General features: G+C 69.8%; 50 protein-coding genes (1 of these 50 cut by a window edge). 25 read left to right on the top strand and 25 right to left on the bottom strand.

The window, feature by feature from the left end; translation table 11 throughout:
• Positions 1-700, top strand: partial view of a bestrophin-like domain gene (locus KIP79_RS23000; protein ID WP_214106969.1) — the 3' portion only. It extends 68 nt beyond the left edge of the window; only the last 700 of its 768 coding nucleotides appear in the window; the start codon falls outside the window, past its left edge; the stop codon is at positions 698-700.
• On the opposite strand, the gene KIP79_RS22995 is transcribed toward KIP79_RS23000, so the two are convergent.
• The gene (locus KIP79_RS22995) at positions 693-1,061 is read right to left on the bottom strand and encodes a hypothetical protein (RefSeq protein WP_214106968.1); all 369 of its coding nucleotides are present in this window, start codon (positions 1,059-1,061) and stop codon (positions 693-695) included. The genes KIP79_RS23000 and KIP79_RS22995 overlap by 8 nt on opposite strands.
• 139 nt (positions 1,062-1,200) lie before the next feature.
• Between KIP79_RS22995 and KIP79_RS22990 the strand changes: the two genes are divergently transcribed.
• Positions 1,201-1,566 carry a YkvA family protein gene (locus KIP79_RS22990; RefSeq protein ID WP_214106967.1) on the top strand — a complete coding sequence of 122 codons (366 nt, stop codon included), beginning with the start codon at positions 1,201-1,203 and terminating at the stop codon, positions 1,564-1,566.
• A 7-nt stretch (positions 1,567-1,573) separates the two neighbouring features.
• Here KIP79_RS22990 and KIP79_RS22985 read toward each other — a convergent pair whose 3' ends face one another.
• The 3 genes from KIP79_RS22985 to KIP79_RS22975 form a co-directional block, all read right to left on the bottom strand.
• Positions 1,574-2,770 carry an amidohydrolase family protein gene (locus tag KIP79_RS22985; RefSeq protein ID WP_214106966.1) on the bottom strand — a complete coding sequence of 399 codons (1,197 nt, stop codon included), beginning with the start codon at positions 2,768-2,770 and terminating at the stop codon, positions 1,574-1,576.
• 650 nt (positions 2,771-3,420) lie between these two features.
• Positions 3,421-4,317, bottom strand: a complete 897-nt coding sequence (locus KIP79_RS22980) for an SURF1 family cytochrome oxidase biogenesis protein (protein ID WP_214106965.1) — start codon at positions 4,315-4,317, stop codon at positions 3,421-3,423.
• A gap of 33 nt (positions 4,318-4,350) precedes the next feature.
• Positions 4,351-4,839: a winged helix-turn-helix transcriptional regulator gene (locus tag KIP79_RS22975; protein WP_214106964.1), complete on the bottom strand. Its 489-nt coding sequence runs from the start codon at positions 4,837-4,839 to the stop codon at positions 4,351-4,353.
• A 79-nt stretch (positions 4,840-4,918) separates the two neighbouring features.
• Here KIP79_RS22975 and KIP79_RS22970 point away from each other — a divergent pair, with 79 nt between their 5' ends.
• From KIP79_RS22970 to KIP79_RS22960, 3 genes are read left to right on the top strand one after another with little or no spacing between them, the layout of a single operon-like run.
• Positions 4,919-5,440, top strand: coding sequence for a GNAT family N-acetyltransferase (locus KIP79_RS22970; RefSeq protein WP_214106963.1), 522 nt, complete (start codon positions 4,919-4,921; stop codon positions 5,438-5,440).
• Positions 5,437-6,024 (top strand): TetR/AcrR family transcriptional regulator, encoded by a 588-nt coding sequence (locus KIP79_RS22965; RefSeq protein ID WP_214106962.1) that lies wholly within the window; start codon positions 5,437-5,439, stop codon positions 6,022-6,024. The genes KIP79_RS22970 and KIP79_RS22965 overlap by 4 nt, the downstream gene beginning before the upstream one ends.
• 45 nt (positions 6,025-6,069) lie before the next feature.
• The gene (locus tag KIP79_RS22960; protein ID WP_214106961.1) at positions 6,070-7,533 is read left to right on the top strand and encodes a DUF7059 domain-containing protein; all 1,464 of its coding nucleotides are present in this window, start codon (positions 6,070-6,072) and stop codon (positions 7,531-7,533) included.
• 238 nt (positions 7,534-7,771) lie between these two features.
• On the opposite strand, the gene KIP79_RS22955 is transcribed toward KIP79_RS22960, so the two are convergent.
• The 3 genes from KIP79_RS22955 to KIP79_RS22945 form a co-directional block, all read right to left on the bottom strand.
• Positions 7,772-10,738 carry an AfsR/SARP family transcriptional regulator gene (locus KIP79_RS22955; RefSeq protein ID WP_214106960.1) on the bottom strand — a complete coding sequence of 989 codons (2,967 nt, stop codon included), beginning with the start codon at positions 10,736-10,738 and terminating at the stop codon, positions 7,772-7,774.
• Between the two features lie 353 nt (positions 10,739-11,091).
• Positions 11,092-11,736: a GNAT family N-acetyltransferase gene (locus KIP79_RS22950; RefSeq protein ID WP_214106959.1), complete on the bottom strand. Its 645-nt coding sequence runs from the start codon at positions 11,734-11,736 to the stop codon at positions 11,092-11,094.
• A gap of 163 nt (positions 11,737-11,899) precedes the next feature.
• Positions 11,900-13,147 (bottom strand): pyridoxal phosphate-dependent aminotransferase, encoded by a 1,248-nt coding sequence (locus tag KIP79_RS22945; protein WP_214106958.1) that lies wholly within the window; start codon positions 13,145-13,147, stop codon positions 11,900-11,902.
• A 94-nt stretch (positions 13,148-13,241) separates the two neighbouring features.
• On the opposite strand from KIP79_RS22945, the gene KIP79_RS22940 reads away from it, so the two are divergent.
• Positions 13,242-14,177, top strand: coding sequence for a LysR family transcriptional regulator (locus KIP79_RS22940; RefSeq protein WP_214106957.1), 936 nt, complete (start codon positions 13,242-13,244; stop codon positions 14,175-14,177).
• A gap of 10 nt (positions 14,178-14,187) precedes the next feature.
• Positions 14,188-14,856: a ribonuclease HII gene (gene rnhB, locus KIP79_RS22935; protein ID WP_214106956.1), complete on the top strand. Its 669-nt coding sequence runs from the start codon at positions 14,188-14,190 to the stop codon at positions 14,854-14,856.
• A gap of 98 nt (positions 14,857-14,954) precedes the next feature.
• On the opposite strand, the gene KIP79_RS22930 is transcribed toward rnhB, so the two are convergent.
• Both KIP79_RS22930 and KIP79_RS22925 read right to left on the bottom strand, forming a co-directional pair.
• On the bottom strand, positions 14,955-15,341 hold the full coding sequence (locus KIP79_RS22930; protein ID WP_214106955.1) for an SCO5389 family protein: 387 nt from the start codon (positions 15,339-15,341) through the stop codon (positions 14,955-14,957).
• A gap of 92 nt (positions 15,342-15,433) precedes the next feature.
• The gene (locus KIP79_RS22925) at positions 15,434-16,375 is read right to left on the bottom strand and encodes an ATP-binding protein (protein WP_214106954.1); all 942 of its coding nucleotides are present in this window, start codon (positions 16,373-16,375) and stop codon (positions 15,434-15,436) included.
• 2,287 nt (positions 16,376-18,662) lie between these two features.
• On the opposite strand from KIP79_RS22925, the gene KIP79_RS22920 reads away from it, so the two are divergent.
• Complete coding sequence (locus KIP79_RS22920) at positions 18,663-19,103, top strand: hypothetical protein (RefSeq protein ID WP_214106953.1); 441 nt, start codon at positions 18,663-18,665, stop codon at positions 19,101-19,103.
• A 567-nt stretch (positions 19,104-19,670) separates the two neighbouring features.
• Here the strand turns inward: KIP79_RS22920 and KIP79_RS22915 are convergent.
• The 5 genes from KIP79_RS22915 to KIP79_RS22895 form a co-directional block, all read right to left on the bottom strand.
• A complete protein-coding gene (locus tag KIP79_RS22915; RefSeq protein WP_214106952.1) occupies positions 19,671-21,191 on the bottom strand; it encodes a serine/threonine-protein kinase in 1,521 nt (506 codons plus the stop codon).
• Between the two features lie 182 nt (positions 21,192-21,373).
• The gene (locus tag KIP79_RS22910) at positions 21,374-21,772 is read right to left on the bottom strand and encodes an RrF2 family transcriptional regulator (protein ID WP_214106951.1); all 399 of its coding nucleotides are present in this window, start codon (positions 21,770-21,772) and stop codon (positions 21,374-21,376) included.
• Positions 21,773-21,778: 6 nt separating this feature from the next.
• Positions 21,779-22,648, bottom strand: coding sequence for an ABC transporter permease (locus KIP79_RS22905; RefSeq protein WP_214106950.1), 870 nt, complete (start codon positions 22,646-22,648; stop codon positions 21,779-21,781).
• Positions 22,638-23,429, bottom strand: coding sequence for an ABC transporter ATP-binding protein (locus tag KIP79_RS22900; RefSeq protein ID WP_214106949.1), 792 nt, complete (start codon positions 23,427-23,429; stop codon positions 22,638-22,640). The genes KIP79_RS22905 and KIP79_RS22900 overlap by 11 nt, the downstream gene beginning before the upstream one ends.
• Positions 23,426-24,502 carry an ABC transporter substrate-binding protein gene (locus tag KIP79_RS22895; RefSeq protein WP_214106948.1) on the bottom strand — a complete coding sequence of 359 codons (1,077 nt, stop codon included), beginning with the start codon at positions 24,500-24,502 and terminating at the stop codon, positions 23,426-23,428. Before KIP79_RS22895 ends, KIP79_RS22900 begins: the two co-directional genes overlap by 4 nt.
• Positions 24,503-24,867: 365 nt before the next feature.
• Here KIP79_RS22895 and KIP79_RS22890 point away from each other — a divergent pair, with 365 nt between their 5' ends.
• Positions 24,868-25,245 (top strand): Uma2 family endonuclease, encoded by a 378-nt coding sequence (locus KIP79_RS22890; protein ID WP_214106947.1) that lies wholly within the window; start codon positions 24,868-24,870, stop codon positions 25,243-25,245.
• Position 25,246: 1 nt separating this feature from the next.
• Here KIP79_RS22890 and KIP79_RS22885 read toward each other — a convergent pair whose 3' ends face one another.
• From KIP79_RS22885 to KIP79_RS22875, 3 genes are all read right to left on the bottom strand, one after another.
• A complete protein-coding gene (locus tag KIP79_RS22885; protein WP_214106946.1) occupies positions 25,247-26,617 on the bottom strand; it encodes an LCP family protein in 1,371 nt (456 codons plus the stop codon).
• 485 nt (positions 26,618-27,102) lie between these two features.
• On the bottom strand, positions 27,103-28,290 hold the full coding sequence (locus tag KIP79_RS22880; protein ID WP_214106945.1) for a serine hydrolase domain-containing protein: 1,188 nt from the start codon (positions 28,288-28,290) through the stop codon (positions 27,103-27,105).
• A 56-nt stretch (positions 28,291-28,346) separates the two neighbouring features.
• Positions 28,347-28,724 carry a hypothetical protein gene (locus KIP79_RS22875; protein ID WP_214106944.1) on the bottom strand — a complete coding sequence of 126 codons (378 nt, stop codon included), beginning with the start codon at positions 28,722-28,724 and terminating at the stop codon, positions 28,347-28,349.
• A 351-nt stretch (positions 28,725-29,075) separates the two neighbouring features.
• Here KIP79_RS22875 and KIP79_RS22870 point away from each other — a divergent pair, with 351 nt between their 5' ends.
• Positions 29,076-29,540: a nuclear transport factor 2 family protein gene (locus KIP79_RS22870; RefSeq protein WP_214106943.1), complete on the top strand. Its 465-nt coding sequence runs from the start codon at positions 29,076-29,078 to the stop codon at positions 29,538-29,540.
• 146 nt (positions 29,541-29,686) lie between these two features.
• On the opposite strand, the gene KIP79_RS22865 is transcribed toward KIP79_RS22870, so the two are convergent.
• Positions 29,687-31,141, bottom strand: coding sequence for an LCP family protein (locus KIP79_RS22865; RefSeq protein ID WP_308169843.1), 1,455 nt, complete (start codon positions 31,139-31,141; stop codon positions 29,687-29,689).
• 146 nt (positions 31,142-31,287) lie between these two features.
• Positions 31,288-32,301: a LacI family DNA-binding transcriptional regulator gene (locus tag KIP79_RS22860; protein ID WP_214106942.1), complete on the bottom strand. Its 1,014-nt coding sequence runs from the start codon at positions 32,299-32,301 to the stop codon at positions 31,288-31,290.
• A gap of 329 nt (positions 32,302-32,630) precedes the next feature.
• On the opposite strand from KIP79_RS22860, the gene KIP79_RS22855 reads away from it, so the two are divergent.
• The 9 genes from KIP79_RS22855 to manA all read left to right on the top strand — a co-directional run bounded on the left by KIP79_RS22855 (position 32,631) and on the right by manA (position 44,508).
• On the top strand, positions 32,631-34,385 hold the full coding sequence (locus KIP79_RS22855) for an ABC transporter substrate-binding protein (protein WP_214106941.1): 1,755 nt from the start codon (positions 32,631-32,633) through the stop codon (positions 34,383-34,385).
• 61 nt (positions 34,386-34,446) lie between these two features.
• The gene (locus tag KIP79_RS22850; RefSeq protein WP_214106940.1) at positions 34,447-35,442 is read left to right on the top strand and encodes an ABC transporter permease; all 996 of its coding nucleotides are present in this window, start codon (positions 34,447-34,449) and stop codon (positions 35,440-35,442) included.
• On the top strand, positions 35,439-36,344 hold the full coding sequence (locus tag KIP79_RS22845) for an ABC transporter permease (protein ID WP_214106939.1): 906 nt from the start codon (positions 35,439-35,441) through the stop codon (positions 36,342-36,344). Before KIP79_RS22850 ends, KIP79_RS22845 begins: the two co-directional genes overlap by 4 nt.
• Positions 36,344-37,285 (top strand): ABC transporter ATP-binding protein, encoded by a 942-nt coding sequence (locus KIP79_RS22840; RefSeq protein ID WP_214106938.1) that lies wholly within the window; start codon positions 36,344-36,346, stop codon positions 37,283-37,285. The genes KIP79_RS22845 and KIP79_RS22840 overlap by 1 nt, the downstream gene beginning before the upstream one ends.
• Positions 37,285-38,064, top strand: a complete 780-nt coding sequence (locus KIP79_RS22835) for an ABC transporter ATP-binding protein (protein ID WP_214107029.1) — start codon at positions 37,285-37,287, stop codon at positions 38,062-38,064. The genes KIP79_RS22840 and KIP79_RS22835 overlap by 1 nt, the downstream gene beginning before the upstream one ends.
• On the top strand, positions 38,061-40,472 hold the full coding sequence (locus KIP79_RS22830; protein WP_372453646.1) for a glycoside hydrolase family 2 protein: 2,412 nt from the start codon (positions 38,061-38,063) through the stop codon (positions 40,470-40,472). Before KIP79_RS22835 ends, KIP79_RS22830 begins: the two co-directional genes overlap by 4 nt.
• Positions 40,473-40,506: 34 nt before the next feature.
• The gene (locus KIP79_RS22825; protein WP_214106937.1) at positions 40,507-41,448 is read left to right on the top strand and encodes an ROK family protein; all 942 of its coding nucleotides are present in this window, start codon (positions 40,507-40,509) and stop codon (positions 41,446-41,448) included.
• Positions 41,449-41,459: 11 nt separating this feature from the next.
• Positions 41,460-43,400 carry a cellulase family glycosylhydrolase gene (locus KIP79_RS22820; protein ID WP_214106936.1) on the top strand — a complete coding sequence of 647 codons (1,941 nt, stop codon included), beginning with the start codon at positions 41,460-41,462 and terminating at the stop codon, positions 43,398-43,400.
• 25 nt (positions 43,401-43,425) lie between these two features.
• Positions 43,426-44,508: a mannose-6-phosphate isomerase, class I gene (manA, locus tag KIP79_RS22815; RefSeq protein WP_308169842.1), complete on the top strand. Its 1,083-nt coding sequence runs from the start codon at positions 43,426-43,428 to the stop codon at positions 44,506-44,508.
• 7 nt (positions 44,509-44,515) lie between these two features.
• Here the strand turns inward: manA and KIP79_RS22810 are convergent, their stop codons facing one another.
• Both KIP79_RS22810 and KIP79_RS22805 read right to left on the bottom strand, forming a co-directional pair.
• Positions 44,516-44,731 carry an RNA-binding S4 domain-containing protein gene (locus KIP79_RS22810; protein ID WP_214106935.1) on the bottom strand — a complete coding sequence of 72 codons (216 nt, stop codon included), beginning with the start codon at positions 44,729-44,731 and terminating at the stop codon, positions 44,516-44,518.
• A 4-nt stretch (positions 44,732-44,735) separates the two neighbouring features.
• Complete coding sequence (locus KIP79_RS22805; RefSeq protein ID WP_250213668.1) at positions 44,736-45,224, bottom strand: anthrone oxygenase family protein; 489 nt, start codon at positions 45,222-45,224, stop codon at positions 44,736-44,738.
• A 163-nt stretch (positions 45,225-45,387) separates the two neighbouring features.
• Between KIP79_RS22805 and KIP79_RS49590 the strand changes: the two genes are divergently transcribed.
• The 4 genes from KIP79_RS49590 (at position 45,388) to KIP79_RS22785 (ending at position 50,566) form a co-directional block, all read left to right on the top strand.
• Positions 45,388-47,766 (top strand): ABC transporter permease, encoded by a 2,379-nt coding sequence (locus KIP79_RS49590; RefSeq protein ID WP_214106934.1) that lies wholly within the window; start codon positions 45,388-45,390, stop codon positions 47,764-47,766.
• An 82-nt stretch (positions 47,767-47,848) separates the two neighbouring features.
• Positions 47,849-48,403 carry a carboxymuconolactone decarboxylase family protein gene (locus KIP79_RS22795; RefSeq protein WP_214106933.1) on the top strand — a complete coding sequence of 185 codons (555 nt, stop codon included), beginning with the start codon at positions 47,849-47,851 and terminating at the stop codon, positions 48,401-48,403.
• A gap of 85 nt (positions 48,404-48,488) precedes the next feature.
• On the top strand, positions 48,489-49,022 hold the full coding sequence (locus tag KIP79_RS22790; protein ID WP_214106932.1) for a carboxymuconolactone decarboxylase family protein: 534 nt from the start codon (positions 48,489-48,491) through the stop codon (positions 49,020-49,022).
• Entirely contained in the window at positions 49,022-50,566 is a 1,545-nt protein-coding gene (locus KIP79_RS22785; protein WP_214106931.1) for an NAD(P)-binding domain-containing protein, read from the top strand. Before KIP79_RS22790 ends, KIP79_RS22785 begins: the two co-directional genes overlap by 1 nt.
• On the opposite strand, the gene KIP79_RS22780 is transcribed toward KIP79_RS22785, so the two are convergent.
• Entirely contained in the window at positions 50,549-51,667 is a 1,119-nt protein-coding gene (locus KIP79_RS22780) for a carboxylate-amine ligase (protein ID WP_214106930.1), read from the bottom strand. The two genes, KIP79_RS22785 and KIP79_RS22780, sit on opposite strands and share 18 nt — an antisense overlap.
• 72 nt (positions 51,668-51,739) lie before the next feature.
• On the opposite strand from KIP79_RS22780, the gene KIP79_RS22775 reads away from it, so the two are divergent.
• Complete coding sequence (locus KIP79_RS22775) at positions 51,740-52,630, top strand: DMT family transporter (RefSeq protein WP_214106929.1); 891 nt, start codon at positions 51,740-51,742, stop codon at positions 52,628-52,630.
• Here KIP79_RS22775 and KIP79_RS22770 read toward each other — a convergent pair.
• From KIP79_RS22770 to KIP79_RS22760, 3 genes are read right to left on the bottom strand one after another with little or no spacing between them, the layout of a single operon-like run.
• Positions 52,601-54,793 carry a xanthine dehydrogenase family protein molybdopterin-binding subunit gene (locus KIP79_RS22770; protein WP_214106928.1) on the bottom strand — a complete coding sequence of 731 codons (2,193 nt, stop codon included), beginning with the start codon at positions 54,791-54,793 and terminating at the stop codon, positions 52,601-52,603. The genes KIP79_RS22775 and KIP79_RS22770 overlap by 30 nt on opposite strands.
• The gene (locus tag KIP79_RS22765; protein WP_214106927.1) at positions 54,790-55,782 is read right to left on the bottom strand and encodes an FAD binding domain-containing protein; all 993 of its coding nucleotides are present in this window, start codon (positions 55,780-55,782) and stop codon (positions 54,790-54,792) included. The genes KIP79_RS22770 and KIP79_RS22765 overlap by 4 nt, the downstream gene beginning before the upstream one ends.
• Positions 55,779-56,315, bottom strand: coding sequence for a (2Fe-2S)-binding protein (locus KIP79_RS22760; protein WP_214106926.1), 537 nt, complete (start codon positions 56,313-56,315; stop codon positions 55,779-55,781). Before KIP79_RS22760 ends, KIP79_RS22765 begins: the two co-directional genes overlap by 4 nt.
• A 107-nt stretch (positions 56,316-56,422) precedes the next feature.
• Here KIP79_RS22760 and KIP79_RS22755 point away from each other — a divergent pair, with 107 nt between their 5' ends.
• Positions 56,423-57,067, top strand: a complete 645-nt coding sequence (locus tag KIP79_RS22755) for a TetR/AcrR family transcriptional regulator (protein WP_214106925.1) — start codon at positions 56,423-56,425, stop codon at positions 57,065-57,067.
• Positions 57,068-57,190 lie beyond the last annotated feature (123 nt).

Here is a 57,190-nt window from a genome sequence, read left to right as displayed (position 1 = left end):
GCGGTACGGGCGGCCGGACGAGGACGGCGGGGCCGGGACGATCGACCTGGCGGTCCACATCGCCCTGGCGGTCTTCCTGGTGGTGCTGGCGTACGCGGTGGTGCTCTGCCGGGACGCGATCTCGGCCGCCGACGCGGACGTGGGCGCGGAGGCGGAGAGCCTGACCGAGCTCTACTGGGCGGCGGCCCCGCTGCCGGGAAGCGGTCATGTCAGGTCGCTGGTCCGGTCCTACACCAGCCAGTCGATCAAGCTGGACTGGCCGCTGATGGCCGCCGACCGCACGCTCTCCCCCGAGGTGGACCGGGCGTTGCTCGACCTGCGGGCGGCGGTGACCCGGCTCGCCTCCGCCAGTCCGGTCGAGGAGGACCTGCGTACCGAGGCGCTGGCCCGGGCCGCCGAGGTGAGCCACGCGCGGGCGCTGCGGATGGACGACGCGACCACCGAACTGGAGCCGGTCTTCTTCACCGCGATGGTGATCTCGGGGCTGCTGGTGATCGTGTTGCCGTGGACGTTGCGGCGGCGGCCCTCGATGCCGTCGATCGTGGCGGATGTGGTGCGAATTGTCACGGTTGTCGCGGGCATCGTGCTGGTCACGGAGATCGCTCACCCGTACGGGGTGCGGGGCGCCGTGGAGCCGACCGCGCTGGAGGCCGCGCAGGCCCAGTACGACCACATCGACAAGGCGTTCCCGGTCAGTTGAGCCGGGCCCGCGTCACGGCGCTCGCCGCGACCACCACGACCCCCGTCAGCAGCACCACGAGCAGCAGGTCCCGTTCCGTGCCCTTCCGCCGGGCCGCCCAGCTCTCCCCGCCTTCGTGCGTGACCCGCTCCTGCGCCCGCCCCGGCCGCTCCACCCGCCACGACTCCGGCACACCGGGCGTCATCCCGCTCCGGGGACGGAACGGCGGCAGCAGGTGCCCCGGGTTCATGTCCCGCACGTCGGGGGTCATCGGGCTCGGCCGCGGCTCCAGACTCGCGCTCGGCCGGACCTCCGACGCGAGTACGGCCGATGGCGCGCTGGTGCAGCCGCCGAGAACCCCAGTCGTCAGCACCATGCTCATCACAGATGTCGTTCTAGCACGTCAATCCCGCGAAACCCGGAAGCACCCGCGGGAGGTTCCGGGATATCGCGCGACCAGCCATTCGTTAAGGAGGCGGATCCCCGGGTAAAGCCGGGGAAAAGCCACGAGGAGGTCTGGGATGGCCAAGGCGCGACGAGCGGCCCAGGTGTACCACGCGTACCGGGACATCTCCCGGCCGGGCACGCCCGGTCTGCTGGAGCGGGTCCGTGCGCTGCCCCGGATGATCGGCGCCACCCGGCGCGGCGAGTACGGCGGCCTGAGCAAGGGCAAGCTCACCATGCTGGGCCTGGCCGTGCTCTACATCGTCTCCCCCATCGACGCGATCCCCGACTTCCTGGTGGGCATCGGCGTGGTGGACGACTTCGGCGTCTTCCTCTGGCTGATGGCCACGCTGCTCGGCGAGAGCGGAGACTTCCTGCGCAGCGAACGCGGCGGCCACGTCCAGGGCGAGCACGTCCGTGGAGACCAGCACCACGGGCGCTAGCGCGCGCTCAGAGTTCCTCCATGCGCAGCCACGCCCGGGACGGCAGCGGATGCCCGAAGAGCCGGGCGGCGTTGCCGTACGCCACCCGGGCCAGGTCCGCCGGGGGCAGGTTGCCCAGCCGGTGGCCGACCGCGCGCTGGGTGTCCGGCCAGGTCGACTCCGAGCGCGGGTAGCCGCTCTCCAGCAGCACGTGCTCCATGCCGACCGCCATGCGCACGCCGCTGAACGCGGTGTCGTCCAGGGTGCCGAAGTAGAAGTTGCGCCGGAGCACCTCGCTCGGCTTCAGCCCGCCCTCCCAGCTGGTCTCGGCGGCCACCGGGTGGTCCAGCGCGTAGTCGACCCGCTCGGAGAGCATGGGCAGCCAGCCCACCCCGCCCTCGACGATGAGGATGCGGAGCGCGGGAAACCGCAGCGGCACCCCTGACCAGAGCCAGTCGGCGCAGGCGAACATGGCGCTGGCCGGGATCAGTGTGGTGATCGCCTCGATCGGGGTGTCCGGGGAGGGCACCGGGGCCCAGGAGGAGGCTCCGGTGTGCAGGCACACTACGGTGCCGGTCTCCTCGCAGGCCGCGAAGAAGGGATCCCAGTGCCCGCTGTGAATGGACGGCAGGCGGAGCCGGGTCGGGAACTCGGGGAAGACCACGGCCTTGAAGCCGCGGGAGGCGTTGGCCTTGATCTCGGCGGCGGCGACCTGCGGGTCGGGCAGCCAGGGCAGCTGGAGGGCGATGATGCGCTCGGGGTAGCTGCCCGCCCAGACGTCCACGTGCCAGTCGTTCCACGCCTTGACCAGGGCCAGGCCGAGTTCCTGGTCGCGGGTTCTGGCGAAGGCCATGCCCGCCTGATTGGCGAGCATGCCGGGGAAGTTGACCGACGCCCAGATCCCGGCACGGTCCATGTCCTCGATGCGTGCCTCGATGTCGTGGCACCCGGGGCGGATGTCCTCCAGCCGGACGGAGTCGAGCGTCCACTGCTCCCTGGGCAGGCCGGCGCCCACGTCGAGACCGGCGATGGGGTAGGTGGCCCCGCCGTACCGCCAGACCTGGTGGCCGGCGTCGGTTTCCACCATCCTGGGGGCGGCATCCTCGAACTTCGCCGGCAGCCGGTCGGTGAAAAGGTCAGGCGGCTCGATCAGGTGGTCGTCGGCAGAAATGATCACATAGTCCCGCCGCCTCGGCTCTGGGTCGGGAAGCAGCGGCGTGTTCACGGGAGTCAACGGTAGAGGCAAGGAATAACACCAAACAAGCTGCGAGGTCTCCGGTTGGTATCCGTTCGTTCACCCCGTGGCGCATGGACCGGTCGGCTGGCGATTAGGCGGCCGGATGAGCGGGATGTCGGCTAGTTTCAACCTTACGGGGCAACGGGAGGCCTGGCGTGGAAATGCGACAGCCGTATCGGCTGATCGGGCTGTTTCTGCGGGTGTTATTGCTGTGCGTGCTGATGTGGGGCGTGATCGTCAGCATTCCCAGCCTCTCCTTACCCGGGGGGACCCCAGCGCAGTTCGAACAGGCGCTGGACCAGGACCGGGTGACCTTCGTGATCTACCGGTCCACTCCGGAACAGGTGACGTCCGTGAAGTGGGCGGAAGGGGCGTTCTCCTGGCACTACGCGGGGGTGAGTTATCCGGTCGACGCGTTCATCGGCCGGACCTGGGAGGTGCCCACCAGGAGCGAGTCCGACAGCAACCGCTGGATTCCGTTCTGGGTGTACATCACGCCCGTCAAGTACGGCTGGGTGGTGGCCGTGGCCTGGGCGCTGGCCCTGGCCGTCATGCTGGGCAGCGTGCCCAGGCTGGCCAACAGATGGGCCTGGCTCTGGCTGTTCACGGTCGGTCAGATCGGCGCGATCCTGTTCCTGCTACTCGAGCCGCGTTCGCTCTGGTACGGCACCCAGCCCCAGGACCCGCCCCGTTACCGCAGGACCGGCGGCGTCGGATGCCTGAACGCCATCGGCCTGGCCGTCGTCACCGTGGCGCTCGGCGCCCTCGCCGGAGCGCTCATCGAGGCGGTCCGCAGCAGCACGTAGGTCCCGGGCCTCCCGCCGGATCAGCATCAGCCAGCCGCCGATGGCGATGCCGATGAACAACCACCACTGCACGCCGTAGGCGAGGTTGAGCCCGCCGCCGTTGCCGAGATCCGGCTCGGGCACCGGCTCGGGCGCGACGGCCGCCGCCGGTTCCTGGTGGGTCAGCTCCACGAAACCCCCGTACAGGGGGTACGGCAGGCCCAGTTTGTCCCCGTTGATCAGCAGGATCTGGCGCGGGGCCAGCCCTTGGCGGTCGCTGATGCCCGTGCTCTCCTCGGTCTCGGCGGGCCGCAACCTGCCGGTCACCTTGACCTCGCCCGCCGGTGGGGGCGGCACCTCGGGCGTGCCGTCCGCGTCGGTCCCGGCCTTGACCCAGCCCCGGTTCACCAGCACCGCGGCCGTATCCGTCTTCAGCGGGGTGAGCACGTAGAACCCGACCTCGCGGTTCTGGGTGCGCCGCCGGACCAGCAGCTCCTGCGCGGGGTCGAAACTTCCCCGTACGGTCACCGTGCGGAACTTGTCCGCCTCGCGTACGGCGCCGCCGACCGAGGTCAGCTCCGCCAGCGGCACCGTGGGCGCGGCCACGTTGGCCGAAGTGCGGTCACTGGCGGCGGAACGTACCTCGTACCGGCCGAACTGCCACTGCCCGAGCAGCACGAAGGCCGGGATGACCAGCAGCACGACCACGTGCAGGGCCAGCCAGCGTGGGGTCAGCAGGAACCGGTACACGCATCAAGACTAGGCAGGAGGCAGGGTGCCCGGTCATCCGGCCAGGCGCTTGAGCTTGGCGCCGGGCCCCGGCAGGGGCGTGACCTCCCGGGCGCCGTCCACCTCGTGACCCTCGGCGCAGTGCATGCGCTGCTCGATCGGGGCGCCGCAGCCCCGGTGGGTGAGCAGCATCGGCGGACCCTCCGGATCGGCCAGGTACCGGTCGCCCCAGGCCATCAGCGACACCATGATCGGGTAGAGGTCGAGACCCTTCTGGGTCAGCCGGTACTCGTCCCGCTGCCGCTGGCCTGGCTCCTGGTAGGGCACCTTGCGGAGCAGGCCCTCCGCCACCAGCCGGGTCAGCCGGGCGCTCAGCACCTGGCGCGGGGCGCCGGTGCCGGCCCGCAGGTCGGCGAAGCGCCGCACCCCGCCGAAGACCTCCCGCAGCACGAGGAAGGTCCACTTCTCGCCGACGACGGCGAGCGTTCGCTCGATCGAGCAGTTGTCCAACCGGAACGCGCCGCGCTCCGGAACACCGTCCATGACACGCATCGTAAACCCCTGCAAGCGGCTCGATCTGAGTCTACTTGACAGACCTAGGAGGGCAAGGAAGGCTGAGTCCATGCAGAGAACTCAGGTGCGCGTGTCCCGGCCCGTCGGGGTCGACGTGCGGCCGGCCCGGCTGGACGACCGGGAGCGGGTGCGCGAGTTCCTGCTCGGGCTCTCCCTGGCCACGCAGACCCAGCGGTTCTTCGCGGGGATGACCCGGCCGTCGGCTCGCGTGCTCCAGACCCTGGTGGCCAGGGACGAGCGGCGGGACGCGCTGCTGGCGGTCACCGAGGAGCGGGTGATCGGCCACGCGATGGCCTACCGGGACGGTCCGCGGGTGGAGATCGCGGTGGTGGTCGCCGACGAGTGGCAGAACCTGGGCATCGGCTCCCGATTAGTGCGCACCCTGCTCCGCCGCCATGCCGCGGCGGAAACCCTCACCATGGACGTCCTGGGCGGCAACCGGCGCGTACTGGACATGATCCACCGAGCCTGGCCAAAGGCCACCATGACCGTCGAATCCGGATCTGTTCAGGTCAGCGCAGAACTCATATTTGCAGAACAAGGTTCTGTTGGGCCACCATTGACGGTGTGAAGAGCGCGAAGAATGGTCGTGACGGCCGGACCCGGATCATCGAGGGCGCCTTGCGCCGGTTCAGCCAGGACGGCGTCTCCGCCAGCACGCTGGCCAGCCTCCGCGAGGAAAGCGGCGTCAGCGTAGGTAGTTTCTATCACCATTTCGCTAGCAAAGAACATGTATTCGGCGTTCTCTACGCCGAGACCCTCGGCATGTACCAGGACGCCTTCCTCACCGAGCTCACCCGCCACGAGGAGGCCAAGGCCGGCATCGAGGGCGTCGTCGCCATGCACATGGCCTGGTCAGGCGAGCACCCGGAGCGGGCCAGGCTGCTGAGCAGCGAGCGCCCGCCGCGCCGCAACGAGCCCGCCGGCACCGAGGTGGTCGAGGGCCGCCGGGCCTTCCTCAGAAAGGTCGCCGACTGGTGGCGCCCGCACATGGACGCCGGCCTGCTCCGCCCCATGGGCTCCACGCTCTGCTACGCGCTCTGGCTCGGCCCCGCCCAGGAGATGTGCCGCCTCTGGTTCGCGGGGGCCCACCAGCCCACCGAAGAGGAGATCAAGGAGCTCGGCCAGGCCGCCTGGGCCAGCCTGAAGGTCTAGCCGGCCTGAGCGACCCCGGGCTTCCTGCCGCTAGATTTCTCTCCTGTGAAAGCTCCCACCGACCTGCTGCGACGCCTCCGAGACCGGTTCCAGGAGGCCGGCTACACCCTGGACGGGGTGCGCACCCGGCTCGGGGACACCGCCGCCGCCGCGCTCGCCCGGGAGGAGCTCGTCCCGGCCCTGCGCGCCACCCGGGACGCCGACCCGCTGGGCACGCTGATCCGCCTCTGGTGGCTGGGCGTGCCGGTCAGCATCGCCGCCGTGGATCTGCCGCTCACCGACCTCATCCGGTGCGGCCTGCTGGTCCGGGTCGGCGACTCGGTCCAGGCCGCCGTGCACCTGCAGCCCTGGGAGACCGGCGGCTACCTGGTCTCCGACCGCAAGGTCCGCCCCGGCGACCCCGCGCTGCGCAAGGACCACGTGGTGGGCGCCGGCGGCGCCTCCGCCAACCTGGCCCAGCTGGTCACCAGGGAACCCGCCGGGCGCGCCCTGGACCTCGGCACCGGCTGCGGCGTGCAGGTCCTGCACCTGGCCGAGCGGGCCGAGGAGATCGTCGCCACCGACGTCAACCGCCGGGCCCTGGACTTCGCCCGGCTCAGCTGGGAGCTGTCCGGCATCGACGGTGTGGAGGCCCGCAAGGGCCCGCTGTTCACCCCCGTCGAGGACGAACACTTCGACCTGATCGTCGCCAACCCGCCCTTCGTGATCTCCCCCGCCGGCCGCTACACCTACCGCGAGTCCGGCCACCAGGCCGACTCCTTCTGCGCCGACCTGGTACGGCAGGCGCCCCACCACCTCAACCCCGGCGGCCACTGCCAGCTCCTGGCCAACTGGCTGCACGTGGCGGGCGAGGACTGGCAGGACCGCGTCGGCGGCTGGCTGGCCGGGACCGGCTGCGACGGCTGGGTGGTCCAGCGCGAGGTCCAGGACCCCGCCGAGTACGTCGAACTCTGGCTCCGCGACGCCGCCGAGCAGGGCACCCACGCCTACCGCGACCGGTACGACGAGTGGCTGGCCTGGTTCGACCAGCAGCGGGTGACCGGGATCGGCTTCGGCTGGATCACCCTGCGCGCGACCGGCAGCCTCGACCCGGTGGTCCGCGTCGAGGAGCTCAGGCACCGGGTGGAGCTCCCGGTCGGCGGCCACCTGACCGCGATCCTGGACGGCATCGCCGCCGCCCACCGGCTAACCGGCGACGAACTGCTGACCGCCGCGCTCCGGCTGGCCGACGGCGTGGTCGAGGAGCGCACCGGACCGCCCGGCGCCGAGCATCCCGCCGTGATCACCCTCCGGCAGACCCGCGGCCTCTGCCGGGCCTCCACCGTGGGCACGGTGGAGGCCGCGCTGGCCGGGGTGGTCGACGGGCAACTGCGGCTGGGCGCCCTGCTGGCCGCCATCGGCGAGCTGACCGGCGAGCACGACCTGACCGAGCGCGCCCCCGACTCGGTGCGGGCGCTCATCGCCGAAGGCTTCTTCACGGCGGTCACCGGGACGGCAATCGAACGCTGATCCGACGCTGATCCGGGTCCGGGATGGTGAAGCCCTGGGCACGGACCCTGGGGGTTCGGGGTCCTGTCAAGTCCGGCCGGCCGTCGTAGTGAGGCGGCTGGCTGCCAAAAGGCGCTCCGGTAAACCGGGCCCCCCTATGCGCCGATTGGGAGCTGACGGCCGGCCGGGCGCCATCTTCCCCCCTGCGCTGGAGGCTGCGGTGATCAACCACGTCTGGATGACCCGGTTGGACGACGTGCTAGGTCTCGACCTTGCTCTCCAGGAGACTCCGCACGTCCTCGGCCTCGGGGGAGCCGAGCCGGGTGAAGAGGTCGAGGGCACGCTGTAGCGCGTCCCTGCTCCGGGTGGTGCTGCCCAGGCCGCGCAGCGCCTTGCCGAGGGCGGCCAGCGACAGCGCCTCGCCGTACGGGTGGGTGATCTCGCGGGCCACGTTCAGCGCCTGCTCGGCGTGGCGGGCCGCGTCCTGGAACCGCCCGGCCTTGATGAAGGTGTCGGCCAGCCGGACGCAGACCCGCTGCTCCCAGACCCGCTGGTTGCTGGTGCGGAAGAAGTCCAGGCACTCGGCGTGGTGCACCACCGCCTCGTTGAGGCGGCCAACCGCGGAGAGCACCACGCCCAGGTGGTAGCGGGCCCGGGCCACCCCGGCCGCGCTGCCCAGCTCGGTGAAGATGGCCAGGCCCTGCTCGGAGACCTCGATGGCGTCCTGCGGGTGCTTCAGGCCCAGGTGGTCGCGGGCCGAGTAGGAGAGGGTGAGCGCCTCCCCGGCCAGGTTCCCGGCCCTGCGGTAGATCGTGGCGGCCCGGTCGAACCACTCCAGCGCCTCGGTGTGGCGGCGCTGCCGCCCGGCCACCACGGCCAGCGCGTTGCAGATCTCGCCGAACACGACCTGGTCGCCGGTCCGCTCGGCCAGCGCCAGGGCGGCCTGGAACTGGTCCTCGGCCTCGGCCATGCGGTTGGCGCCGAAGAGCACCCGGCCCAGCACGTACCGGCCGCGCAGCTCGGCCAGGGGATGCCCGGCGGCGGCCTCGATCACGGTACGCGTGCGCTGGTCGAACTCGCGGGCGCTGGCCCCGGTCTCCAACAGCGGCTCCATCGCCACCAGCAGGTCGGCGGCCGGCAGGATGTCGCCGGCGGGCGGCTCGGCGGCCTGGCCGAGCAGCGCGAACAGGGCCTCGCTCTCGGCGATCAGCCAGGCCACCGACTCGTCCACGGAGCCGAAGGTGTGGCCGCGGTGGCCGATCACGGTCAGGTTGTCGGCCACCGAACTGCCCTCGTAGGCGAGCTTGTGGGCGGAGCGGGCGGTCGCCAGGTAGTAGCCGAGCAACCGGCGCAGCGCCTGGGCCTGGGTGGCCGGCTCGTCGGTGGCCTCCGACTGCCGCCGCGCGAACAGCTTCAGCAGGTCGTGGAAGCGGTACCGGCCGGGGGCGGGGGCCTCCAGCAGACTGGTGTCGACCAGCGACTCCAGCACGTCCTCGGTCTCCACGTGGCTCAGGTCCAGTACGGCCGCCGCCGCGAAGACCGAGATGTCGGAGCCGTTGGGCAGCGAGAGCAGCCGGAACGCGCGGGCCTGGCGGGGGTCCAGCTGGCCGTAGCCGAGCGCGAAGGTGGCCGAGACCGCCTGGTTGCCGATCTTCATCTCGTCCAGGCGGCGGCGCTCGTCGGCCAGCCGGGGCACCAGCGAGGCGACCGTCCAGGACGGGCGGGCGGCCAGCCGGGCGGCCACGATCCGCACCGCCAGCGGCAGGAAGCCGCAGGCGGCCACCACGTCCATGGCGGCGGCCCGCTCCGCCGAGACGCGCTCGGCCCCGGCCACGGCGGAGAACAGCGAGAGCGCCTCGTCCGGCTCCATGACGTCCAGGTCGATCAGGCGTGCCGCGGGCAGGTCGGCCAGCTTGCCGCGGCTGGTGATGATCGCGGCGCAGCCGGCCGTGCCGGGCAGCAGGTGCTCCACCTGGTCGGCGTCCCGTGCGTTGTCCAGCAGCACCAGCATGCGCCGGTCGGCCAGCAGCGAGCGGAACAGCGCCGAGCGTTCGGCCAGGCCGTCCGGGATCACGTCCACCGGGATGCCGAGCGCGCGCAGGAAGGCCACCAGGGCGGTCTCCGGCGGGGTCGGCTCCTGGCCGTAGCCGCGCAGGTCGGCGTAGAGCTGGCCGTCCGGGAACAGGTCGTGCACCCGGTGGGCGACGTGCACCGCCAGGGTGGTCTTGCCCACCCCGCCGATGCCGGACATGGCCACCACCGGGACGCCCTCGCCGCCGCTGAGCAGCATCAGCATCCGGTTGACCAGCTGTTTGCGGCCGGTGAAGTCGGTCACCGCGGCCGGGAGCTGGGCCGGTTTCGGCATCTCCACCAGGAACTCGGGTTCCTGTTCTGCCGGGCGGGCGGGCGCCTGCCGTACCGGGGCGGGGGTTCGGGTGAGGGCCAGCGCGGGGTCGTTGGCGAGGATGCGGCGGTGCAGGTCGGTGAGCTCGGCGCCGGGTTCCAGGCCGAGTTCCTCGATCAGCGTGTGCCGGGTCTCGGTGAAGACGTTCAGGGCCTCGGCGGAGCGGCCACAGCGGTGGTAGGCCAGCATCAGCTGGGCGCGGGGCTTCTCCCTGAGGGGGTGGTCGGCGGTGAGCGCGATCAGCTCGGACACGATCCCGGCGTGCCGGCCGAGCTCCAGGTCCAGGTCCATCAGCGTCTCGATCACGCCGAGCCGCCGCTCGACCAGCCGGCCCCGCTGGTGCTCGGCGTACGGCCCGACCGCGCCGGCCAGCGGCTCGCCGGTCCACAGGGCCAGCGCGTCCCGTAACTCGCCGGCGGCCTGCTCGGCCTCGCCGGAACGGTGGGCGGTCTCGGCGGCGGCCACCCCGCGCTCGAACCGGGTGAGGTCGAGGGCCTCGGGCGGCAGCTTCAGCGCGTAGCCCTTCCCGACCGAGGTGAGCAACGCCGGAGGGGTACGGGGGGACCTGTCGGGTTCCAGGACGGTGCGTAACCGGGAGACGTACGTGCGGAGGGCGCCGAGGGCGCGGGGCGGGGCGTCCTCGCCCCAGATGGCGTCGATCATTTCGGACGGGGTGACGGCCCGGCCCTCGCGCAGCAGCAACATCGCCAGGATGGAGCGTTGCAAGGGGGTGCCCAGGTCGAGCTCGACCTCGTCCCGCCAGGCCCGCACGGGGCCGAGCACGGCGAAGCGCAGCCCCTCGTCGGCGCCGCGACCAGCCATCTTCGTCCCTCTGCTACCCAATGGGAAGTTTTCCGACCAAATGATAGATCCCATCCGGCCAGGCCAATAGTCGCGCACCCCTCGTTAACCTGCGCGCCACCCGGAGTTGGCCTGCCTCGGATCTCGGCAATCGGGCGTTGATCGGGCGTTGACCGCTTGGGCCGATGCTGTAGCCACGTGAGACATGACCCCTGCGGGGGCGGTCATGGCTCATCAAGATAGAGCGCACAAAGTTGGAGTCCCTTCCGGGTTGGGGAACCTGGGAGGGACCTTCCGTGCTTCCCTACCGGAAAAACACAGCGCGGCCCGTCCCCGAGGGGGCGGGCCGCTCCGTTCCGTGTTGGGTAGAAGGGTCAGGCTGCTTCCACGAGGCCGAGCCTCGCGTGGAGACGTTCTCGGACCATCGGCCATTCGGAGCGGAGGATCGAGTAGTACGCGGTATCTCGGACCGTATCGTCGGCGCCCCGGCTGTCCGCCCTTCGCACACCGTCCAGGTGCGCGCCGAGGGCCTCGATGGCGGCCCGTGATCTCGTGTTGCGTACGTCTGCCTTGAGGGTGATCCGGTGAACCTGCCAGGTCTCGAAGGCGAGGGAGAGCAGCAGCAGCTTGCTCTCCCGGTTGACACCGGTGCCCTGGGCTGAGGCGCCCAGCCAGGTGTAACCGATGTCCGCCACGGACGGGACCTCGCCCACCACGCCCTTGGTCCCCGGCGGCCAGGGCATGGGGCCCTGCCAGTACTCCAGGTGCATCAGACGGGTGGCACCGACCACGCGATCGGTGTGCAGCCACCGGATGGCGAAGGGCATGGACCGGCCCTCCGCCTGCTCAGCCATGGCGGCCTCCACGTAGGAGACCATCTCGTCCCGTCCCTCCGGCACGCGGGTGAACGCGTACGTCGAACGGTCCTCACTCGCCGCGATGACCAGGTCGTCGACCATCGCGAGGCTGAGCGGTTCCAGGCGCACGGAGCGCCCAGACAGGGTGACAAAAGCGGGCATGAGCACATGATGGGGGCTCCGTGTCATGTGTGGTACCAAATGACACACGACATCTTGTGGAGGCTATGGTTAAGTACCCAACGGAACCGCAAAACCGCAGGTCAGACAAGCAGAAGCTGAGCCTCGGAGCCCGATTTCCGGGGTAAAGATTCGACAAACATCACTAACGCGGCCGGGCCGGGGTGAGGGCGGATCTTCGGGCGGTCAGATCGGTCAGCGCGGCCTCCAGGAAGTCGAGGGAATCGGTGATCCACGGGAGGGAAAGCGGATCATCGGAACCCAGGGCGATCAGGCGTTGTTCGGGGGTCGTTCCGTAGAGCAGGCTGGTGGCCACCCGGACCCTCGGGGTCTCGGGGGTGTCGCCGAACGCGGAGCCCGGCAGGACGCCGATGCCGTACTCGTCGAGCAAGGTACGCGCGAGCCGCTCCGAACCCCCATGCCCCGAAATTTCGGGATAAAGGTAGAAACCTCCTTGGGGTGGGGCCAGGGTCGCGCCCGCCTTCGTGAACCGTTCGGCCACCGCGCGGGCCACGGCACCGTGCAGCCGCCGCGACTCGGCCACCCTGGTGACGATCTCCTCCGGCTCGGTGAAGGCGTACGCCGCCGCGTGCTGGACCGGGGCCGCGGCGCTCGACCAGATCTCGCTGGCCACCGCGAGCAGCCGGGTCCGCAGCTCGCCCTCGGGCAGCCGCGCCACGCCGATGCGCCAGCCGCCGAGCGCGAGGTTCTTGCTCAGCCCGGTGGTGATCACCGTACGCTCGGGGGCCACCTCGGCGGGGCTCAGGAACTCCGCGGTCGGATCGTGCACGAGGTCGCGGTAGATCTCGTCGGAGATGATCGTCAGGTCGAGGTCCCTGGCGAGTTCGGCCAGCCGGCGTACCGTCTCCGGGCGGGCCAGGCGTCCCGTCGGGTTGTCGGGCAGGGTCAGCAGGATCGACCGGACGGTACGGCCCTGCGCACGGGCCTGCCGTACCGCGGGGATGAGCAGATCAGGGTCGGGCACCCCACCCTCGCCGGGAGGTGCCGGGACCATGATCGGCCGTACCCCGATGATCTCCGCCTGGGCGGCGTAGGTCACCCAGCTGGGCTGGGGCAGCACGATGTCACCGCCGATCGCCACCAGCAGCCCGAAGAGCAGGGCCTTACTGCCGGGGGCGGCGGCCACCAGCTCAGGACCGGTGGGCAGCCCGCGCCGGGCCCAGTACCCGGCCGCCGCCTCGCGCAGCGCCGCCGAGCCGGCCACCGGGGGGTAGGAGTTGCTGCCGCTCGCCTCGGCCAGCCGGGCGCTCAGCTCCGGATGCACCGGCAGGCCCGCCTCGCCGAAGGCCAGATGGAGCACCCGTTGCCCGGCCCTTCGTCTTCGCTCGATGTCCTCATTGGCGGCCAATGTGGCCGAAAGAGTAACGTTCATCACTTTCTCCCCACTAAGCGGAACGTTCCCAGCCTGAGGCGGGTAAGGCATCACGACAAGCGAGGCTTTTCGGTGCTGGGCATAAGGAGAACCGATGCTTGAACTGCGGCGTTTGACCTTGATTTGTGAGTTCGCCCGCCGTGGCAGCATCGCGGCCGCCGCCGCCTCACTCGGCTACAGCGCCTCCGCCGTCTCCCAGCAACTGGCCGCCCTGGAACGGGAGGCCGGGGTGGCGCTCATCGACCGCACCTCGCGCAGCGCCGAGCTCACCGACGCAGGGCGGCGGCTGGTGGCCCACGCGGAACGCATCCTCGCTCTGGTCGAGTCGGCCGAGTCCGACCTGTCCAGCCACGCCGCCACCCCGTCGGGGCGGGTGGTGGTGACCGCCTTCCCGACCGCCGCCGTGGCCTTCGCGCCCGCGCTGGCCCGCTCCCTCGAATGCCACCCCCAGCTCTCGCTGCGGCTGATGCAGAGCCGCTCCGGGCGGGGCATGCGGGAGGTGGAGTCCGGCGAGGTGGACATCGCGCTGGTGGACGACTGGTGGGGCCGGGTCAGGCAGCACTCCGCGCTGAGCGTCTTCCCGCTGCTGGACGACCCGCTGGTGCTGGCCGTGCCGCGGCGGCACGCGCTGGCCGACCCCGACGTGCCGCTGGAGCCCGCCCGGCTCAGGGACGAGGCGTGGATGGCCACCCCGGAGGGCGAGCCGTCCAGGACCGCCGTCGACCGGCTGCTCGCCGACGTCGGCGGCGCGCCCCCGGTGGCCTGGGAGTTCGAAGGTCTCGGCACCATCCTCAGCCTGGTCGCCAAGGGCATGGGCATCGCCGCGGTGCCCGCGCTCGCGCTCGCCGCCGGGGTGCGCGGGGTCGTGGTCCGCGAGTTTCCCGGCGAGGTGATCGAGCGGCGCATCTACGCCGTCGCCCGGGCCTCCAGCGTGCACCGTGCCTCGGTGGCGGCCACCCTGCGGGCGCTGCACCAGGCAGCCAAGGTGCTCGCCGCCGATCTGCCCCATCTCACCCGGCCCCGGGGATAGGTTGTCCGGCGTGAGCCCTACGTACGAACTGGAACGGCTGCTCTCCGCCGAGGGCACCCGGCTGGTGGCCGGAGTGGACGAGGTCGGGCGGGGCGCCTGGGCGGGGCCTGTGGCGGTCTGCGCGGTGGTGACTGATCTGTCCGAGCCGCCGGCGGGGCTCACCGACTCCAAACTGCTCAGCGAGAAACGGCGGCTCGCGCTGGTCGCCGAGATCGAGTCGTGGGCCGTGGGGATCGGGCACGGCGAGGCCACCGTCGAGGAGATCGACACTCTCGGCATGACCGAAGCCCTGCGCCGGGCGGCCCGGCGCGCCCTGGAGGCCCTGCCGGTCCGGCCAGGGGCGGTCATCCTGGACGGCAAGCACGACTACCTCGGGTCCCCTTGGCCGGTCCGCTGCGAGATCAAGGGCGACCAGGGCTGCGTGTCGGTGGCGGCGGCGTCGGTGCTGGCCAAGGTCCGGCGGGACGCCCACATGGCCACCCTCGGCCACCCCGAGTACGGCTTCGCGGAGAATGCCGGTTATCCGTCCCCCGCGCATCAGGCGGCCCTGGCCGAGTTCGGGCCGACGCCGCATCACCGGCTCTCCTGGTCCTACCTGGACGACCTCCCGCAGTGGCGGCATCTGAAGAAGCACCGGCACACGCTGGCCGGGGAAGGACAGCTGTCGCTCTTCGGGTGAGCCGTCGGCTTTCTGGGGGCTGGACGACCAGGTAGATCGGTCGTCCAGCCCCTTCGTCTAGCAGTCGACCAGGTAGATCGGTGGTCTAGCTCCTTCGTCTAGCAGTCGACCAGGTCCGGGCTCTGGTTGAGCAGCTGGGCGCGCGGGCTGGTGAACACGGCCAGCGCCTCGGTCGCCTCAGGGGTGAAGACGGCCACCTTGTGGCAGTTCTGGAAGGCCAGGCGGACGCCGAAGTGGCGCTCCAGCGCGGCGCGCATGGCGTCGCTGGCCAGGCAGCGGAGCAGCTGGCCACGGGCCTGCTCGTCCGGGGGCGGCACCAGGTTCTCGGCGGACTCGCTCCCGGTGGCGGCCCGCTGCTCGACCAGACCGCTGATCACCGACCAGGCGTACGGCAGCGAGTCGCGGACGCAGGCCACGAAGGCCGCGTCGTCCACCTCGCCGGCCCTGGCCCGGTCAAGGAGCTCGTTCGGAACGGTCAGCGACATGTGCTCTCCTCTCAAGAGATCGACCCTGACGGTATGCCGGGCCGATGTGCGCCTCCACCTATCGGTGAGGCGATACAGCTGTGTCGGGGGCGTCAGATTTGGGCGGGGATGGTGCCGTAGACGAAGTCGGGGTCGATCTGGTGGCTCAGGTCGGCGCCGGTGGCGCGGTTGGCCCAGGCCCTGGCGTTGCGAAGGTGGAACTCGGCGGTCTGGCGGCCGAACCTGGCCCAGTCCTTGGGCTGGGCGTCGAGGCGGTCCAGCATGGTGGCCAGGGCGGCCAGGTTGCCGGGTTCGAGGTCGGCGAGGGTGAAGGGGTGGCCCTGTTCCATCGCGCGCACCGCCGGCGAGTGGGTCATCGTGGTGAGCAGCGCGTCGCCGGTGTGGGCGCGCAGGAACGCCTCGTCGCCCGGGCTCTGGACCTTGTTGCCGATCACCGCGAGCGGGACGTCGAAGCCCGCCGCGTACTCCCGGTACTGCTCGTAGACGCCGATGCCCTGGCGGGTGGGCTCGGCCACCAGGAAGGTCAGGTCGAAGCGGGTGAACAGGCCCGAGGCGAAGGAGTCCGCGCCGGCGGTCATGTCCACCACGACGTACTCGCCCGGGCCGTCCACCAGGTGGTTGAGGTACATCTCCGCCGCGCCCACCTTGGAGTGGTAACAGGCCACCCCGAGGTCGTCCTCACTGAACGGGCCGGTGGCCATCAGGTGCAGCTCGCCATCCGCGACGGCGAAGTTCTCCAAGAAGAAGCGGTCGTCGATGGTGGGCTGCCGGGACCCCCGGCCTGGGGGCGTGGTCTTCACCATCGCCGCCGCAGAGGTGATCCGCGGATTGTCGCCCCGTAGATACTCCTTGATATCAGTCAGCCTTGCGCCCATCGGCGGCGGGATGGTCTCGATACCCAGCGCGAGCCCCAGATGCTGGTTGATGTCGGCGTCGATGGCCACCACCCGGCCCCGCCGCGCCGCGTACCGCGCGAACAGCGACGACATCGTCGTCTTCCCGCTCCCGCCCTTGCCGACAAACGCCACCCGCACGGTCGTCCTCCCCAACTGAACTTGAAAACGGTTTCCAATGTCGCCGCTCATCATAGTGCTCCATGGCGGCGCTGTGTCATAGCGATGCTGCGCATCGCGGCGAGTGCGTCGCAGGTTCCGGTATTTCCCATGACATAGCGACGCTTCGGGTCCCGGCGAGTGCGCTTAGAAGGTGAAGGCCAGGAGGTTGGCCGCCTCCTGGAGTCGGGGAGACCCGCCCGGTGAACGCGCTTAGAGGGTGAGGGCCCCACGGCAATCAGCCTTTGTGCGTCGAGGTGGTGGCCGACCGTCCTGGCGGAGCCGGGTCCGACTGAAGGTCATCCAGGGTGGGTGGGTGTCCCACGGCGACCAATCTTTCGCGTGCTGGACGGCTGCCGACCTCTCCCGCCGGACCCCGGGTTCGGACCCGAAGGGTTCAAGAGGGTGGTGGGAGTTCTACGACAATCAGTCTTTCGTGTGCCGGGACGGCAGTCGGCGGTCCCGCGCAGCGGGTTCTCGCGGGGCGGGCCGAGCATGCCACGGCCCTCCAGTTCGAGCATGTTCGGCAACCCCTACGGTGGCAGCCTGGCCGACGGCGGTACCCAGTTTGCGTGTGCCGGGACGGAAGCGGACGGTCCCGGCGGAGCCGGGTCTGCGACCGAAGGTCGAGAAGGGTGGGTGGGTGGGAGTCCCACGGTAACCAGCCTTTGTGTGTCGGGGTAGTGGCCGACCGTCCCGGTGGAGCCGGGTCTGACTGAGGGTCATCCCAGGTGGGTGGGAGTTCTACGACAATCAGTCTTTCGTGTGCCGGGACGGCAGTCGATGGTCCCGCGCAGCGGGTTCTCGCGGGGCGGGCCGAGCACGCCGCGGCCCTCCAGTTCGAGCATCCTCGGCAACCCCTACGGTGGCAGCCTGGCCGACGGCGGCACCCAGCCTGCGTGTGCCGGGACAGCAGTCGATGGTCCCGTGCAGCGGGTTCTCGCGGGGCGGGCCGAGCATGCCACGGCCCTCCAGTTCGAGCATGTTCGGCAACCCCTACGGTGGCAGCCTGGCCGACGGCGGCACCCAGCCTGCGTGTGCCGGGACGGAAGCGGACGGTCCCGGCGGAGCCGGGTCTGCGACCGAAGGTCGAGAAGGGTGGGTGGGAGTCCCACGGTAACCAGCCTTTAGTGCGCCGGAACGATAGCCGACCGTCTCGTCCGGTGCCTTCCCTCCTCCGTTCTGGTCGCTGTGCTCCCGGCGCTCCGTTAGTCCAGGCACCGGCGCGCACTCGCGGGGGCTTCGCAAGGAGAACCTCTTGTCCGTGGTCCGTGGTCCGTGGCCGGTGGCCGGTGGCCCGTGGCCCCTTGCCCGTTGACTTGTTGGCCCCTTGGTCCGTGTGGCTCGTGACTCCCTTCCAGTGACTCCTTCTCGTGGCCCCCTTGGTTCGGGTGGGTCTTTTGCCCGTGTGCGGGGAGTTGTGTGTGGGGGATCAGATCGTCGAAATTCGCCCAGTGGGGTCTGGATGTGAAACGGGGGAAATTCGTGAAAACGGGGGGCGGGAATGGGGGTGAAGGTGCGTTCGTGGATGAGAGTGGATGTTTATTCTTCCTGGTTCTTCGAGGTTTTGTGGTTGGGGGCGGGGGTAGGTTCGGGGCTGTCGAAATACGTCAGCCGATTGAGGTCGCCGACCTCGCCCCCGAATTGGCCGTCGTTGATTAGGGGGAATTGTGTACCGATTCTGCAACGTTCAGGCCGGTTGGGGGGTTAAGCGCCTCCTGCTTGGGCTCCTGTCCTTCCTGCTTGGTCTGTTTGGGCTCGGTCGCAGGGTTTCCCCTAAGCATGTGGAATGCTACGAAGACGTTGTGCCTGGTAAGGCTATGTCCGCTTCGAACGCTTCGGTAGCTTCGAACGCTAAGCCAGCTTCGAACGCTTCGAACGTTACGGCAGCTTCGAACGCTACGACAGGTTCTGAGGCTTCGGTGGTTTCGGAGCGGGAACCAGCGCTTTCAACGACATCAGAGCGACATCCACCGACCACTCCGGAAATCCCGGCCTATCGCGCGGTCATGCGGATTTTCGAGGGTTATTCATTTGGATGGGAATTGCCGTTCCGATGCCGTGCGCCGCCTCCCGAAAAAATCTCGCGAGTTATCTCGGTCTCAGGTTTAACAGCAATAACCCCGGGCATCAAAGCCCGTGAGAGCTTCCTGCTCAACAAATCCCCCCATAACGAAATGCGTTGTTTGTTGATAGGGGATTGTCCATGTCGGTAATGGCATTGGCCGATCGGTGTCGGCGCACCGTTTCGGCAGCCAGACAGGCCACGGTGGCGGCCGTGGCCCTCGCGCTGACCTTCTGCGCGGCCATCGTGCTGCCCGTGTTGGCGGCGCCCGACGCGTACGCGTGGCAACGCCCGGCGGCCGTCGCCAGCCCGGTGCGTCTCGCCGGCGAAGCCCGGTCTTCCGGCCAGGTGCTGGTGATGATGCCACGCAGAGCGACACCCCTGAGATCCTCCATCTGGTACGAGGGGGCCTTCAGCGGGGCACCTGACCACAGTTGCCATAACCCGGTCTCCACGCCCATCACACTCACGGACTTCAGCAAGCTCGAAACCTGGCACGGCCAGACCCAGGCCCCCGGTCAGGGATACGCGGCCATGGACCCCACGGTCACCCGTACCGAACTGTCCCGGCCACAACAGCGGACAACAGTCGCCCGGGCCGCCGCCGCGGCGCGGGTCCCCGGAGGCCGCGGCCCGCCCAGGTGAACAGCCGATCCACGAATCACTCACAAAGAAACGCCACAGCGCAGCACCACCGGCGGCAGCCGCCGGTGACGACGCCACCGGCGACAGCACCACAAGCAGCAACGCCACAGGCGGCGACACCGATAGGAACGCCGCACGCGGCAACACAGCGGCGACACCACTCGTTGGAACGCCGCAGCAGCAACACGCGGCGTCACCACTCGTTGGGACGCCGCAGGCGGTAACACAGGCGGCGACACCACTCGTGGAACGCCAGCAGGCGGCAACACAGCGGCAATAGCGCCACAAGCAGCGACGCCACAGGCGGCAACACCTATGGGAACGCCGCAGGCGGCACGACGATGGAACGCCGCAGGCGGCAACACAGCGGCGACAGCACCACAAGCAGCGACGCCACAGGCGGCGACACCGATAGGAACGCCGCACGCGGCAGCACAGCGGCGACACCACTCGTTGGAACGCCGCAGCAGCAACGCGGCGGCACCACTCGTGGAACGTCGCAGGCGGTAACAGCGGAGGCGGTGACGCCTCAGAGGGTCGATGCCGAGAGCCTCGCCGGGAGCGTTCCTAGGCGGGGTCCTTCGGCGGTTCGTACATGCGGAAGACGCGGATCAGGGTGGGGCGCAGGCGATCCCAGTCGTCGGCCATCGTGGTCCAGGTGAGCACGCTGGTGGTCGTACCGGTGGAGATGACCCGCCGGTACTGGTGGTAGTAGACGCCCTTCACCAGGTGGGTGTCCACCGAGGTCTTCTGCTGGAGCCAGGTGAATTCCCAGTCGGCCGCGGTGCCGTGTTTGGAGCTGACGGAGCGGAGCCGTAGTTTCTCGTAGTTCTTGACGTTGGGGTAGAGGATCGCCTCGGCCTCGTGTAACGCTCCCAGGGGATCGGTGCCGCTCTGGTTGGTGACCTCCACGTTCAGCTGGGCGCGCCCGTCCGGGTCCAGCCACCAGAGGGAGTACTCGGTCCGTTCCAGTCTCCACTTCCTGGGCACCGCCGCCCGCCAACCGGTCGGCGCCTCGTACCAGGCCAGCCGGAGCCGGGTCGCGTTGACCGGGCTCGGCGAGGGAGACGCCGAGGACAAGGACGCCGGCGCCGGAGTGGCCGTGACCTCCGCGCGGGCCTCGGTGACCGCGGGCTCCGGGCGGAACAGCGCCCACCCGCCCACCGCGCCGGCCAGCAGCACTGCAGCCGCGCCCACCGCGATCAGCCGGGCCCTGCCCCGGCGCGGCTTCACCTCGGGTGGCGGCGGGGGCGGCTCGAACTCGGCCAGCATGCGGTCGGCCGCGTCCGGGGCCAGCCGCCGTTTCGGGTCCCGCGCCAGCAGCCCCGTCAGCACCGGCCGGAGCGCCTCCGGCGCGGCGGACACGTCGGGTCCACTCGCCGGCTGCCCTGGCTTGCCGGCCGACCTGAGCGCCAACGGCGGCCGCCCGGTGACGGCCAGGTAGAGGCTGGCCCCCAGTGACCACAGGTCGGAGGCGTCCCTGGGGCCTTCGCCGCTCGTCCGTTCGGGCGCGAGGAAGGCCGCGGCGCTCCGGGTGGCGCTGGCGGCCTCGCCGTGCGCGGGGGAACGGTCCGGCGGGGTGAACGCCGCGTCGGCGGCCAGTGTGCTCACCCCGAAATCGGCCAGCAGCACCCGCCCGTCATGCCCGATCAGGATGTTGGCCGGCCGTACGTCGCCGTGCCGGACACCGGCGGCGTGCGCGACGGTGAGCGCGGCCAGGACCTGGCGGGCGATGACCGCGGCGCGTCCGGGGGCCAGCGGGCCGTCGCTGGCCACGATGCCGTCCAGCGACCGGGAGCGGCACAGCTCCATGACGATCCACGGCCGGCCGTCCTCCTCGGCCACGTCGTAGACGGCGGCGACGTTGGGGTGCCGGAGGCGTTCGGCCTGGCGGACCTCCCGAGCGACCCGCTGGGTCAGCGCCAGGCGGCGGTTCTCCCGCAGCCCGGTGGGGAGCAGCACCTCGCGAATGGCCACCGTGCGGTCCAGCAGGGTGTCGTGGCCTTCCCAGACGATGCCCGTGCTACCTTGACCAAGCGCCCGTACCAGCCGATATCGCTTGACGATCAGCTGACCCGGAGTTCCCATCACGCCTGCCTCTGCATGCTGGCAAATACCACTGGATGGGGAGTCTTCCATAACTAGAGGGGCGTACGGGACCAACTGGTCAGTCCGTCATTTAAACGAGAAACCCCTTCCACAGCCCGCCGCATAACCGCCAACCGGGCGGCTCACCGCCGCGGCTGTTCAGATCACGCCTTTCTCGTTCGTCAGCGTGACAGATCCGGCAACGAGCCGCTCACCACATGGGCCAGCGTGATCTCCGCGAGCACGCCGTCCTGGTGCTCACGCAGGGCCGACCAGACCTTTTCCAGGGGTTCCGAGGCGCCGGGGAAGGGTTCGTTCCGCTGCGGCACGCCCTCGATGACCAGGATGACGTCGGCCAGGGTGATCTCACCGGCGGGGCGGGCCAGCCAGTAGCCGCCGTCCGGGCCGCGCTGACTGTTGATCAGCCCGGCCCGGCGCAGCTGGAGCAGGATGTTGTCCAGGAACCGGCGGGGAATGCGCTGCGCGGCGGAGATGCGCTCCGCGGGGACCGGAGCGCCGGGCGCGGCCGCGAGTTCCACCGCCGCGCGCAGCGCGTACTGGGTGCGGGCCGACAGGCGCACCTGCTGTCATCCGATCCGCTGGTCCAGGCCCCACCGCTGGCGCAGGGCGCTGTCGGCCACCCCGAAGAGCACGTCCACCAGCACCCCGATGACCAGAATGACGATCATGGTGGCCAGCAGCCGGGCCGAGTCCGCCAGCTCCCGCGCGTAGTGCAGCTGCTCGCCCAGCGACGGCTGGTTGGCGATGATCACCAGGATCTCGCCCGCCATCAGGGACCGCCAGGCGAACGCCCAGCCCTGCTTGAGGCCCGCCAGGAACGACGGGAGCGAGGCAGGCAGGATCAGGTGCCGGTAGAGCGCCAGCCGCCGCAGGCCGAGCACGTGCCCGGCGCGCAGCAGGATGGGCGGCGTGTAGTCCACGCCCGAGATCAGGCCGTTCGCGATGGACGGCGCCGCGCCGATCACCACCACGAAGGTGATCGCGCTCTCGGTCAGCCCGAAGAGCAGGATGGCCAGCGGGAACCAGGCGATGGACGGCATCGTCTGCAGACCGGTGATCAGGGAGCCGAACGCGGCCCGCAGCAGCCGGACCCGGGAGACGGCCGCGCCGATCAGCACGCCGACCAGGATGGCCAGCGCGAAACCGCTCAGGCCGCGGCGCATCGTGGTCGCGATGGCGTGCCAGAACTCGGCGGTGCCCAGCCGGTTCCCCAGCTCCTGGAGGGAGGTGATCGGCCCGGCGAAGACGTACTCCGGCCAGAAGCCGGCCCGGACCACGCCCTCCCAGATGGCCAGGACGATCGCGACCGCGAGCAGCATCGGCCACAGGCGGCCCCAGAACAGCTGGAGCACGCCGCGCTTGCGTTCGGTCTGGATCTCCAGCGCGTCCAGACCGGCGATCTGCTCGTTCAGCCGGTTCGGCGCCTCAACGGCCATGGCGGCGCACCTCCTCCTTGAGGCGCTCGGTGATCCCGCCCGCCAGTTCTGCCACGTCCCGCGACTCGGTACGGCGGGGCCGGTCGAGTTTGACCGAATAGTCCTCGATGACCTTGCCGGGTCGGCTGGACAGCAGCACCACCCGGTCGCCGAGCCGGACCGCCTCGCGCACGTTGTGGGTGACGAAGAGCACGGCCAGGTTCCGCTCCCGCCAGATGCGCTCCAGCTCGTCGTGGAGCAGGTCGCGGGTCATCGCGTCCAGGGCGCCGAACGGCTCGTCCATCAGCAGCAGGTCGGCCTGCTGGGCGAGCGCGCGGGCCAGGGAAACCCGCTGGCGCATGCCGCCGGACAGCTCGTGCGGGCGCTTCCTGGCGAAGCCGCCCAGGTGCACCACGTCCAGTAATTCGGCCGCGCGGGCGCGGCGGGCCTTGCGGTCCAGGCCCTGGACGCGCAGGGCCAGCTCGACGTTGCCGGACACGGTCAGCCACGGGAACAGGGCGGGTTCCTGGAACATCATGGCGATCTTGCGACCGCCGGTTTCGATGGTGCCCGCGGTCGGGCGGTCCAGGCCAGCGACCAGGTTGAGCATGGTGCTCTTGCCGCAGCCGGACGCGCCCAGCAGACAGACGAACTCGCCCTGGGCGGCCTCCAGGGAGACCTGGTCGAGGGCGAGCAGGCTGCTCGGGCCCCGGCCGTACACCTTGGAGACGGCGTCCAGCCGGACGGCGGGCGTATCGCCCTCCGACCGGCCGGAACCGAGCTCCTGAGCAGGAGCTGTCACTTGTCGCTCACCGCCGTCTCTCCCTTGGCGGCCAGGACCTCGTTGAGCACGGTGAGGTCGTAGATGCCGTTCAGGTCCACCGGCTGGAGCAGGCCCACCTTGATCGCGTGGTCGGCGCTGCCGATCAGCGAGGAGGCGATCGGGTCGTTGGTGAAGGTGATGTTCTTGAACGCGCTGTCCAGCACCTCCGGCTTGAGCGGCTTGCCGGTCAGCGCCTCCAGCTGCTTGTTGACCGCCGCGGCCGCGCCCGTCGGGTCGCTCTTGATGTACGCGGTGGACTCGACGTGGCCCTCGATCAGCTTCTTGACCAGGTCCGGGTGCTCCTTGGCCCAGTCCTGCCGGACGATCAGGTGGGTGATCACGAACTGCTTGTTCGGCCAGAGGTCGCGCTCGTCGATCAGGACCTTGCCGCCGCTCTCCTGGATCAGGCGGCTGGCGAACGGCTCGGGCACCCAGGCGCCGTCGATGTCGCCGGTGGCGAAGGTCTGCAGGGTCAGGGAGTTCTCCTGGGGCACGATCGAGACCTCACCGCCGCCCTTGGTGTCGGTCTTGATGCCCTTCTCGTCCAGGTAGTAGCGGAGTGCGACGTCCTGGGTGTTGCCCAGCTGCGGGGTGGCGACCTTCTTGCCCTTCAGGTCCTCGATCGAGTTGATCTCCGGCTTGACCACCAGGTAGACGCCGCCGGACGCGGCGCCTGCGACGATCTTGATGGCTTGGCCCTTGGACTTCTCCCAGGCGTTGATGGCCGGGTTCGGGCCGATGTAGGTGGCGTCGATGGCTCCCGAGAAGACCGCCTCGATGGCGGCGGGACCCGCGTTGAAGGTGCTGGTCTTCAGTGTGACGTTGTCGCCGAGCGACTTGGCGAAGAATCCCTTCTCCACCCCCACCAGCGCGGTGGAGTGCGTGATGTTCGGGAAGAATCCCAGCCTGACCTCGCTCTTCTCCGTCGTCGCCCCGCCTGTCGCCGAACTGTCCCCGGCCGAGCCCCCGCCCCCGCCGCAGGCGGCCGCGAGCACGGTTACCCCCACCGCGGCCAACGCGGCAACGACTCCGCGAATCCTGCGAGCATCCATGCGCTTCTCCCTGATTCCTACTAAATAAGTCGGGTTATCAGGATTAAAGCCGATCCCCGCATTCCCGTCAAGTTGGGTGGGTAATCTGACTTTGTATTTGACTGACTACTGGGAGTGGTATTCTTGAGCCAAGATAACCGAACTGGTGAGCGAAGGGTGGAGTACGTGCACGTCACATATGACGATCGGGTGTACTCGTACAACCACGGGCCGTACACGATTGCCGACCTTGATCGGATGCCCCGGGACGCTCGTTATGAGCTCGTTAACGGGTGGCTCGTGATCCCCTCTCAGCCCGACGCTTGTCATGATCGTGTTGTTCGCGGGCTTCGGGTGTTGCTTGAGTCGGCCATCGGCGCCGCTGCGTGGACGTGTTCACGGTCGCTGGGATTCGTGGGCCCGACATCGGCGTCATCGACCGTGCGGGTGCCCTTGCGTCACTAAAGCGGGACGAGCGGGCGCACAAGGGAGCGGACGTGTGCCTGGTGGTCGAGGTCATCTCTCGTTACAGCGGTAGCGAGCGCACAGACCGTTACGAGAAGCTCGGCGAGTATGCCGCTACCGGTATTCCGCACTACTGGGTCGTCGACCTGGAGCCCGAGGTCAACATCACTCTCTACCAGCAAACTTCCCATTTCTGGACTTATCGGCGTGTCGACCGCGTCTTCGCCGGAACGACGTTGAAGGTGGACGCCCCCGTTCCGATCGAGTTCGATCCCGGTGACCTACTGGTGCTCGGCTGAGTTATTCGCATGCCGAGTCCAGCGAAACCGCATCGTTGGCCACTGACGTGGATGGACTTGCCTGTGAGCTGGCCTCATGCCTTGATGGCGTCGGGTTGTGGATGGCCGGGGGTTTTCCGTTGGTGAGGGTTTCCTCGACCCTGGTGCGGATGAAGGGCCAGTCGGGGTGGACGGTGTTGATCAGTGGGGGGACGAACTGGAGGCTGGTGATGTGGGAGAGGCGGACCTTTTCCGAGAGGTTGAGGAGGGCGGGGAGGAGGGATTGGGGGATGTCGGTGGAGACGTAGCGTTTGGTGGCGGAGGTGATGTGGTCGAAGCCGCCGAGGACGGTTAGCGGGTCGGCCTGTTTGGCTATGGCGTTGAGCAGGCATTTCTGGCGGCTCATGCGGACGTAGTCGTCGCTGTCGGTGCGGGAGCGGCCGAACCAGAGGGCTTCCGCGCCGGAGAGTTTGCGGGTGCCGGCCTTGACCAGGCCGTCCCGGTAGGTGCCGTAGACGATGTCCTCTTTGACGGTTACCGTGACGCCGCCGATGGCGTCGATGATCTGGGCGAAGCCCTTCATGTCGACCATCGCGTAGTAGTCGATGGGGAGGCCCAGGATGCCGCTTACCGTCGACCTCAGGACGGTGATGCCGCGCTTGCCGTCCGGAAGATCGGGGGCCATGTACGGGTTGTCCTCGGCCCACTGGTAGATCTCGTTGAGCAGGCCGGGGGAGGCCGCGCCGTCGCCGGTGAAACCGTCGGGGAAGGCGTCCCTGGCGGGGCCCGGGGGGAAGGGAACGTGTTCCAGGTTGCGGGGGAGCCCGAAGAGCACGGCCTTGCCGGTTCGGGTGTCGATGCTGGCGACGGTCACGCTGTCGGTGCGCGCGCCGGGGCGGTTCTTGGCGGCGTCGGTTCCCACCAGGAGGATGTTCAGGCGCTTCTTGGCCGTCAGGGGGTCGGCGCCCGCGCGGCCGTTGTAGAACGCGAGCGGGTCCGCGGTGAACACGCTGGTGACCAGGTCCTGGGAGAGGTAGGCGAGCCTGCTCGCGTACATCAGGGGGGTCGCCACCAGGGCGCAGAGTCCGCTGACCAGGGCGATGCCCCACCACCTGCGCGCTCCGTGCAACCTCGACGGCCGTACCGAGCGGTAGGACGAGACGATCACACCGGACCAGAGCACGGCCACCGCGAGTGTGCCGATGACCATTCCCACCAGCCAGCCGGGCCGTACCAGCAACGAGTACGCCAGCGACCGGAAACTGGTGATCATCGCGATCGCCGTGGCCAGCAGACCCACATAGACACCCGCGAGCACCAGCCCGGTCTTGGTCCGCCCCGCCCACAGATGCGCGATCCCCCAGAGCGCCGCCGACCCGAGGGTCAACCCCAAGGCCCGACCCAAGCTCCTGCTCTCCCGCATCCCCACTCCACGTTTCGCGTAGGCCCCTCTATGCCGTCCACCTGGCCAGATAAGAACACAGGCTACGCAGCCTTACGCCCTAATCAGCCCATGCCATCCCACGCATCACCCTGTCGATCTCTCATCTCCTTCAAGCCTCTGACCTCGCCACGCTCACTCAAGGGAGATCAATTCCAGCCATGCCCACCGCCTCCGGGGCAACATGGGCGGGTCAGATTCCCCGCGCACGGTGTCGTCCACGACGTCCACGGGCTCGCTACGACCGCGATCACTCGCAGCGCTTCCGGCGCGCTCCCCGCTGTCGGGCTCCGGAGTAATTGACACACAACTTGACTTTTTGTATGGTTCCTCTGTATATCTCAGTGACCTTGGGTGGCGAACTGGATTCGCAGGGGACCCGGGAACTTCTCTAGAGAACTTTGCGCAAGTAAGTGAAAACTTGCAAGGCTGGGACGCTATCGGGCGCTCCCGGCCTTGATTGCGTTCTGGACCGCGTTGAGGAGCGTGGCGGCTCTCAGGTCTGGTACGCCTTCTTGGATGTGGTTCATGACGTAGCCGAAGGCCAGGCCGGTCGCCGGGTCGGCGAAGCCGAGCGATCCGCCGTAACCGGGGAATCCGAAGGCGGTTGGGCTGTACCAGAAGGCGTCCGGCGTCGGGAGGCCGAAACCGGTGGCTATCCGGACGGGTATGCGCAGGATGCGGTCGACGCCACTGACCTGTTCGGCGGTCGCCGCCGCCAGGGTGTCGGGTGAGAGGATTCGGTGTCCGTCAACCTCACCGATGAGTGCGGCGTAGAAGCGGGCCAGTGCACGGGCGGTGCAGATGCCGTTGGTCGAGGGCATTTCGGCGAACTGCTCGTTGGGGTCGTCGTGGTTCAGCATCGGCGTGACGACGGTCATCGACCGCATGGTGAGTGACGTGGGGTCCGCGTAGGCTCGCATCACCTCGCGCGCGGGTTCGGGAAGGGCGTCCAGGTCGATCCCGGTCAGTGCGTTCAGGTCGATCGGTGGGGCGACGATCCGGCTGACCCGGTGCTGCTCGGTTTTCGGCAGGCCGATCCACAGGTCCAGGCCAAGTGGTGCGGCGATCTCTTCGGCGAGGAAGGTGCCGATGGTGCGGCCCGTCACCCGGCGGACGACTTCGCCCACCAGCCAGCCGTAGGTGTGCGCGTGGTAGCCGTGTTCGGTGCCCGGTTCCCAGAATGGGCGCTGGGCGGCCAGCGCGGTCACCATCGGGTCCCAGGCGATCGCCTCCGCCGGAGTGATCGGGTGGTCGATCGCAGGTAGTCCGGCCTGATGGGTGAGCAGCCAGCGGACCGGGATTCGGTCCTTTCCGTTCGCCGCGAACTCCGGCCAGTACTTGGCGACGGGGGTGTCCAGGTCCAGGTCGCCGCGCTGGGCCAGCAGGTGCGCGCAGGCGGCGGTGACGGCCTTGGTGGTGGAGAACACGACCTGCAGGGTGTCGCGCTCCCAGCGGCGGCCGGTGGCGGGGTCGGCGCTTCCGCCCCACAGGTCGACGATCTTCCGGCCGTGCAGGTAGGCGGCGACCGCGGCGCCCACTTCCTGTCCGCCGGCCAGATTGGCTGCGAACGCCTCACGTACTGCTTCGAATCCTGGTGCGGTTTCGCCGCTGATTTCGGGCATGCGTCATCGCCTTCCGTGGGGATGGTGTTTTGGGGAAGTGCTCGTGGCGGGAGGGGCTAGCGCCGCCAGTGGCTGATGAGCCAGGCGCAGATTTCCGGCTCGGTCATCTCGGGGAACTCTTCGGTGAGCGAGGCGAGCGCGCGCAGTGCTTCGTCGCGGTCCATGCCTCGCGCGGCTGCTTCCTTCAGGTACTCCTGGCGCGCGGCGGTAGGACGACCGCCGCCGGTGCCGCGGCCTGGGAGACCGCTGCGCCACTGGATGATTTCCGCCAGCCGATCAGGCCGCCAGCCTGGGGTTCCGTCGACCTCGACATCGGGTTCGGGAAACGGGTGGTCGGAATCGCTGGGATAGCGGGAACGCCACTTGTGCACCGCATGCCGACTCACGCCCAGCGCTTCGCCAATACCGAAAACGCCGAGGTAACGCTCGGTCATGGTGCACCAACTCTGTCTGTACGGCCTCCTCTGCGGATCTCTTTACTACCACGGCCAAGACGAAGCCCCGCATCGGCGTGCATCCAACCTCGTCTCGATCTGAGACAAAGTTAGACGAGGGCTGAAACGTCGTCAACAACGAAGACGAAGTTATCTGTGGCGTGCGGTGCGTCCGAGACTTCGGCCGGTGCTGCCGGTAAGGCTCGGGTGGGGGCTGAGGGCCAGCTGGGGGTGCCTGAGGGCCAGTTCGGGTGGTGGCTGAGGGCAGGCGCGGCCGGTGGGGATGCTTTCTTCTCATGTCTTGAGCTGATCTTGGGCTGGGGCGGCGGGAGCGGTGGGAACGGGGGAAACATGACACCGTCGGGGCTGCCGCCCTTCACCCGGGAGAGTGCGATCGAGAAGGTGCGTCAGGCTGAGGACGCCTGGAACACCCGGGATCCGGAGCGGGTGGCGCTCGGTTACTCCCCCGACAGTCGGTGGCGGAATCGGGCCGAGTTCATCAACGGTCGCGAGGAGATCATCGCCTTCCTGACCCGGAAGTGGAACCGGGAGCTGGACTACCGCCTCATCAAGGAACTGTGGTCCTTCCACGGCAACCGCATCGCGGTGCGTTTCGCCTACGAGTGCCATGACGACTCCGGCCAGTGGTACCGCTCCTACGGCAACGAGAACTGGGAGTTCAACGACGAGGGCCTGATGACCCACCGGCACGCCAGCATCAACGACCTCCCCATCAGAGAGGCCGACCGCAGATACCACTGGCCCCTCGGCCGCCGCCCCGACGACCACCCCAGCCTGACCTACTTCGGCTTCTGACCGCGCCTACGAACCTCGGTTCTGTACGGCTTCGCCGTCGCTTGGCGTGGAACTCCCACCCACCCACCCTCGTGACCCTCCGGGTCCGGGCCCGGCTCCGCCGGGGAGGTGGGCTTCGGTGGTGGTATGTGCGGACTTGCCCGCCATCAGCACGTGTCGTGGGTGGCGTCGAAGCTGTCGATGTCGTCCAAGGTTTTGGGGGGCTTCAGGCCTTCCCAGTCGGCGCCGACGATGAGGAGGAGGCGGGGGGTGGTGCCGGAGGCTACGCGGAATGTGGTGGTTTGTTTGAGTTCGCGGAAGAGGCGGGGGGCGCGGGATTCGCCGGCGGGGGTGTATTTGAGGACGGTCTTGGGGTAGTACTTGGGCGCTTGTTGGATCTTGGCGATGTGGTAGCCGCGTTGTTCCAGGTCGGCGGCGACTGTGGTGGCCAGGCTGGGGCGGCCGGAGCCGTTCTGGATGATGATGTGGATCTGGGATTTGGGGATTTTCTGCTCGCCGGTCTTGATGCTGGTGGAGACCTCGTCGGAGGCCACCATCTTGAAGAGGTTGTCGGCCTGGGGCTGGACCCATTCGACGCGGCCGGGGTTGGTCAGGGAGTAGCGCCAGGGGGCGGTGACGAACCTGATCTGGCCCGCGGTGATGCCTTTGGCGCTCATCGCCAGGTCTTTCATGACGCCGACGGAGAGTTCGGGGTCGGTGGTGATGGAACGGGTGACGGCGTCGAGGAAGTCGAAGAGCTGGGCGGGGTCGGTCAGCGTCTCGCCGCTCATCGCCTTCTTGGCCATCGAGGCGAGGAACATCTGCTGACGCTGGATTCGCCCGATGTCGGAGCCGTCGCCGAGGGAGTACCTGGCCCGTACGTAACCGAGGGACTGCTCGCCGGTCAGCAGATGACGCCCGGCGCTGAGCTTGAGCAGCGCCTTCCGGTCGAGGATGCCGGGTTCGGGAACGCAGACCGGCACGCCGCCGAGCGCGTTCACCATCTCCTTGAATCCGGTGAAGTCGACCTTCACGAAGTGGTCGATGTGGATGCCGGTCAGACCTTCGATGGTCTTCCAGGTGCAGCTGACGCCACCCGCGTTGAACGATTCATTGATCATGCCGACGTGCCGGTTCTGCCCGGGGAAGCCCCGGCGGGCCGGGCAGTTGGGTAAGTCGACCAGCGAGTCGCGCGGGAAGCTGATGAGCAGCGCGCCGTCCCGTTTGGGAGAGATGTGGGCGAGGATGATGGTGTCCGTACGCTCCCCGCCGAACTTCCCGTAACGGGCGTTGGCGCCATCCCGGGCGTCCGACCCCACCAGCAGCACGTTCACGGCCGAGTTGACGACTTTGACCGGGCGCGGCCCCAGGTCCTTCTGTGTCACCACCTCGTGCTTGACGTTGTTGGTCAGCGTCACATACCCCGTGACCAGGAAGGTGGCCGTCCCGGTCAGCACCCCGGTGAGGCCGGCGAGAAAGACCCATAACCAGGCCCGCCATTTGGGCACGACCCGGGTGGAAGGAGCGGCCGATCCATCGTCCCGCCCGGGCGAGGCGGGCGGGGACGTGTCCTCGGACAGGGCCGGGACCTCGCGGGTTGAGCGCACGTCAGCGGGACCCACGTGCTCACTCCTGGGGTGTCGGACCCAGGGTCGGAGCCCTGGTCGGTTGCAATTCGGCGCAAGTGTAGCGACTGATCCTGAACTCCAGATAAGAGGACAGGCCGCCACGTCGTTTGACGCGGATTTCCCCAGGAAAGTTGTGATACTTACTTGAGCGGCGGCGGACCCGTGCTCCCTCGCGGGTTCAGCCGTGCCGCCTGGTCCTCCAGCGCCTCGACCGGGCTCCCGTCGATGAGCGCGAGCAGCAACTGGGCCGCGTGCCCGCCGTACGCGGGAATGTCCCGGCTGAGCGCGGTGAGCGGCGGTCGGACCACCTGGGAGAGTGGCGAGTCGTCCCAGGCCACGATGGACAGGTCGCCGGGCACGGTGAGCCGCATCTCCTGGGCCACCGAGAGCCCGGCCACGGCCATGATGTCGTTGTCGTAGACGATCGCGGTCGGCCGCTGGGCGGAGCTGAGCAGGCGGCGGGTGGCGCGGGCGCCCTCCTCGCCGGTGTAGTCGGTGTGCACGGTGACGCAGGAGTCCAGACCGGCCCCGGCCTCGGCGAAGGCCCGGTCCCTGATCGCGGTGTGCACGAGCCTGGGCAGCCCGCCCACCCGGGCCAGCCGCCGGTGCCCGAGCGCGGCCAGGTACGCCACGGTCTCCTGGACGGCGGCCCGCTCGTCGGACCAGACCGACACCAGGGACCCGGACCCGGACGGGTCCCCGACCACCACCGCGGGCATGCCGAGCGCCTCCAGGGCGGGGATGCGCGGGTCGTTCATGTGCAGGTCGACGACGATGGCGCCGTCGATCCGGCCCTCCCCCCACCAGCGGTGGTAGACCGCTATCTCGGCGCCGTGGTCGCCGACGACCTGGAGCATGAGCGCGCAGGACCTGGCGGAGAGTTCCGCCTCGATGCCACTGATCAGCTCCATGAAGAAGGGTTCCATGCCGAGGATGCGGGCCGGTCGGCAGAGGGCCAGCCCGATCGCGTTGGCCCTTGCGCCGTTGAGCGCGCGGGCGGCGCTGTTGGGCCGCCAGCCGATCTCCTCGGCGATGGCCAGGATCCTGGCCCGGGTGCTCTCCGACACGCCGGGCTGGCCGTTCAGCGCGTACGAGACGGCGCCTTTGGACACGCCCGCCTGGCGGGCGATGTCAGCGATGGTCGGTCTTCTCACAGCCCACCTTGAACAGTCACTGAACCGGTCTAGTCCCTGCTCGGACCAGGTAACACTACTACGGGCACTTCCGCGAATGTCTCGGTGCCATCACACCTCATTCGAGACCTATTGACACCTCAGACATGCAGATTTTACGGTCACGGTACTTATCCGGTTCAGCCGCCCCTGTCGCGAGGGAGGGGCGGTTGGTACCACGCTGCTCGTGATAGTGGGAGCGCTCCCATGTGACCATGTGACGCCCTGCGCACGGTCGATCCATCGGGGATTCAGGCCTGCTGATGTACGGACCTCCACGCGGTCACCCGCAAGGAGGAAGGAGACACACGATGCGAAACCGAACCCGGTTTCTGATCCCGTTCCTGGCGGTGGGCCTGGCCACCGCCGCCTGTTCGAGCGGGGGCACGACACCGTCGACGCAAGGTTCCGCCGCCGCACCCAGCGCCGCGGCCCCCGCCGACTCCAAGTCGTTCCCGCGGAACGAGACGCTCTACTCCAGCGGCACCATGTGGGGCCCGCCGGCCAACTGGAACCCGCTCCGCGAGTGGGACTCCGCGACCGGCACCAAGGGCCTGCTCTACGAGACGCTCTTCCTGTACGACCCCAACACCGACAAGTTCCAGCCCTGGCTGGCCGAGAGCGGTGAGTGGACCTCGGACAAGGAGTACACCCTCAAGCTCCGCTCCGGCATCACCTGGTCCGACGGCAAGCCGTTCACCGCCGAGGACGTGGTGTTCACCTTCGAGCTCGGCAAGATCGAGACGGTGCCGTACCACAACATTTGGACCTTCCTCGACAAGGCCGAGGTGGTGGACGCGCAGACCGCCAAGTTCACCTTCAAGGAGGCCCGCTACCAGCAGTGGGCCAACCACGTCTACCAGCGCGCGATCGTGCCCAAGCACATCTGGGGGTCGGTGAAGCCCGAGGAGGTCATCGACTTCGCCAACGAGAACCCGGTCGGTACGGGCCCGTACAAGTACCACAGCCATGACCAGGACCGGCAGGCGTGGGTGAAGCGGGACGACTGGTGGGGCATCAAGGCCCTGGGCAAGGACGTCAAGCCGAAGTACATCGTGGACATCGTGAACTCCAGCAACGAGGTCGCGATGGGCCTGCTGCTGCAGAAGGGGCTGGACCTCAGCAACAACTTCCTGCCGGGTGTGGCCAACCTGGTCAAGGGCAACTTCGGCGTCTCCACCTTCTACGCCGAGGCGCCGTACATGCTCTCGGCCAACACCGCCTGGCTGGTGCTGAACACCAAGAAGAAGCCGATGGACGACCCGGCCTTCCGCAAGGCCGTGGCCTACTCGGTGGACACCAAGCGCATCGTGGAGAACGTCTACGGCAACCTGGTCAAGGCCGCCGACCCGACGGGCCTGCTCCCGCAGTGGGACAAGTACGTCGACAAGAGCGTGACCGGCTCGATGGGCTTCAGCTACGACGCGGCCAAGGCCAAGCAACTGCTGGCCGACGCCGGCTACAAGGACACCGACGGCGACGGCTTCATCAACAACAAGGACGGCTCGAAGATCGACCTGAAGATCATCGTGCCCACCGGCTGGACCGACTGGATGGAGTCCATCCGGGTCATCGCGGCCGGCGCCAAGGACGTCGGCATCAACCTGACTCCCGAGTTCCCCGACTACAACGCCCTGGTCGAGCAGCGCAGCACCGGCAAGTTCGACATGTTCATCAACAACGAGCGGCAGCTGTCCAACACCCCGGAGCGGTACTACGACTACATCTTCAACCTGCCGGTGCAGAAGCTCCAGAACACGGTGAACTTCGGCCGGTACGAGAACGAGAAGGCCTGGGAGCTGGTCGGCAAGCTGGACGCCACCAAGACCGACGACCTGGAGGGCATGAAGGCGATCACCTCCGAGCTGCAGAAGATCCAGCTGGAGGACATGCCGATCATCCCGCTCTGGTACAACGGCCTCTGGTCGCAGGTCAGCAGCTCGGTCTGGAAGAACTGGCCGAGCGACGCGGCGAACGCGCCGAAGTACCCCCCGACCATGTGGCGGAACTGGCTGGAGCTGGGCGGCGTGCTGACGCTGACCGAGCTGCAGCCGGCCGGAGCGTAACGGCCTCGATTTGATTCGGGCGGGCCGGGGACGGCCCGCCCGACATCCCCCGGAGGATGGTTTGCGACAATATTTCGGCCGGAAGCTCTTCATCTACGGGTTGACGTTCTTCGTCGCCGTGACGGTCAACTGGCTGATTCCGCGCTTCATGCCGGGGGATCCGGTGGCGAGCATGGTCGCCCGGGCCAGCATCTCCCAGCCCGAGGCCGTCGCCGCGATGCAGGCGTACTACACCGACCTGTTCGGCCTCGACCAATCACTGATTTCCCAATATTTCAACTTCTGGGCTGCTCTGGTCACGGGGGACTTCGGGATCAGCATCTGGGCCTACCCCAAGCCGGTCGCCGACGTGATCCTGGGGGCGGTGCCGTACACGCTGGGCCTGATGATCCCGGCCATCCTGCTCAGCTGGCTGGTGGGCAACTGGGCGGGGGCGCTGGCGGCCCGGCGCAAGCTGCTGGACAACACGGTGCTGCCGGTGGGGTACATCCTCACCGCGACGCCGTACATGTGGATCGCCATCCTGCTCTGCTGGGGGTTCGGCGTGGTGCTCGGGGTGCTCCCGGTCGCCGGGGGCTACAGCTTCGCGCTCCAGCCGAGCTGGTCCTGGGAGTTCATCGGCAGCCTCGCCCAGCACTGGGTGCTCCCGTTCGCCTCGCTCTTCCTGGTGGCGCTGGGCGGCTGGGCCATCGGCATGCGGAACATGATCATTTACGAGCTTGAGGCGGACTACTCCAACTACCTGGCCGCCCTCGGCGCCCCGCACCGGCTGATCCGCAGGTACGCCTTCAGGAACGCGGTGCTCCCGCAGATCACCGGCCTGGCCCTGCAACTGGGTGTGCTGGTGGCCGGCGCCCTGGTGACCGAGATCGTGTTCTCCTATCCGGGCATCGGCAGCCTCATCCTGAAGGCCATCCAGAACAAGGACTTCTTCCTCATCCAGGGCACCTTCCTGTTCATCGTGCTCGGGGTGCTGATCGCCAACTTCATCATCGACGTCGTCTACGTCGTGGTCGACCCGCGCACACGGGCCGGAATGGCAGGAGCGTCCACATGACCACCACCGATCCTGTCTCCACGACCACCGCGCCGGACCCCGGCACGCCGCCCGTGAGCGTACGGCGGGAGGCCCTGTACTTCGCGGTGCGCAACGGCAAGCTGCTGGTCGGCGCCACCATTGTGGGGATCTTCCTGCTGGTCGGCATCATCGGGCCGTTCTTCTACGACCAATCGCCGATGGCGTACGTGGGCCAGCCGATGCTGCCCCCGTCGGCGGAGTACCCCTTCGGCACCAACACCTTCGGCCAGGACATCCTGGCCCAGTTCGTGTACGGCGTGCGGAGCACTTTCGAGGTCGGCCTGCTCGGCGGCGGCCTGGCCGCGATCATCGGCATGCTGGTCGGCTTCGTGGCCGGCTACCGGGGCGGCCTGGTGGACGAGATCCTCAACATGTTCACCAACGTGGTCCTGGTCATCCCCACCCTGGCCGTGCTGCTGATCATCAACGCCTACCTGGGTATCCGGAGCGTGGCCATGCAGGCGCTGCTGATCGGGCTGACCTCCTGGCCGTGGGCGGCCCGGGCGATCCGGGCCCAGACCTTCTCGCTGCGCGGCCGGGACTTCGTGGACCTGGCCCGGCTGAGCGGGGTGCGGACCGGCCGCATCATCCTGCGGGAGATCGCGCCGAACATGAGCTCCTACCTGTTCATGACCTTCATCCTGCTGTTCGGCGGGTCCATCCTGATCGCCTCCTCGCTCGACTTCATCGGCCTGGGCCCGACCGACGGGGTCTCGCTCGGCCTGATGCTCAACCACGCCAACCAGTGGAGCGCGCTGATGCTCGGCCTGTGGTGGTGGTTCGTGCCGCCCGGCATCGGCATCACCGCCATCGTCGGCGCCCTGTACGTGGCCAACGTGGGCCTCGACGAGGTGTTCAACCCGAAGCTGAGGGAGCTGTGATGACCCTGAGTGTGCAAGACCTGAGGGTCTACTACCGCACGTTGCGGGGCGAGGTGAAGGCTCTGGACGGGGTCAGCTTCGAGCTGGCCGACGGCGAGATCCTCGGCCTGGCGGGCGAGTCCGGCTGCGGCAAGACCACCCTCGGCAAGAGCCTCATCCGGATGGACGGCCGCATGAAACACGTCGGCGGCCGGGTGGAACTGGACGGCGAAGAACTTCCCATCGGCGACACCGTCAAAATGAACCCCTTCAGGTTCACCGAGGTCTCGATCATCCCGCAGTACTCGATGAGCGCCATGAACCCGACCCGCAAGATCGGCCGCATGGTGCGCGAGCTGCTGGACTCGCGCGGCGTCACGGTGGACACCGAGGAGCTGCACCGCCGCCTGGACCTGGTGGAGCTCGACCGGGACGTGCTCAAGCGCTACCCGATGGAGCTGTCCGGCGGCATGAAGCAGCGCATGGTGATGGTCATCTCCACCCTGCTCAACCCGTCGCTGCTGATCGCCGACGAGATCACCTCGGCGCTGGACGTGTCCACCCAGAAGGCCGTGGTGACCACGCTCAAGGGTTTCCGGGACCTGGGCTTCGTGAAGAGCATGATCTTCATCACCCACGACATCTCGCTGACCAACCAGCTGGCCGACACGATCATGGTCATGTACGCGGGCAAGCTGGCCGAGAAGGCCCCGTCCGACGCCGTCGTCAACCGGCCCCGGCACCCGTACACCCAACTGCTCATCTCCTCGCTGCCCGAAGTCGGCGTGCGGTACGCGGACAAGAAGCTGACCGGCATCCCGGGCAACCCGCCCTCGCTGCTGGACCCGCCGGTCGGCTGCCGTTTCCAGGACCGCTGCCCGCTGGCCTTCGACAAGTGCCGGGAGGAGCCCCCGGTGGTGGAGGTCGAAAAGGACCACTACGTCGCGTGTTGGAAGGCATGATGCTCAAACTCCAGGGAGTCTCCAAGGTCTTCAAGGTCGGCACGTTCGGGGGCAGGACCGCGACGGCCGTGGACGAGGTGAGCTTCGAGATCGGCCGCGGCGAGGTGGTCTCGCTGATCGGCGAGAGCGGCAGCGGGAAGAGCACCATCGGCAAGATGGTGCTCCGGCTGATCCCCGCCACCGCCGGGTCCATCACCTTCGACGGCGCCGACATCACCAAGCTGAACCGGCGCGAGTACTACCGGAAGGTGCAGGGCGTCTTCCAAGACCCGTTCAGCTCCTACAACCCGATCTTCAAGGCCGACCGCATCTTCAGCATGATCAAGGAGGTCTACTTCCCCGGCGAGTCCGCCCAGGCCTGGCGGGAGAAGGTGGCCGCCGCCCTCCAGGACGTGCGCCTGGACCCGGCCGCCGTGCTGAACAAGTTCCCGCACCAGCTCAGTGGCGGCCAGCTGCAGCGCCTGCTGATCGCCAGGGCGCTGCTGCTCGACATCGGCTTCCTGGTGGCCGACGAGATCACCAGCATGCTGGACGCGTCCACCCGGATCGACGTGCTCAACCTGCTGGCCGACCTGAAGCAGCGCGGTCTCGGGGTGCTGTTCATCACCCACGACCTGGCGCTCGGCAACTACATCAGCGAGCGCACGGTGGTCCTGTACCAGGGCAGGATCGTCGAGTACGGCCCGACGGAAAAGGTTTTCGAGGCTCCGGAGCACGCCTACACCAGGAAGCTCCTCGCCTCGGTGCCGCAACTGCACCGCAAATGGGAGGGCGTGTGATCACGACGTTGCACGAAGGCTGGACCGTCACGGCGGTCTCGTCCACCGGGCAGCCCCGCCCGGTGGTGGCGGGGCTGCCGGCCACGGTTCCCGGATGCGTGCACACCGACCTGCTCACCGCCGGGGTCATCCCCGATCCCTACCTGGACGACAACGAGACCCGGCTGACCTGGGTCGGGCGCACCGGCTGGTCGTACGAGACCTCCTTCACCTGGACGCCCACCGAGGACGAGCGGGCGGACCTGGTCTGCGAAGGGCTGGACACGGTGGCCTCCGTGCTGCTCAACGGGGTCCAGCTCGGGCAGACCGCCAACCAGCACCGGTCCTACCGGTTTCCGGTCCGGCACCTGCTCACCGAGGGCAGGAACACGCTGAAGATCCTCTTCGAGGCGCCGTACGCCTACGCCGAGCGGCAGCGGGCCGCGCTGGGCGACCGGCCGGGAGCCTACGCCGACCAGCCGTACCAGTTCATCCGGAAGATGGCCTGCAACTTCGGCTGGGACTGGGGACCGACGGTGGTCACCTCCGGCATCTGGCGTCCCATCTACCTGCACACCTGGAACACCGCCCGGCTGGCCGAGGTGCGGCCCCTGGTCACCGTCGCCGACGGCGTGGGCCGGGTGGACGTGCACGTACGGGTGGACCGGGCGACCGAGGGCCCGCTCACCGTGACCGCCTCGATCGCGGGCCGCACCGAGGAGGTACGGCTGGCGCCCGGGCAGCGCACCGGCGTGGTCACCGTGACCGTGCCCGACCCGGACCTCTGGTGGCCCCGCGGCTACGGCGACCAGCCCCGCTACCCGCTCACCGTCCAGGTCGGGGACGACGTCTGGACCCGGGAGATCGGCTTCCGCACGGTCGAGCTGGACCGGGAGGCGTTCCGCTTCGTCATCAACGGGGTGCCCGTCTTCGCCAAGGGCTTCAACTGGATCCCCGACGACTGCTTCCCCAACCGCGTCACCCCCGAGCGGCTGGAGCAGCGCTTCGCCCAGCTGGTGGAGACCGGCGCCAACACGCTCCGGGTCTGGGGCGGCGGCCTGTACGAGAGCGAGGACTTCTACGCGCTGGCCGACCGGCTGGGCGTGCTGGTCTGGCAGGACTTCCCGTTCGCCTGCGCGGCCTACCCCGAGGAGGGGCCGTTCCGGCAGGAGGTCGAGGCCGAGGCGCGGCAGCAGGTGGCCCGGCTGGCGAGCCATCCCAGCCTGGTGCTCTGGTGCGGCAACAACGAGAACCTGGAAGGGTTCGCGGACTGGGGGTGGCAGGAGCGGCTGGAGTCGCGGAGCTGGGGGGCCGGGTTCTACCACGACCTGCTCCCCCGGATCGTGGGGGAGCTCGATCCGACGCGGCCGTACTGGCCGGGCAGCCCGTACTCGGGGTCGCCGGAGGGGGAGCCGAACGATCCGAAGTACGGGTCCACCCACATCTGGACGGTGTGGAACCGGGAGGACTACTCCTTCTACGCCACCTACGTGCCGAGGTTCGTGGCCGAGTTCGGGTTCCAGGGGCCGCCGACCTATGCCACGCTGCGCCGGTCGGTCAGCGACGAGCCGCTCACGCCGGACTCCAAGGGGGTCGCCCACCACCAGAAGGCCGTGGACGGCAACGGGAAGCTGCTGCGCGGTCTCGGGGAGCACCTGCCGGCGCCGGAGAACTTCGACGACTGGCACTACTACACCCAGCTCAACCAGGCCAGGGCGATGGCCTTCGGGGTGGAGCGGTTCCGGGCGCTGGCGCCGTACTGCATGGGCACGCTGGTCTGGCAGCTCAACGACTGCTGGCCGGTCACCTCCTGGGCGGCGGTGGACGGGGACGGGCGGCGCAAGCCGCTCTGGTACGGCATGCGCCGCGCCTTTGCCGACCGGATGCTGACATTTCAGGACGCGTCGGTGGCGGCGGCGCACGGGCTGGCCGCCGACGCGGACGTGCTCGTGGTGGTCAACGACAGCGCCGAGGAGTGGACAGGGGAGCTCGCCGTGGTCCGGCAGTCGGTCACCGGCGAGACCCTGGCCAAGGAGGAGTTCCCGGTCACCGTGCCACCGCGCGGCACGCTGCCCCTCCCGCTCCCGCCCTCGCTGGCCCCCGCCGAGCCCGCCCGCGAACTGCTGGTGGCCACCCTCGGCGAGGTACGGGCGCTGCGGTTCTTCACCGAGGACCCGGCCACCGAGTTCCCGACCGCCGAGTACGAGGCGACGGTCGACGGGCAGCGGGTCACGATCACCGCTCGTACGCTCGTGCGCGAGCTGGCCCTGTTCCCCGACCGGCTGCACCCGGACGCCACCGTGGACGAGCAACTGGTCACCCTGCTGCCGGGTGAGACGGCCACCTTCCAGGTGTCGGGGGCGGAGCTGGATCCCGCTCTGCTCACCGCGCATCCGGTGCTGCGCTGCTTCAACGAGGGCCGGTCGTGACCATGGTTCCGTCAGACAGGAGTGAGGGGCAGAGATGACGGTGCTGGCAATCGACATCGGAGGCACCAAGTTCGCGGCGGCCATGGTGGAGCCCACCGGGGTGATCACCGCCCGGCTGGAGTTGCCGGTCGGGGGCGACGCCGCGGGAACCCTCACCGAGCTGGTCAGCCGGATCGCGGTGCCCGGGCTGACCGGGGAGTCCGGCCTGACCGGGGTGGGCATCGGGTCCGCCGGGCCGCTGGATGTGCCCGCGGGCACGGTGAGCCCGGTGAACATTCCGAGCTGGCGGGAGTTCCCGCTGGTGAAGACCGTGGGCACGCTGCTGCCCGGCCTGCCGGTGCGGCTGGCCGGGGACGCCCAGTGCATGACCCTCGGGGAGTGGTGGCGAGGGGCCTATGGCGCCAAGCCGCACGGCACGCTGCTGGGCATCGTGGTCTCCACCGGGATCGGCGGCGGTGTGGTGGTGGACGGTGTGCCGTACCTGGGGCCGAGCGGGAACGCCGGGCACATCGGGCACATCAGCGTGGACCGCGACGGGGAGACCTGCCCGTGCGGCGCGGTCGGCTGCGTGGAGACGGTGGCCAGCGGGCCGAGCATGGTGCGCTGGGCGCTGGCCAACGGCTGGCGGGCTGCGGTCGAGCCGTCCTTCTGGGCGGGCCGTCCGGTGGACGCGCGGGCGCTGGCCGCCGACGCCAAACGCGGGATCCCGGTGGCTCGGCTGGCCTTCCAGCGCGCCGCCGACGCGCTCGGCACGGCGATCCTCTCCGCCGCGGCTCTGTTTGACGTTGACAACGTTGTCATCGGGGGCGGGGTGGCGGCGGCGGGTCCCACGCTGCTGACCCCGCTACGGCAGGCCGTCGCCCGCCAGGCCGGGATGGAGTTCCTGCGTCGGCTCCGGGTGGACGCCACCACGCTCGGCCGAGACGCCGGTCTGTACGGCGCCGCGGCACTCGTACTCGGGGACCAACCATCCTGAAGGAGCAGCCAGTGAGACTGACCGCCATCCTGACCATGGCGTTATCGGCGGCACTGATCGCCATTCCCGCCCCCGCGTCCGCGCACAACGACAACGGGTTCGTCACCCGCAAGGGCGCGGACCTGTACCTGAACGGGAAGAAGTTCCAGTTCGCCGGGACCAACAACTACTACCTGCACTACAAGTCACGGACCATGACCGATGACGTGCTGAACGACGCGGCTGCCGCTAAGTTCAACGTCATGCGGACCTGGGGCTGGCTCGACATCGGCAACCAGGACGGCTCCAACTCGGTCGCGGGCAAGGCCGACGGCGTCTACTTCCAGTACTGGGACGGGACCAAGCCCGCCTACAACGACGGCCCCGACGGCCTGGAACGCCTGGACTACGTGCTCTACAAGGCCCGCCAGGTCGGCATCAAGCTCATCATTCCGTTCACCAACAACTGGTCGGACTTCGGCGGCATGGACCAGTACGTCCGCTGGGCCGGCCTGACCAACCACGACGCCTTCTACACCGACGCCCGCATCCGCGGCTGGTACAAGGACTGGATCAACCACGTCCTCAACCGCGTCAACACGCTGACCGGGGTCAAGTACAAGGACGACCCCACGGTCATGATGTGGGAACTCGGCAACGAGCCCCGCTGCAAGGGCTCCGGCCTCTACCCGCCGTCCAGCTGCAACCCCCAGATCCTCACCACCTGGGCCGACGAGATGACCCGGTTCATCAAGTCCAAGGACAGCAGGCACCTGGTCGGCGTCGGCGACGAGGGCTTCCGCTGCGACGACCAGGCGAGCTCCGACTGGACGATCAACTGCGGCGAGGGCGTGGACAACACCGCGCTGACCAAGCTCCCCGCGGTGGACGTGATGAGCTTCCACCTCTACCCGGACGGCTGGGCCAAGGACGCCGCCTGGGGCACCCAGTGGATCACCAGCCACATCCGCAAGGCCCGCCAGCTCGGCAAGGCCTCCCTCCTCGGCGAGTTCGGCTTCCGCAACAAGGCCACCCGCAACGTGGTCTACCAGGAGTGGACCGAGGCGGTGCGCTCGGCGGGCGGCAACGGCTGGCTGTACTGGATCCTCTCCGGCGCCCAGGACGACGGCACGCTCTACCCGGACTACGACGGCTTCACCGTGTACTGTCCGTCCCCGGTCTGCCAGACGCTCACCAACGCCGGGAACGAGCTGCGCTCCGGGCAGCGCTCGCTGCCGCCGATGGCCGACCACGACGCGGTGACCGTCGACTTCGGCACGGGGGCGACGCTGGACGTGGCCGCCAACGACATCGCGTACCGGTCCTACGTCAAGCCCTCGACCATCGACCTCGACCCGGCCACGCCGGGACGGCAGACCACGTCCGGGGACTTCAAACTGACCGGTGACAAGGTGACCTACACGCCGCCCACCGGCTTCTCCGGCCGGGCCGTCGCGCACTACACGATCAAGGACGCGGCCGGCCGCCTCTCCAACGTGGCCGACATCACGGTCACCGTGAAGCCCGACCCGACCGCGGCGGTCAAGCTCTTCTCGTTCGAGGACGGCGTGCAGGGCTGGGCGCCGGGCAACTGGCAGACCGACGCCGGCACCGTCGAGCAGACCTCGGCCTTCGCCACCGACGGGACCTCAGGGCTCCGGATCACCTCCAACAACGCCTGGTTCGGGGCGGCCTTCCCCGAGCCGGTCAACCTGTCCGGCAAGTCCACGTTCAAGTGGGACCTGAAGACCGGCGCGGCGGGCACCTCGGTCGCGGTCGCGCTCCAGTACGGTCCCGGGTGGAGCTGGTGCCAGTCCTCCTTCACCTGGGCGAACCAGGACAGCACGGTCCCGGTCGAGATCGATCTGACCTCGGCCATGTCGTGTTCACTGGAGGATCTCGCCGATGTGCGAGGAATGTTCGTTTGGGTTAGCCCGGGTTCATTTGACATTGACAACATCAGGGCGGAATAGTCCCTGACTCTCTGAAGGACGGCACGTGGATCTGCTCACCAACCCGATCAAGGACTACGCCTGGGGTTCCCGCACGGCCATCGCCGCGCTCACCGGTCGTACCGCGGCCGGGCCCGAGGCGGAGATGTGGCTGGGGGCGCACCCCTCCGGGCCCTCGCGCCTCGCCCGGGCTGGTGTGCAGACCACGCTGGACGCGGTCATCGCGGCGGACCCGGCGGGCGAGCTCGGGGCGGGTCTGGTCGAGCGGTTCGGGGAGCGGCTGCCGTACCTGATGAAGCTCATCGCGGTGGATCAGCCGCTGTCCATGCAGGTCCACCCGTCGGTCGAGCAGGCCGCGGAGGGGTTCATCCGGGGCGACCGCAACTACTCCGACCCGTGGCCCAAGCCGGAGATGATCTGCGCGCTCACCCCGTTCGCCGCGCTCGCCGGGTTCCGCCCGCCCGGCGAGTCCGCGGCCCTGCTCACCGCGCTCGACCTGCCCGCGCTGGCCCCCGTGATCGACCGGCTCGCCGCCGGCGACGTGCTGGGCGCCCTCCGCACCCTGGTCACATGGCCCGCCGACGCCCGCGCCGCCCTGGTCCAGGACGTCGTACGGGCCTGCGAACTCGACCTCGTGGCCGAGCTGGCCGCCCTCTACCCGTCCGACCCCGCCGTCCTGGCCCCCCTGCTCATGCGCCGCCACGACCTGGCCCCCGGCCAGGCCCTCTACCTGGGCGCCGGGGTGCTGCACTGCTACCTCAAGGGCTTCGGCGTCGAAATCATGGGCAGCTCCGACAACGTCCTGCGCGCCGGTCTCACCCCCAAGCCCATCGACGTCGAGGAACTCCTCCGCATCACCGACCCCGCCACCCAACCGGCCGAGATCATCCCCGTCAACGACGTCTACCTCACCCCCGCCCCCGAGTTCCAGCTCCGCCGCTTCACCCCCGGCGACGGCTACCGCCTCCCCGGCGCCATCCCCCGCATCCTCATCTGCGTGGAAGGCACCGTCACCATCGCCGACGACCTCAAACTCCACCCCGCCGACGCCCTGTACGCCTCCGCCACCGAAGGCCCCCTGGACCTCACCGGCCAGGGCACCGTCTTCTGCGCCGAACCCCGCGCCTAGAGCTTCCTCACGGGCCGGTGACGTGGATTTCGAAGCCCTCGCCGGTGACGGTCTGGCCGGCGTGGATCTTGCGGCGTTTGCGGAGTTCGAGGGTGCCGTCCACGTGGACGTTGCCTTCGGCGATGAAGTGTTTGGCCTCGCCGCCGGACTCGGTGATGGCGCAGTACTTGAGGAGGTCGCAGAGCGCGATCCAGTCGGACTGGAGGGTGAAGGTTTGGCGCACCCGGTCAGGATAGGGCGGTGGCCCAGGTGGTGATGGCGAGGCCGACCAGGAGAAGGCTGGCGGTGCTGCCGAGGGTGCGCAGGTGGTTCCAGCGGGTCCAGCGGGGGGAGAACGCGGTCCAGGTCTGGGGGGCGGGGTCGGTGCTGGCGTCCAGGGCGTTGTTGAGGGGGATGTTGACCGCGACGGTGGGGACGAAGGTGCCGAACAGGTAGGCGGCCGCGGCGGCGAGGAAGAGGATGCCGGGGGTGGTCTGGCCGTCGATGAGGAGGAGCACGCCGGTGAGGATGGCGGCGGGGAGCGTGCCGAGGAAGGACGCGAAGAAGGCCGGGTTCTGGATCCTGATGTTGATGCTGCGCATGGTGGCGACCGCGTGCTCGGGGGCGATGGCGTCCAGGGCGATCATCACCGAGACCGAGTACGCGTAGAACAGCCCGGCGATCCAGCCGGTGAGCACGAGCGTCAGGGCCGCAAGGACGGCCGTCACCACCATCATCGCCACCAGCTCCCGCCGTTCGACCCACTGACCCGGGGAGATCGGCTCCCCTCTGAAACCGTAATGTCTCGGGTGCCCGTTCGGTCGGCTCTGGTCGAGGGATCTGGCGTCCTGAGGGTTAACACCCTGCCAGGGCAGGTCCCGCCCGCCGGAGACTGACGACGTGAAAGACGTGGCGCGGGTCTGGGTGCGCCTGGAAGTACGGCGGCGCGGCCGCTCGCTGCTGGTGCTGGCCCTGCTGGTGGCCTTCGCGGGAGCGACGGTGCTGACCGCGGTGGCGGGGGCGCGGCGCGGCGCCGACGCGGTGGACCGGTTGCTGGCCCGCACGCTGCCCGCCACCGTCGCGGTCCTGCCCAACCAGGCCGGCTTCGACTGGGCCGCGGTCCGCGCCCTGCCCGGCGTGGCGGCCGTGACCACCTTCCCTGCCTACACCTCGCTTCCTCTGGACGAGCGGCCCGACGACTCGATCAGTTCGTTCATCCCGGCCGACACCGAGGCGATGCGCACCATCGAGCGCCCCGTCGTGCTGGCCGGCCGCCTCCCCGACCCCGCCCGCCCCGACGAGGCCGTGGTCACCGCGGGCTTCCCCGCCGCCGTCGGGCTGGGCGTGGGCGACACGGTCACCAGCCGCCTGGCCACCCCCGAGCAGGCCGCCACCGCCGTCGGCGCCCAGGACACCGGACAGCCGCACGGCCCGGCCGTCCGGCTGCGCATCGTCGGCGTGGTCCGCTCCTTCTGGTACGCCGACGAGGTGGGCCAGACCGGCAGGCTGATCCCGTCGCCGGGGCTGCTCGCCGCGTACCGGGCCAACTTCCTGGGGGACGGCGGGCAGGTGCCGCTCAACGGCCTGGTCCGGCTGAGCGACGGCGCCGCCGGGTTGCCGGGGTTCCGCGCCGGGCTGGCCAGGGTGGGCGGCCGGGTGGAGATCGACGTGCTCGACCGCGCCGAGGCCGTCCGGCACAGCAAGGACGTGATCGCCTTCGAGAGCGCCTGCCTGCTCGCCTTCGGCCTGGCCGCCTTCCTGGCCGCCAGCGTGCTGCTCGGCCAGGCCGTCGTCCGGTACGGCACGGCCTGCGGCGTCGAACTCCGCACCCTGGTGGCGGTCGGCCTGACCCGGCGGCAGGGGGCCAGGTTGGGCGCGCTCGCCCCCTTCCTGGCGGCCCTGGCCGGAACCATGGCCGCCGTGGCCCTGGCGGTGCTCGCCTCGGCCTGGCTGCCGTTCGGCGCGGCGGCGGCCAGGGAGCCCGACCCTGGCCCCGACGTGGACTTGCCCGTGCTCGGCACCGGGCTGCTCCTGATCCCGGCGCTGGTGGCGGTGGCGGCCTGGGTGGCCGCCTGGGCGGGCCTGGCACCGCCGCGGCGTCGCCCGCCGGGCCGGCGCTCGGCGGTGGCGGCCGCCGTGACCTCGCTCGGGCTGCCGGTGACCGTGGTGGTCGGCACCCGGTTCGCGCTGGAGCCCGGCCGGGGCATCCCCGTGCGCCCGGCCCTGCTGGGGGCGGTCACCGGCGTGCTCGGGGTGCTGGCCGCGTTCACCTTCTCGGCCGGGGTGAGCGACGCGGCCGGCAACCCGGCCAGGTTCGGCCAGAACTACCAGCTGATGACGGTCTTCGGCTTCGACGGCCGGGACTACCTGCCGCCCGCCGAGGTGCTGGCCGCGCTGGCCCGCGACCCGGACGTGACCGGCGTCACCGACCTGCGCATGGCCCCGGGGACGAGCCGCGGCGGCACCGTGGTGACGCACAGCTTCGACCCGGCCGGCCGGCCGCTGCCGCTGGTGCTCACCGAGGGCCACGCCCCCAGCGGCGACGACGAGGTGGTGCTCGCCCCGGCCAGCGCCGAACTGCTGCGGGCAAGGGTGGGCGACACCGTGCCGCTGGCCGGGGACCGGGGGCGCGGGATCTTCCGGGTGACCGGGATCGGTTTCGGCGTGGAGACCTCCACCCGCGGCTACGACACCGGCGCCTGGCTCGCCGTGACCGGGTTCGGGCGGCTGTTCACCGGCTTCAAGGAGCACGGCGGCCTGGTCGCGCTGCGTGAGGGCGCCGACCCGCTGGCGGTCGCGGCCCGGCTCCGCCAGACCGCCGACGGCCTGCTGGTCTTCACCCCGTTCACCCCGCGCCAGTTCGGCGAGATCCGCAACGTCGAGGTGCTGCCGCTGGCGCTGGGCGGCTTCCTGGCGCTGCTGGCGGTGGGCGCGGTCGGGCACGCCCTGGTCACCGCGGTGCGGCGGCGCGGCCACGACCTGGTCGTGCTCCGCGCGCTCGGCCTGACCCGCGGCCAGTGCCGCCTGGTGGTGGCCACCCAGGCGGCCACCATCACCCTGCTCGGCCTGCTGGCCGGGGTGCCGCTTGGGCTGGCGCTCGGCCGGGTGGCCTGGCGGGTGGCGGCCGGCATCATGCCGCTGCAGTACCTGCCCCCGACCTCGGGCTGGACGCTGGCGCTGGCCGGCCCGGTGGCGCTGGTGGTGGCGATCGTGCTGGCCGGTCACCCCGGCCGTCAGGCGGGCCGGGTGAACCTGGGTCAGGCATTGCGGGCGGAATAACGCGCAATTCCGGAGATGCGGGGAAGATTGCGCCGGGCGAATCTGGTCAAGTCACCATATTTCTCTGACCAGGAGGATGTTCATGGCGCACATCACGCTCAACTCGGACGAGCCGGGAATTCGTGGTCTTTTCCGGTTTCGACCGGAGACCGCGCTCCCGCTGAACCAGCTGGCGGAAGTGCTGCTGTGCGGGGAGAACAGCCTCTCCCGTGGCGAACGGGAACTGATCGGCGCCTACGTGTCGGCGCTGAACGCCTGCCGCTTCTGTTACTCCACCCACGCCGCCATCGCGGCCGTGCAACTGCCCGAGGGCATGGTGCTGGTGGAGCAGGTCAAGGCCAATCTGGCCGCGGCCCCGATCTCCGACAAGCTCCGGGCGCTGCTGGGCATCGCCGGGGCGGTCCAGGAGAGCGGGCAGAAGGTCTCCGAACAGCACATCACCACCGCGAAGGAGGCGGGCGCGACGGACGTCGAAATCCACGACACCGTGCTCATCGCCGCCGCCTTCTGCATGTTCAACCGGTACGTGGACGGCCTCGACACATTCGCCCCCGACGACCCGGCGGTATACGCCGCGCGGGCCCAGCGAACCGACGGATATTTGGCGGTATTGGCGGACTCTCTCCGCCTCGGATGAAATTTCGTGGCATGGGCTGGTTGACCGTGTGACGGTGTTCGCCGAACCTGCGGGGGAGGCATTCGCCGATCACCTAGGAGAGTCCATGCCGCACATCGCGTTGGGGAACGACCTACCTGGAATCACCGGGCTTTTCGCCTATCGACCGCAGACCGCCCGCCCGATGAGCGAACTCGCGGAGGTGTTGCTCCGGGGGGAGAACAGCCTTCCCCGGGGCGAGCGGGAGCTGATCGCGGCCTACGTGTCCGCGCTGAACGACTGCCGCTTCTGCTACTCCTCGCACGCCGCGTTCGCCGCCGCCCAACTCGACGAGGGTATGGACCTGGTCGAGCAGGTCCGAGCCGACCTGGGCGCGGCGCCCGTCACCCCCAAGCTCCGGGCCCTGCTCACCATCGCCGGGGCGGTCCAGGAGAGCGGCCGCAAAGTCGCCGAGGAGCACATCGCCGCGGCCCGCGAGGCGGGCGCCGACGACGTGGAGATCCACGACGCGGTGCTCATCGCGGCGGCCTTCTGCATGTTCAACCGGTACGTGGACGGCCTGGCCTCGCTCACCCCCGAGGACCCGGCCGCCTACGCGGGCATGGCCCAGGTCATCGTCACCCAGGGGTACGTGCGCTGATGGCGGAGCACACCCACCGTTACCTGATCATCGGCGCCGGCCCCGCCGGTCTCCAGCTCAGCTACTACCTGCAGCGCGCCGGCGCGGACTACGTCACGCTGGAGCGCACCGAGGCCCCCGGCGCGTTCTTTCGTACCTACCCCCGGCACCGGCGCCTGATCTCGCTGAACAAGGTGCACACGGTCGAGGAGGAGCCGGAGATCAAGCTCCGCTGGGACTGGAACTCCCTCCTCAACGACGACCCGGAGCTGATGTTCCCGCGCTACTCCAGCGAGTACCTGCCGGGCGCCGACGATCTCGTCAGGTACCTCGCGGACTTCCAGCGGGGGCACCGGCTCAATGTAAGTTTCAACACCCCGGTCGATCGGGTGGCGAAAGTCGACGGCCGTTTCGTGGTCACCGCGGGGGAGGACACCTACCACGCGGAGTGCGTGATCGTCGCCATCGGCTGGGGCGGCCCCAACATCCCCGACATCCCGGGCATCGAGCTGGCCACCGGCTACGAGGACATGGAGGTGGACGGCACCGCGTACACCGGGCAGCGGGTGCTCATCATCGGCAAGGGCAACTCGGCCTTCGAGACCGCCCAGGCCGTGCTCCCGCACGCCGCCATCGTGCACCTGGCCAGCCCGCACCCCGTACGGCTGGCCTGGAACAGCAAGCACCCCGGCGACGTGCGCGGCCAGTACGGCGCCTTCCTGGACAGCTACTGGTTCAAGACCCTGCACGGCGTGCTGGAGTGCGACATCAACCGGCTCTGGCGGGAGGGTGACACCTACAAGGCGGCCATCACCTACACCCTGGCCGAGGGCGAGCAGGCCCTGCTGGAGTACGACACGGTCATCCGCTGCACCGGCTTCACCATGAGCCGGGCGATCTTCGACGAGTCCTGCCTGCCGGACCTGGCGGCGAACGGCCGCATCCCGGCCATCCGCCCCGACTGGCAGTCGGCCAACGTGGACGGCCTCTACTTCGCGGGCACCCTCATGCAGGCCCGCGACCTGAAGCGGGCATCCTCGGCGTTCATCGACGGCTTCCGGTACAACCTGCGCACGATGACCGCCCTGCTGGCCGAACGGTACGAGGGCGTCCCGTTCGAGACCAGGCAGATCGAGCTCGACCACGAGAAGCTCGGCGCCACCATGCTGGACCGGGTCAACTGGAGCTCCGCGCTCTGGACCCAGTTCGAGTACCTCTGCGACGCCTACGTCCTCGACCGCACCACCGGAAATATCCGCCTTTATCAGGATCTGCCGGAGGACTACGCGGTGGCGCGCTTCGCCGAGGAGGCCGAACTCTTCACGGTCACCCTGCGCTGGGGACGCCAGGACTACGGCGACGTGTTCGCCATCCAGCGCCACCCCTCACCCGAGATGGCGCACGACAGCGCCTTCCTGCACCCGGTGATCAGGTCGTGGCGCCACGGCGAGCAGGTCGCCGAGCGCCACCTGCTGGAAGACCTGCTGGCCACGTGGCGCAACCCCGTACGCCACGTGGAACCGCTCTACGCCTTCCTCGCGGAGCGGCTAGCCGAGACCTCCTGAGAGGGTCTCGACGAGATGGTCGACCACGTCCGCCGGTGACCCCCGGCGGGCGTGGGCGGCCAGCTGCCGCGCCGCCCCCGTGCCGACCACCGCCAGCCTGGCCAGCCGCGACTCCACCAGCTTGAGGTCCCCGGTCCGCTCCAGGGCCGGGCGCACGTACCGGAGCAGCGCGTCGGCCCGCTCCGCGGCGGAGGCCAGCCGGCCGGTGACGGGATCGATGCCGTTCCCGTCCATCCCGTCCCTGGCCGCCTGCCAGTACGCGGCCCGGAGCAGCTCGTCCCTGAGCCGTGGCCCGGGATCACCGGCGTCCACCCGGTCCAGCGCGGCCACCACCAGCCCCCGGACCAGCGCGGCCAGCAGCACGGACTCCTCGGCCGTGGCGGGCACGTCGGTCACCCGCACCTCCAGCGTGGGCAGCCGCGCCGACGGCCGGACGTCCCAGAAGATCGTCCCCGGGTCCACCAGCACCTTGGCCTCGGTCAGCCGGGCCACCGTCTCGTCGTACTCGGCGGCCGAGGCGAAGTACGGCGGCGGCCCGGCCACCGGCCACTTGCCCCAGCAGAGGGTGCGCCAGCAGGCGTAGCCGGTGACCCGCCCGGCCCAGAACGGGGAGTTGGCCAGCAGCGCGATCAGCACCGGCAGCCAGGGGCGCAGGTGGTTGGCGGTCAGCACCGCGCGCTCCCGGTCGGGCAGGTGCACGTGCACGTGCCCGGCGCAGATGCTCTGCTCGTCGTGGATGGAGCGGTAGTTGGCGATGCCGACGCCGTACCGGGGATGGTCGGTGATCAGTGGCGGGACCACGTCGCCGAGCACCACCGTGCCGGAGGCGACGGCGCGCGCGCCCTCGCCCGCCGCGGCCTCGGCCACCGCCGCGCGCATGAGGCGCAGCTGTTCGGCCAGTTCCGCCAGGTCCGTGCAGGGCTCGGTCTTGGCCTCCACCTGGTACCGGGTGATCTCGGTGCCCACCCGCTCGCCCAGCTCCGTCGTGGCCTTCGCCACCACGGCGGCAGACTCGGGCCTGGCGGCCCGGGTCTCCGGATCGACGAGCAGGTACTCCTCCTCCACGCCGACCAAGGGACAGGCTTGATCGAAAGTCGTCACGGCGGTCCAGCCTAATTTCGAGGTCCGTTTATTGCGATGCGTGCAGAGGTCAGCAAACCCTAAGGTCTGGGCATGAACGTGGACAGACGTGCGCTGATCGCCGCCGCCGTCACCGTGGTGTTGTGGGCCTCGGCCTTCGTCTCGATCAGGCACGCGGTGGCCTCGTACTCCCCGGGCGCGCTCGCCCTCGGCCGCATGCTGGCCGGGTCCTGCGCCTTGGTGATCATCCTGCTGCTCCGCCGGGAGGGGCTGCCGCCCCGGGCGGCCTGGCCGGGCATCGTGATCTCCGGGGTGCTCTGGTTCGGGGTGTACATGGTGGCGCTCAACTGGGGCGAGCAGGAGGTGGACGCGGGCACCGCCGCGATGGTGGTCAACATCGGGCCGATCATCATCGCGCTGCTCTCCGGGCTGCTGCTCAAGGAGGGCTTCCCCGCCCGGTTGCTGGCCGGGATGGCCGTCTCCTTCGGCGGCGCGGTGCTCGTGGGGATCTCCATGTCGGACGGCGGCGGCTCCTCGGTGCTGGGCGTGGCGCTCTGTGTGGTGGCCGCGCTCACCTGGGCGGGCGCCACGGTGGCCCAGAAGCCCGCGCTGGTCCACGCCTCGGCGCTCCAGGTCACCACGTTCGGCTGCGTCATCGGCGCGGTGGTCTGCCTGCCGTTCGCCGGCCAGCTGGTGACGGAGGCCGCGCACGCGCCGCTCTCCGCCACACTCAACCTCGTCTACCTCGGCGTCTTCCCGACCGCATTGGCCTTCACCACCTGGGCGTACGCGCTGGCCAGGACCACCGCCGGCAAGATGGGCGCGACCACCTACGTGGTGCCCGCGCTGGTGGTGCTGATGGCCTGGGCGGTGCTCGGCGAGGTGCCGGCCTGGCTCACCCTGGCCGGGGGCGCGCTCTGCCTGGCCGGTGTGGCGATCAGCCGCATGCGCCCGTCACAGCAGCTTGTCCAGAGTGATGGGTAGGTCCCTGATCCGTCGCCCGGTGGCGTGGAAGACCGCGTTGGCGATCGCCCCGGCCACCCCGGTGATGCTCACCTCGCCCACCCCGATCAGGCCGAGCGGCATGGTCGGGTCGGGGTCGTCCAGGTAGCGGATCTCGATTGCCGGGACGTCGGCGTGCACGGGCACGTGGTACTCCGACAGGCTGGCGTTCATGATCCGGCCGGTCCTGGGGTCCACCAGGGTCTCCTCCGCCAGCGCCATGCCGATGCCCATCACGATGCCGCCGCGTAGCTGGCTGGCCGCCGTCTTGGCGTTGATCACCCGGCCCACGTCGAAGACGCCGAGCCAGCGGGTGACCCTGACCTCCCCGGTGTCGGCGTCCACCCGTACCTCGCAGAACTGGGCGCCGCAGGCGGCCTTCACCCAGCGGCGGCGGTCGGACATGAGCTTGCCGGCGAAGCGCAGCTGGCCGACCGCCGTGCCGAGCCGGGTGTCGGAGCCCACCCGGGCCTCGATCGAGTCGCGCCCGGCCAGGCGCAGGATCTCCGGGTAGCTCGCCCCGGCCGCGCCCGGGGTTCTGCGGGCCAGCGCGCGCGCCAAGCGCGTCAGCTTCTCGCAGGCGGCCACCAGGGCGGCGGCCACGCTCGCGGTCTGGGCGGAGCCGCCCGCGCCCGGGCCGGTGGGCAGCCGGGTGTCGCCGTACTCCACGGTGACCGCTTCCACCGGCAGGCCCAGCGCGTCGGCGGCGATCTGCGCCTGGGCGGTGGCCCCGCCCATGCCCATCTCGTGGAAGCCGCAGCGGACCAGGGCGGTGCCGTCGGCCGACAGGCGTACCGTGACGTTGGCGGGGAACTGCCAGGACGGGTGGTAGGCGGCGGCCACGCCGGTGCCGACCAGCCACCGGCCGTCCCTGGTGGAGCGCGGCTCCGGGTTCCGGCCGGCCCAGCCGAACTCCTTGGCCCCCTGCTCGAAGCACTCGCGCAGCTTGCGGTGGGCGAACGCCTTGCCGTCCATGGGGTTGCGGGCGGGCTCGTTGCGGGCGCGCAGTTCGATCGGGTCCACGCCCAGCCGGTAGGCCAGCTCGTCCACGGTGGCCTCCAGTGCGAACGTGCCGATCGACTCGCCCGGGGCGCGCATGACCGTGTTGGAGAGCACGTCCAGCTCGACCAGGTTCTGCTGGACCCGGATGGCGGCGGCGTCGTAAAGGTGCCGGGTCTGCGAGGTGACCTGTTCCGGGCCGCCCCCGACCCGCCCGGTCAGGGTCACGCTGGTGTGGATGAGCGCGGTCATCCGGCCAGACTCGTCCGCGCCGACGGCCACCCGCTGGGTGGACGGGGTGCGCCCGCCGACCGTGCGGTAGACGCCCTCCCTGGTCAGCATGAGCCTGACCGGGCGGCCGGTGGCCTTGGCGGCCATCGCGGCGAGGATGGTGCCCGGCCAGACCATGGTCTTGCCGCCGAACGCGCCGCCGACGAACGGGGAGAGCACCCGGATGTCGTCCTTGGGGATGCCGAACCTCATCGCCAGGTGGTCGCGGGTCCAGTAGATGTTCTGCGCGCCGTCGTGCAGGGTCAGCCTGCCGTCCGCCCAGTGCGCGGTGGTGGCGTGCGGTTCGATCGCGTTGTGGTGGTGCGGGGGCGTGGTGTACCGCAGGTCGAGCGCGACGGGCGCCGCCGCGAGCGCCGCCTCCGGGTCGCCCTTCACCGCACCGCCCGACATGATCAGGTTGCTCTTCTGCGGTTTGGCGTCCGGCTCGGCCGCCGCGAAGTCCACCGTGGCGGGCAGGTGCGCGTACGCCACCTCGACCAGGTGCGCCGCCTCCTGCGCGGCCTCCGGCGACTCGGCCACGACCACGGCCACCGGCTGCCCGTTCCAGTGCACCTCGTCGGTGTTGAGGTAGTTCACCGAGGTGCCGGAGGCCAGCGTGGCCAGGTTGAGCGGGGTCACCCTCGGCGCGGGTTTCAGCGGCGGCGCGTTCCGGTGGGTGAGCACCGCGATCACCCCGGGTACGGCTTCCGCCGCCGTGGTGTCCAGCCGGGTGATCCGCCCCCTGGCCACCGTGGCGTGCACCAGGGCGGCGTGGGCCAGGTCCGGGTAGGGGTACTCGGCCGAGAAGCGCGCCCCGCCGGTGGTCTTGGCCGTGCCGTCCACCCGGTCCACCGCTTCGCCGACGTAGGTCGTCATGCCGCGCCTCCTTCGGTGAGCAGCTGCCGCAGGGTGGCGGTGATCGCCCGCTGGGCCAGCTCGATCTTGAAACCGTTCTGCGACTGCGGCACCGCCGCGGCCAGCTCGGCCTCCGCTGCCCGGCGGAAGCTCTCTTCGGTGGCGGGCGCGCCGAGCAGCTCGCGCTCCGCCTGGTGGGCCCGCCACGGCCGGGTGGCCACCCCGCCGAGTGCCAGCCGGATGTCGGTGATCACTCCATCCCGCGCGTGCATGGCGGCGGCCACCGAGACCAGCGCGAAGGCGTACGAGGCCCGGTCGCGGATCTTGCGGTACCGGGAGGCGGCGGCCACCGGCAGCGCGGGCAGCTCGACGGCGGTGATCAGCTCGTCGGCGGCGATCTCGGTCTCCACCTGCGGGGTGTCCCCGGGGAGCCGGTGGAACCCGGTCAGCGGGACCCGCCGGACGCCGCGCACGCTCTCCAGCTCGACCACCGCGTCCAGCGCGGCCAGCGCCACGCACATGTCGGAGGGGTGGGTGGCCACGCAGCTCGCCGAGGCCCCGAGGACGGCGGCGTTCCGGTTGAACCCGCCGACGGCGTCGCAGCCGCTGCCCGGCTGCCGCTTGTTGCAGCCGGCGGACAGGTCGGTGAAGTACGCGCAGCGGGTGCGCTGCAGCAGGTTGCCGCCGACCGTGGCCATGTTCCTGAGCTGACCGGAGGCCCCCGCCAGGATGGCCTGGGCCAGCATCGGGTAGCGCTCGCGGACCGCACGGTGGGCGGCCAGGTGGCTGTTGCGGACCAGCGCGCCGACCCGGAGCCCGCCGCCGGGGAGCTCCTCGACGCGGTCCAGCGGGAGCCGGGTGATGTCGATGACGGTGTCCGGGCGCTCGATGTTCTGGCGCATCAGGTCCACCAGGTTGGTGCCGCCGCCGAGGAACCTGGCGCCCGGCCGGGCGATGGCCTGGAGCGCGGTGGGCACGTCGGGTGCGCTCAGGTAGGCGAAGTCCTTCATCGGCGTCCCTCCACCAGGGTGGGCACGTCGCGTTCGGCGACTCTGGTCTCCTGGGTCTCCTGGATGGCCGCGACGATCCCGTTGTAGGCCCCGCACCGGCAGAGGTTGCCGCTCATCCGCTCCCTGATCTCGGCCTCGGTGAGCTCGATCTCGGCGGCGGCCAGGCCCTCGGTGACCGCGCTGGGGGCCCCGGCGGCGTGTTCGGCCAGCATGCCCAGGGCCGAGCAGATCTGGCCCGAGGTGCAGTAGCCGCACTGGAAGCCGTCGTGCCGGACGAAGGCCCGCTGGATGGGGTCGGCCACGCCCTCGATCGTGGTGATCTCGCGGCCCTCGTACTGCACCGCCAGGGCCAGGCAGGACAGGACGCGCTCGCCGTCGGCCAGCACCGTGCAGGCGCCGCAGGCGCCCTGGTCGCAGCCCTTCTTGGTGCCGGTGAGCCCGAGCCGCTCACGCAGCGCGTCCAGCAGGCTGACCCGGGGTTCGACCTCGAGCCGCCGGTCCACGCCGTTGATCCTGAGGTGTACGTCGGCCACGGCCGCTCCTCCGGTAGGGAACTGGGTCCTGCGGCGGACGCTAACAGAACGCTGCTCTCTTAACAAGAGAACGGCGTTCTTTTACGTGTCGGTATGCTTGCCCTGCCATGGGAAAAGCGGCGTTCATCCGGGCCAGGCGACCGGAGCAGAAACAACTCCGCCGGGAGGCGATCCTGGACGCCGCCCGGGAGCTGGCACGCGAGTCAGGCGTGCAGAACGTCTCGCTGGGCGGCGTGGCGGCGGCGGTCGGGCTCGCCAAGTCCAACGTCGTGCGCTACTTCGGGACGCGCGAGGAGATCTACCTCGAACTCGCGGCCGAAGCCTGGCAGGACTGGGCCGAGGAGGCCGTCCGGCTGCTGGCGGCCGGTGAGGATCCCGTCCAGGTGCTGAGCAGGACCCTCACCGAGCGCCCGTTCTTCTGCGATCTCCTCAGCCAGACCTCGATCACGCTGGAACACAACGTGTCGGTGGAGGCCGCCCGCACCTACAAGCGCACGGCCCTCCACGTGATCGCCACCCTGGGCGACGCCGTCGCCGCCGCCCACCCCGTGCTCAACCCCGGCGAGGGGGTCGAGCTGGTGTCGGCCGCCTGCGCCCTGGCCGGGGCCCTGCACCCCGTGGTCAACCCGCCCCCGACCATGCGGGAGCTGTACGCCCAGGATCCGGACCTCGCCGCCACCTGCCCGCGCATGATGCCGACCCTGGTCCGGGCCCTGTCCGCCTTCGCCCTCGGGCTCCCCGGCCTGCGCTAGAGACCTCATGCCACTTCGTGGCGCCCACGGATAGGTGAAACTTGGGGTGCGCCGCCCGCTCGACGTCGTTCTTGCTTGGACTTGCGAGGCCGTGCTAGAGACTGACGCTGGAGCCTGCCCGGG

The organism is Acrocarpospora catenulata (genome assembly GCF_018476525.1).
GTDB classification, from domain to species: domain Bacteria; phylum Actinomycetota; class Actinomycetes; order Streptosporangiales; family Streptosporangiaceae; genus Acrocarpospora; species Acrocarpospora catenulata.
The sequence above is the reverse complement of the archived record's forward strand: the minus strand, read 5'-3'. Positions and strand labels throughout refer to the sequence as shown.

Bases quoted from the DNA above. Each gene is read 5' to 3' on its own strand.
- KIP79_RS22995 (WP_214106968.1), bottom strand. From the start codon at position 1,061: ATGAGCATGGTGCTGACGACTGGGGTTCTCGGCGGCTGCACCAGCGCG.
- KIP79_RS22990 (WP_214106967.1), top strand. From the start codon at position 1,201: ATGGCCAAGGCGCGACGAGCGGCCCAGGTGTACCACGCGTACCGGGAC.
- KIP79_RS22975 (WP_214106964.1), bottom strand. From the start codon at position 4,839: ATGGACGGTGTTCCGGAGCGCGGCGCGTTCCGGTTGGACAACTGCTCG.
- KIP79_RS22970 (WP_214106963.1), top strand. From the start codon at position 4,919: ATGCAGAGAACTCAGGTGCGCGTGTCCCGGCCCGTCGGGGTCGACGTG.
- KIP79_RS22955 (WP_214106960.1), bottom strand. From the start codon at position 10,738: ATGGCTGGTCGCGGCGCCGACGAGGGGCTGCGCTTCGCCGTGCTCGGC.
- KIP79_RS22950 (WP_214106959.1), bottom strand. From the start codon at position 11,736: ATGCCCGCTTTTGTCACCCTGTCTGGGCGCTCCGTGCGCCTGGAACCG.
- KIP79_RS22945 (WP_214106958.1), bottom strand. From the start codon at position 13,147: ATGAACGTTACTCTTTCGGCCACATTGGCCGCCAATGAGGACATCGAG.
- KIP79_RS22940 (WP_214106957.1), top strand. From the start codon at position 13,242: ATGCTTGAACTGCGGCGTTTGACCTTGATTTGTGAGTTCGCCCGCCGT.
- KIP79_RS22930 (WP_214106955.1), bottom strand. From the start codon at position 15,341: ATGTCGCTGACCGTTCCGAACGAGCTCCTTGACCGGGCCAGGGCCGGC.
- KIP79_RS22915 (WP_214106952.1), bottom strand. From the start codon at position 21,191: ATGGGAACTCCGGGTCAGCTGATCGTCAAGCGATATCGGCTGGTACGG.
- KIP79_RS22905 (WP_214106950.1), bottom strand. From the start codon at position 22,648: ATGGCCGTTGAGGCGCCGAACCGGCTGAACGAGCAGATCGCCGGTCTG.
- KIP79_RS22895 (WP_214106948.1), bottom strand. From the start codon at position 24,502: ATGGATGCTCGCAGGATTCGCGGAGTCGTTGCCGCGTTGGCCGCGGTG.
- KIP79_RS22880 (WP_214106945.1), bottom strand. From the start codon at position 28,290: ATGCCCGAAATCAGCGGCGAAACCGCACCAGGATTCGAAGCAGTACGT.
- KIP79_RS22875 (WP_214106944.1), bottom strand. From the start codon at position 28,724: ATGACCGAGCGTTACCTCGGCGTTTTCGGTATTGGCGAAGCGCTGGGC.
- KIP79_RS22870 (WP_214106943.1), top strand. From the start codon at position 29,076: ATGACACCGTCGGGGCTGCCGCCCTTCACCCGGGAGAGTGCGATCGAG.
- KIP79_RS22855 (WP_214106941.1), top strand. From the start codon at position 32,631: ATGCGAAACCGAACCCGGTTTCTGATCCCGTTCCTGGCGGTGGGCCTG.
- KIP79_RS22845 (WP_214106939.1), top strand. From the start codon at position 35,439: ATGACCACCACCGATCCTGTCTCCACGACCACCGCGCCGGACCCCGGC.
- KIP79_RS22840 (WP_214106938.1), top strand. From the start codon at position 36,344: ATGACCCTGAGTGTGCAAGACCTGAGGGTCTACTACCGCACGTTGCGG.
- KIP79_RS22835 (WP_214107029.1), top strand. From the start codon at position 37,285: ATGCTCAAACTCCAGGGAGTCTCCAAGGTCTTCAAGGTCGGCACGTTC.
- KIP79_RS22825 (WP_214106937.1), top strand. From the start codon at position 40,507: ATGACGGTGCTGGCAATCGACATCGGAGGCACCAAGTTCGCGGCGGCC.
- KIP79_RS22805 (WP_250213668.1), bottom strand. From the start codon at position 45,224: ATGATGGTGGTGACGGCCGTCCTTGCGGCCCTGACGCTCGTGCTCACC.
- KIP79_RS22795 (WP_214106933.1), top strand. From the start codon at position 47,849: ATGGCGCACATCACGCTCAACTCGGACGAGCCGGGAATTCGTGGTCTT.
- KIP79_RS22790 (WP_214106932.1), top strand. From the start codon at position 48,489: ATGCCGCACATCGCGTTGGGGAACGACCTACCTGGAATCACCGGGCTT.
- KIP79_RS22785 (WP_214106931.1), top strand. From the start codon at position 49,022: ATGGCGGAGCACACCCACCGTTACCTGATCATCGGCGCCGGCCCCGCC.
- KIP79_RS22775 (WP_214106929.1), top strand. From the start codon at position 51,740: ATGAACGTGGACAGACGTGCGCTGATCGCCGCCGCCGTCACCGTGGTG.
- KIP79_RS22770 (WP_214106928.1), bottom strand. From the start codon at position 54,793: ATGACGACCTACGTCGGCGAAGCGGTGGACCGGGTGGACGGCACGGCC.
- KIP79_RS22765 (WP_214106927.1), bottom strand. From the start codon at position 55,782: ATGAAGGACTTCGCCTACCTGAGCGCACCCGACGTGCCCACCGCGCTC.
- KIP79_RS22755 (WP_214106925.1), top strand. From the start codon at position 56,423: ATGGGAAAAGCGGCGTTCATCCGGGCCAGGCGACCGGAGCAGAAACAA.